Here is a 57,034-nt window from a genome sequence, read left to right as displayed (position 1 = left end):
GAGAAATCCGCCACGTCCACCACCGCCTCGTCGCCCAGTTCCAGGGCGTCCAGGCCGGTCTCGCGGGTCCACACCTCGCCGCCCGTCTCCGAGCAGCCCATCACGGCGGGGGTCCAGGAGTGGGCCCTGGCCTCGTCCATGAAGCGTTCGATGGCGCCCGGCCACGCCTCGACGTCCCCGATGGGGTCGCCGCTGGCGAGCATCACGCCGGACACGACCCGGTAGGTGACCGCGGCCTTGCCGCTGGGCGAGAACACGACGGCCTTGTCACGGCGCAGCGCGAAGTGGCCGAGCGAGTCGCGCCGGCCGTGCTTCTCCAGGAGCGCGCGCAGCCTGCCCTCGTCCTCCTCGGTGAGGCGGGCGGCCGGGTGTTCGGGACGGAAGGCCAGGTAGATGGTGGTGACGGCGGTGATCCAGCCGAGCGCGCCGAGGGAGAAGGCGACGGTCCAGGAGGTGTTGCCCTGGTAGTCGACCGGGCCCTCGAAGCCGAACAGGCCGTAGATGACGTGCGTCAGCCGATCGGCCAGGCTCGGGTCGCCGATCGTCCGGTCGGGGTGGACGCTGACGATGACCATGCCGAGAACGAGGGAACCGGCGCTCATGAGCACGAAGTTGGCGAGCGCCCGCCACCTGCTGCGCGGGTCCGGGAGGGCGGCGAACTGGTCCCGGTGGCGCAGCAGCGGCACCAGCAGTACGAACGCGATGAGCATGCCGACGATCGAGTGCCGGTACGCGAACTGCGCCACCGCGCCCGCCGGCAGCAGCGCGACCGCCGCGCGCCACGCCCGGCGCTTGCGCCGCTTGAGTCCGTGCGCGAGCAGCAGCAACAGCACGCCCGCGCTCAGCGAGAGCGCCGCCGCGAACGGCCCGAACGAGCCCGGCAGCACCTCGGCGAGGGCGTGCATACGGCTGTGACGGAAGCGCGGGAACACACCCGCGGCAATGTCCAGGACGCCCACGAGCGCGGCGGCCCTGGCGACCAGAGCGGGGACGGCCTCGGGGCGCGGGCCGCGCAGCACTCGCCGCGCCCGGCTTGATCGACTCGGAACCTCGCCCGACATTTCCCCATCTATCCTGACAGACATCGCATCCCGTAGTTCTGCGAGAGACCTTGAACCCGGGCCCGATCGGGCATCCGGCGACATTGCGCCCTCTAGGACGGTGTCTCGGCAAGAGAGGTTCACTCCTCACCGGAAAGTCCGGTCAAAGGCCAAGGAAAGCCCCGGGCAAGCCTTCGCGACGAGCGTGGGCGGGGTACGAGCGGAAAGCGCAGGCAGGAAACAGCTCATGGGTCTCACGAGCAACAAAGTGCTGGTGCTGGCGATCGCGATCGCCGCCGGGCTGTTCGTCGGCACGGTGTGGCTGTGGCCGCGCCTCGCCCGCCGGAGCTGGCGGGCCGTAGGCGGACGGATCGGCCTGATGCTGGCCACCCAGCTGGCGCTCTTCGCGTCCGTAGGGCTCGCCACCAACCAGGCCTTCGGCTTCTACGCCAGCTGGGCGGACCTGTTCGGCAAGGAGACCGAGCAGGGGATCGTCATCGACCACTCGGCCAACGGCAGCACCGGCGGCCCCCTCCAGGTGGTCTCCACCTCCGACGTACCGGGGGTGCGCGCCGCGCGGCCCGAGACCGGCGGACAGGTGCAGAAGGTCGACATCATCGGCCGTACGACCCACATCGCCACCCCGGCGTACGTGTACCTGCCGCCGGAGTACTTCCAGCCGCAGTACCGCACGCGTACGTTCCCGGCCGCCGTGGTGCTGACCGGCTACCCCGGCACGGCGCGCTCGCTGGTGGACAAGCTGAACTACCCGCGCACGGCGCAGCAGCTGTCCAAGGACGGGCGGATGCAGCCGATGATCCTGATCATGCTGCGGCCCACCGTGGCACCGCCGCGGGACACCGAGTGCGTGGACATCCCGGGCGGGCCGCAAGCGGAAACGTTTTTCGCGAAGGATCTGCCGGACGCCGTCCTCACGCACTACCGGGCCGGCAAGCGACCGGGCAGCTGGGGCGTCATCGGTGACTCCACGGGCGGCTACTGCGCGCTCAAGCTCGCCATGCACCACCCCGGCGTGTACGCGGCCGGCGCCGGCCTCTCGCCGTACTACAGGGCGCCGATCGACCCCACGACCGGCGACCTCTTCCACGGCGACGCCGAACTGCGCAACCGGGCCGACCTGTCGTGGCTCCTCCAGCACGAGTCCGCACCGGACACGTCGCTGCTCGTGACCAGCAGCAGGGTCGGAGAGCACAACTACAACGCCACGATGAAGTTCATCGCGCGCGTGCAGGCCACGAACCTGACCCGGATCTCGTCGATCATCCTCGACAGCGGCGGGCACAACTTCAACACCTGGCGGCGCGAGATCCCGCCGTCGCTCCAGTGGCTCAGCGGGCGGCTCACCGACCGCTGAGCCCCGTGGCACCCCTGACGCCCCGTGAAGCACGCGGCATGGCTGTGTTTTTACGGGGCGGGGGCCCATGATTCGCCTACGGGCGGTAAGTTTCTGGCCATGCCACGTGGACGCCACCGCCATTCCCCGCCTCTGCACCGGCTGTTGCCTCCCTCGGCGCTCGCCGGTGTGTCCGTCATCTGCGCGCTGGGCCCCTGGGTGTCCGCCGAGGCACCGGTGGTGCGCGCGCTGGCCGCCGTGGCCGCCGTGACCGCGGTCGCCGGCGCGGTCGTGATGCGCCGCTGGGACACCCAGGCGGGCAAGCAGGTCGCCGAACTCACGCGCGCGCGTGCCGGTGACGAATGGCGGTACGAGGAACGGGTCGCCGAACTGGAGACCGACCTCGAGGAGTCCCGCGAACTGCGGGTGAAGCTGGAGCAGCGGCTCAGGGCCAAGCGCGCCGAACTGGCGGGCCTGCGCAACGAGCACGCGGCCCTCCTGCGCCGGTACGCCACGGCGGAGACCGAGCGCGCGAGCGCCCTGGAGGGACGCCGGCTGCTGGAGATCGAGGCGGTCGTGCCCGGACCGGCGCCCTCCTCCTCACCCGCCCTGCCGCCCGGCCGGAGCGCCCGGCCGGAGGCGGACCCGGGTGCCGCGGACGAGACCGGGAGCGGGGCGGCCTCCGCGGGCGCGGCCGCGCGGTACCCGGTGTTCTCCTCCGAGGGGGCGCGGCTGTACCGGCGGGCCCTGACGGCCCTGGCCCGGCTCGACCGGGAGGCAACGGGCGCCGAGCCCGACCCGGAGCCCGAGCCGGAGGCCGCCGCCGCGCCCGAGGTCGACGCGGAGGGTGAGGCCGGGACCGTGGGCGACGCGCCGCGGGCTCTCGTGGGCGAGGTGGCTCCCGCAGGTGAACCGGCGGAGGCCGTCGCCGAAGGAGAAGGCACCGCGGCAGACCCGACGGACGCCGCCATCACCGACACTGACGCCGTGCCGGCGGCCGAGGCCGCGCATCCCGCGGCGCGGCCGCCCGCCGGCCACTTCACGGTGCCCACCGCCGTGGCCGTCGCCCCGGTCGCGCCGGCGCGGCGCCCGGCGGTCGAGGGCGGCTTCGACTTCTTCGGCACCCAGAAGGACGCGCCGAAGGCAGCGCTGGACGCCGTGCAGAACGAGGATCTGGCCGACGTCGTCGGCCAGGAGGCGCTCGCCGTGCACAAGGCCGAGACCGAGTCCGGGTTCAAACCCGCCGACGCGCGGTCCCGGGGTGTCGGCCAGGTCATCGACCTGACGGCGCACGACGAGACCGAGCAGATCGACGTCCAGAGGCTGCGCGGCGCGGCCTCCTGAGTCCCCGTCAGTCCTGCGGACGCGTCAAGGCACCAGGCGCACCTGGCGAACGGGCCCGGTCCTCCCGCGGGGGGAGCCGGGCCCGACGCCGTCGTCCGGCGAAGCCGGCCGTCGGCGGCCGGTCGCCGACGCGCCGTCAGCCCGTGGTCATCCAGCGGTCCGGCAGGGCGTCCCGGCGGCCCGTGCGGGACCTCTCCGCCTGTTCCGCCAGGAGCCGCGCGGCCTCCTCGGCGCCCCGCAGCCGGGCCGTGACGGTCTTGCCGGCCCCCGTGTCCACGTGGATGTCCGCGAGCCCCCAGCGACGCTCCCAGGGGCCCTGGGTGAGCCGTACGCTCTGCACCTTGGCGTGCGGGACCAGCGAGAGCCGGCGGCGCAGCAGGCCGCTCCGGGCGGCGAACACCGTGCCGGTGACCGCGAGCCGGTGTCCGCGCCACCAGAGCGGGAGGCACCACCGCGCCCGGCGCGGCACCCGCGCCGCGTCCCGGGGCACCGTCACGCCGGGCAGCACGCGCGCGATGACGGACTCGGCGACCTCGCGCGGGGCGACGGGTATCAGCACCGAGTTGGCGGAACCGGCCACGTCCAGTTCCACCCGCACCCAGCCCGGCCGGCGCCACAGCAGCGGCTCCACGATCCGCACGGTCTGCACGCGGCCGGGCGGCACCGTCTCGTGCGCGCGATCGAGCAGCCCGTGGTCGATGCGCAGCCCGTCCGGCGACTCGCTCACCGTCCAGTCGAACTCGGTGACGAAGCGGCCCGCGCTGCGCGCGCCGGCCGCGCCGAGCAGGGGCAGGGCGGTGGCGAGGACCGTCCACACGTTGTGGGTGGCGAGCCACAGCACGGTGGGTACGACGAGCGCGCCGAGCAGCGAGACCCACGTGGCTCCCGTCAGCACCAGGGAGCCCGCGAGCACCCCTGGGGGCAGGTGCAGCAGCTCGCGCGCGGGCGCCTCGCCCACGCCGGCCGCCGTCTCGGGCGCGAAGCCCGCCGCGCGCGCGAGCAGCTCCGCGCGCAGGGCGCGCGCCTCCCGCTCGCCCAGGAAGGCCAGCTCGTCCTTGTCGTCGGCGCCGACGACATCGATCCGCAGCTTCGCGACGCCCGCCACGCGCGCGAGGAGCGGACGGGAGACGTCCACGGCCTGGATGCGCTCCAGCCGGATGTGCGCGGTGCGCCGGAACAGCAGGCCCGTACGGATGCGCAGTTCGGTCCCGGTGACCGCGAAGTGCGTGAACCACCAGGACAGGAAGCCGTAGAGCCCGGCCACCGGCACCACCACGGCGGCCCCCAGCAGCAGCATGCCACCGGTCAGCCGGACCAGCTGCTCCTGCGCGCCGCCCGGGTCGTGCACCGCCCAGCCGGCCAGTACGGCCAGCGGCGCCCAGGCCCGGCGGAAGGGCGTCACCGGATGCAGCCGGCGTTCGGCGGGGGGCGGCTGCCGCGGTATGCCGCCGCCGGATACGCCTGCGTCGTGCAGGCCGCCGTCCGGTATGCCTCCGTCTTGCAGGCCGCCGTGCAGACCGCCGCCGGCCACCGGTATGCCGCCGTCCAGACCGCCGCGGTCCACCGGTATGCCGCCGTCCGTGCCGCCGTCCGTGCCGCCGGCGTGGCCGCGGGGTGTCACAGGCCCGCCGATCGTGCCTCGCCCAGCTGGGTGAGCCGGTCGCGCAGGCGTTCCGCCTCGGCCGGGTCCAGGCCGGGGATGGTCGCGTCGGTCGCGGCGGCGGCCGTGTGCAGCTGCACGGTGGCCAGCCCGAAGCGCCGCTCCACGGGCCCGGAGGTCACCTCCACCAGCTGCATCCGCCCGTACGGCACGACCGTCTCCTCGCGCCACAGGACACCGCGGCTGATCAGCAGGTCGTCGGCGCGCTCGGCGTACCGCCACGAGCGCCAGTTGCGCCCGAGCAGGCGCCAGCACCAGGCGGCGGACATCAGGGGCAGCAGTGCCCAGGCCGCCCACGGGGGCCCCACGAGCAGCCCCAGCAGCAGCCCCGTGGCGAGCGCCAGCACCCCCGCCCACACCGCCAGCAGCATCCGGCGCACGCGCAGCAGGCCGGGCCGCAGCCCCCGCCACACCGGCTCGCCCGCCGTCGTTCCCGCGTCTTCCCGGCTCCCCGTTTCCATGGGGCCAGCGTACGTAGGGGAAACTGGGTCCATGACCCCTACGGCGGAGACCACGGTCGGGATCGGCGGCGCGGCGGAGAGCACCGACATGGTTCTCAACATCGGGCCCCAGCACCCCTCCACGCACGGTGTGCTGCGGCTCAGGCTCGTGCTGGACGGGGAGCGCATCGTGCGCGCGGAGCCGGTGATCGGCTATATGCACCGCGGCGCCGAGAAACTCTTCGAGGCCCGCGACTACCGGCAGATCATCATGCTCGCCAACCGCCACGACTGGCTGTCGGCGTTCTCCAACGAGCTGGGCGTGGTCCTCGCCGTGGAGCGGATGCTCGGCATGGAGGTCCCCGAACGGGCGGTGTGGACGCGCACCCTGCTCGCCGAGCTGAACCGGGTGCTGAACCACCTCATGTTCCTCGGCTCCTACCCACTGGAGCTCGGCGGTATCACCCCGGTGTTCTACGCGTTCCGGGAGCGCGAGGTGATCCAGAACGTGATGGAGGAGGTCTCCGGCGGACGCGTGCACTACATGTTCAACCGCGTCGGCGGCCTCAAGGAGGACCTGCCCGCCGGATGGGCCGCACGCGCGCGTGCGGCCGTCGCCGCCGTGCGTTCGCGCATGGACGTCTTCGACGACCTGGTGCTCGGCAACGAGATCTTCCGGGGACGCACGCGCGGGGTCGGGGCGCTGGCGCCCGAGACGGTGCACGCCTACGGCGTGAGCGGTCCCGTCGCGCGCGGCTCGGGCGTCGACTTCGACCTGCGCCGCGACGAGCCGTACCTGGCCTACGGCGACCTCCAGGACGTCCTGAAGGTCGTCACCCGCGCCGAGGGCGACTGCCTCGCCCGCTTCGAGGTCCTGCTGGAGCAGACCCACAACGCGCTGGACCTCGCCGACGCGTGTCTGGACCGGCTCGCGGAGCTGCCGCCCGGGCCGGTCAACCAGCGGCTGCCGAAGGTGCTGAAGGCACCCGAGGGGCACACGTACGCGTGGACGGAGAACCCGCTCGGCCTCAACGGCTACTACCTCGTCAGCAAGGGCGAGAAGACCCCCTACCGGCTGAAGCTGCGCTCGGCGTCGTACAACAACATCCAGGTGCTGACCGAGCTGCTGCCGGGGACGCTGGTGGCGGACATGGTGGCGATCCTGGGGTCGATGTTCTTCGTGGTCGGCGACATCGACAAGTAGGCCGCCCGGGGCCCACGGTCAGCGGGGGCCGCCCGGGTCCAGGGGGTCCGGGATGCCGACCGGCTGGAGCAGCCACCCGAAGTCGCCGAGACCGCCCGGGGCGGTCAGCTCGGCGGCCTCGCCGGCGCCCGCCAGGGCGCTCACATAGGCGGCGGGGTCCGTGGAAGCCAGCGCGAGCGGGGGGCGTGCGCCGGTGATGTCCAGGGCGCGCAGCGCGGCGCGTTGCGTGAGCAGGCGCGCGGCACCCGGAACGCGCGCCGTTCCGCCGGCCCCCTGCGCCGTGCGGGGCAGCGCCCGCTCCGGCCGGGCGGACCCGGGCGCCGCCGCGCACGCGTCCAGGGCGACGTGTGCCGTGATGTCGCAGGACCCGTCCGGCACGGGCGTCGTCCCGCGGCCCTCCCGGAAACCGGTGAGCGTCCCGAACGGGGGGCGCGTGCGAACGGTGTGCGCGTAGTCCACGGCCACCGCGAGCCCCGCGGCCACCCGGTCCACCGCCGACGCCCAGGCCCGGTCCCGGGGCAGCCCGATCTCCGCCCGCAGTCCCTCCTCGGCCGGCAGCGGCCACCAGCGTGCGAGCCAGTCGGCGTCCGGGCCCGTCACGGGCTCGCCGAGCCGCTCGGAGCCGTCCGCCGCGACCAGCACCAGCCGGGGCACGCCGGCGCCGTCCACCTCGGCGACGTCCACGGGTACGTTGTCCAGCCACTCGTTGGCGAACAGCAGCCCGGTGACCGCCTCGGGGAGGTCGTGCCGCCAAATGACGCGGGGGTCCAGGCCGGCCGGGCGGCCGGCGATCTCGACGGCGTACGCACGCGCGCGTGCCGCCACCCCGGGCGGCAGCGCGGCGAGCACCCCGGTGACCAGTTCCCCCCGCCCGGCGCCCAGGTCGACGAAGTCCAGTACCGCGGGCCGCCCCAGGGCCTCGTCGACCCGGCACAGCAGCCGGGCCACCGCCCGCGCGAACAGCGGGGAGGCGTGCACGGACGTACGGAAGTGGCCCGCCGGGCCCTCGGGGCGCCGGTAGAAGCCCCCGGGCCCGTACAGCGCCGCCTCGGCCGCCGAGCGCCAGCCGCGCGGGCCGCGGTCCTCGCGCGGCTCCGCTGCCGTCGTCCCGTCCGTCTCGTCCGCCACCGGAACAGACTAGGCGCACAGATGATCAGGTTCTCCACCTTGCGGAGTACGCGTGCCGGGTCCGGATCGGCCCTCCGGTTGACCCCCGCGCACATCCGGTTTACCTACTCTGGGTTACGTGCAGCGCCTCTACGACTTCCTCCGCCGCCACCCGACCTGGGTCGACGCCTTCTGGGCCGTCGCCCTGTTCGGGCTGTCCGGCCTGAGCGTGGTCAGCCTCGACGGGGTGCAAGGTCACCACGGAACGCTCTTCGTGGGGATGGCCGTGTCCGCCGTCCTGTGTGCCGTCGTGGCGCTGCGCCGCCGTTTCCCGGAGCCCATGCTGCTGGTCGCCCTGGTGACCGGGCTGGCCCAGCTGGTGCTGGACGTCGAGACGGCCGTCGCCGACTTCGCCATGCTGGTGATCACCTACACGGTGGCGGCGGTCGGCGAGCGCTGGGCCTCCCGGCTCGCGCTCGTCGTCAGCCTCTTTGCGGCGGCCCTCGCCCAGATCCGCTGGCCGGCCGAGCACACCGGCTTCCTCGGGCAGATCGCCATAGTGGTCTTCCAGACGGTGCCCTTCGCCCTGGCCTGGGTGCTCGGCGACTCCATGCGCACCCGGCGCGCGTACTTCGCCCAGCTGGAGGAGCGCGCGACGCGGCTGGAGAAGGAGCGCGAGGCCCAGTCGAAGGTCGCGGTCGCCGCCGAGCGCGCCCGGATCGCGCGCGAGCTGCACGACGTCGTCGCCCACAACGTGTCCGTGATGGTGGTGCAGGCCGACGGCGCCGCCTACGTCATGGACGCCGCGCCCGACCAGGCCCGCAAGGCCCTGGAGACGATCTCGTCCACCGGCCGCCAGGCCCTGGCCGAGATGCGCCGCCTGCTGGGCGTGCTGCGCACCGGGGAGCACCAGGAGAGCGGCGAATACGTGCCGCAGCCCGACGTCGAGCAGATCGACGACCTGGTCGAGCAGTGCCGCACCTCCGGCCTGCCCGTCGACTTCCGGGTGGAGGGGACGCCGCGCCCGCTGCCCAGCGGGGTGGAGCTGACCGCGTACCGGATCGTGCAGGAGGCGCTCACCAACACGCGCAAGCACGGCGGTCCCCACGCGGGCGCGAGCGTCCGGCTGGTCTACTTCGACGACGGTCTCGGCCTGCTGGTCGAGGACGACGGCAAGGGCGCCCCGCACGAGCTGTACGAGGAGGGTGGTGCGGACGGGCGGGGACACGGCCTGATCGGTATGCGCGAGCGGGTCGGCATGGTCGGTGGCACGCTGGACGCCGGCCCGCGCCCGGGCGGAGGATTCCGGATCAGCGCCCTGCTGCCGCTGAAACCGGCGCACTGAAGACACGGAAGAGGACCCGATGACGATCCGCGTGATGCTCGTCGACGACCAGGTGCTGCTGCGCACCGGGTTCCGGATGGTGCTCGCCGCCCAGCCGGACATGGAAGTCGTCGCGGAGGCGGGCGACGGCGTGGAGGCCCTCCAGGTGCTGCGGTCCGCCGCCGTGGACGTCGTCCTGATGGACGTCCGCATGCCGAAGCTGGACGGCGTGGAGGCCACCCGGCGGATCTGCTCGGAGCCGGACGCGCCGAAGGTGCTCATCCTGACCACGTTCGACCTGGACGAGTACGCCTTCTCGGGCCTGAAGTCGGGCGCTTCGGGCTTCATGCTCAAGGACGTGCCGCCCGGCGACCTGCTGGCGGCCATCCGTGCCGTGCACAGCGGTGACGCGGTCGTGGCGCCCTCCACCACCAGGCGCCTGCTGGACCGCTTCGCGCCGCTGCTGCCCTCCGCCGGGAACGCCCCCCGGCACAAGGAGCTGGAGCGGCTCACCGAGCGGGAACGCGAGGTGATGCTGCTGGTCGCGCAGGGCCTGTCCAACGGTGAGATCGCGGCCCGGCTGGTGCTGAGCGAGGCGACGGTGAAGACCCACGTGGGCCGCATCCTGACCAAGCTCGGCCTGCGCGACCGCGTACAGGTGGTCGTCCTGGCGTACGAGACGGGCCTGGTGCGCGCGGGCGGCCACGGCTGACGCCGTCCCACCGGGCGGGCCTCAGCGCAGGACGCCCTCGATGAAGTCGCTGCCCAGCCGGGCCACCGCCGACAGGTCCAGCTGGTGCTGGACGTACCGGCCGCGGCGGCAGCCGCTGATCAGCCCCGCCTTCTTGAGCACCGTCAGGTGGCGGGATATCTCGGGCGCCGACATGCCGTGCGCGTCGGCCAGCTCGCTCGTGGTGTGCGGGGCCCGCGCGAGATGCCGGCACAGCCGCATCCGCACCGGGTGGGCCAGCGCCTCCATGCGGCGGGTGAGCTGCTCGACGGACGGGGCCTGCGCACGTGAGCCGCTCGCCGGGTAGGTGATCGAGGGCTGCCAGCCGTACCGGTGCAGGACCATCACGTGCGGCCAGCCGAGGCTGGTCGGCACCAGCACCAGGCGGCCGTCGCCCGTGGCGGCATGGCCCACCAGCAGCTTGTCCACCGTGATCAGGCCGGCCTCCTCGTCCAGCGAGATCGCGCCGGACAAGGACGCCAGGGCCTCCCCGAGCCCCTTGCGGCGCAGCAGGTCCGTCTTGTGCCGGGCGTCCGCGGCCAGCTGGGGATGGACGCGGGCCCAGGCCTCGGCGAAGAAGGCCTCGTCGCAGTCGAGCATCAGCTGCCGGAACCAGGCGCGGACGACCGGGGGATCGGTCAGCAGGCGGCGCGTGAACCGCTCCTGGACGGCGCCGCGCGCGGCGGCCAGCTCCAGGGAGCGCCGGCGCAGCTGCGGGTCGTCCAGCGGGCCCGGTTCCTTGAGGTCGTAGCGCAGCTGGCAGGTGAACTCCAGGGCGGCGTTGACGAACTGCTCGTCCGTCAGCGTGTCCAGCTGGTCCAGCTCCTCGGTGAGCGTGGCCCCGGGGAGCGCGTGGCCGCCCGGAACGCCGGCGAACGGCGCGAAGATGTCCGAGAACGTCGTGCGCCACAGGAAGTCCGCCTCGCACAGCCGGTCCGCCAGGCAGGGGTCCAGCCGGGAGGAGACGGCGGTGGCCCAGCCCCGCAGGTCCGGGTGGTGGCCGGGTTCGCTGAGCGCGTGCAGCGCCATCCCGAGCTCGGCGAGGGGGGAGGGCACGACGGAGACCCTCGCCCACCTCTCGGCCGCGTTCGGGCCGGAGGCGTCCCCGTCGGTGGCCAGCCCGGTGATGTCGATGGTCACGCTCATGCCCCCATCGTGCACCGTGCCACCGGCAGTGCCCCGTCGGATTGACGGCAACCGTCAATCCACGGGACATCGGTCCGGGGCCGGAGCAGTCTGGGGACACACCGGGGCAGCCACTGAGCCGATCGGTCACCGAGCGGTCGGTGATCGGCCGACGACACGTCGGCGCGCAGTCGGTGATTGCCTCGACCCACGCATCCCGAGAAGGCGGCCGCCATGAGCATCACCCAGCAGTACCTCCTCGACAGCTACCGCGCCCGTCTGCACGGCGAGCCCGAGCCGCCCGCGCCGGGCCGCGGCGAACTCGGTCTGCTCCGCGAACTGAGCGACCACCGGCGCTTCAGCGCGGTCGTCGCCGAGCGCCCGGCGCACGGACGGCTGCGCAGCGCCCTGGACCGCTGGCTGCGTCCGCGCGCACTGTGACCCACGCGCCGCACCGGATCTCCTCGCACGGACGCTACGGCAGCCGCGCCACGAACTCCGCGACCGCCGCCCGCACGTCCTGCGCCGTCCACTCCAGCCCGGCCTCGTCGACCGTGACCTCCGTGAACGCGAGCCCGGGACCGGCCGGTTCCCAGCCGTTGGCGAACAGCAGCACCGAGGTCTCCTCCGCCTGGCGCACCGCCGCCTCCGCCGCTACGTCCGCGTCGTGCGGCAGCCAGACCTGGAACTGGTGGATGTGCGGTTCCTCCGGGTGGACGCGCGACCAGGGCGACCCCGCGGCCGCGAACCCCTCGCGCAGCGCGGCGGCCACCACGCGCGCGTGGCGCACGTACTCGGGCAGCCGCGGCAGCTTCCGGTCGAGGCCGGCGAGCGCCGACAGCACGGTCGGGAACTGCTGCACGATCATCCCGCCGTACCGGTGCCGCCACGCCCTGGCCTCCTCGATCAGCGTCCGCGGGCCGGCGACGACGGCACCGCCGAACGCGCCGAGGGACTTGTAGAACGACACGTAGACCGTGTCGGCGAGGCCGGCGATCTCCGCGAGCGGGCGGCCGAAGTGGACGGTGGACTCCCACAGGCGCGCGCCGTCGAAGTGCACCACCGCGTCGCGCTCGCGCGCCGCCTCGACGACCTCCGTCAGCTCCTCCCAGGTGGGCAGCACGAAACCGGCATCCCTGAGGGGCAGTTCCAGCATGAGCGTGCCGAAGGGCTCTTCGAAGTCGCGTACCTCGTCGGCCGTGGGCAGCCGGGGCTCGGTGGTCACCTGGACCGGACGCAGGCCGCTCACCTCGCGGAAGGCGTTCCGTTCATGCCGTTCCGGATGGGCGAGCGGGTGCAGGGCGACCGTGGGCGAACCGGTGCGGACGGCCCAGCAGCGCAGGGCGACCTGCTGGGCCATCGTGCCCGTCGGGAAGAACGCGGCGGCCTCCGTGCCGAGCAGGGCGGCGACCCGCTCCTCCAGGTGCGCGACGATCCGGTCGCCGTAGATGTCGGCCGGCTCGTCCAGATCGTAGACCTCGGGGGCCGTCTCCATCAGGTACGCCAGCCGTTCGCCGATCGTGTCCCGCAGGCCGGGACGCGACAGCACACGTGCCGTCCGGTGGACGGCCGCCCGCCGCTGCCGCACCGACCGCTCGCCGCCCTGCTCCGCCGCATCGTCCATGTGCGCGATGATGCCGTGCCGCACCCGCGCGAGCACCCCGTTTTCACCGCCGCCGGCCGGCGCGGTGGCGTAGGGCGACCCACAGCCTGTGGACAACCGGCCGCCGTTCGCCGGATAGCGTTAACATGACGAGAAATCGTCCGGTACCCAGAGCGGACTGGAACGGGAAGGCCGCCGTCGCGTGAGTACAGTCCACCAGCCAGACCTCAGGGACCGCCCCGCGCGGCTCACCGTCGGCGTCGTCGGCGCCGGCCGCGTGGGCCCCGCGCTGGCCGCGTCCCTCCAGCTCGCCGGGCACCGCCCGGTGGCCGTCTCGGGAGTTTCCGACGCCTCCCGGAGGCGCGCCGGGGCCCTGCTCCCGGACGTGCCCCTGGTGCCGCCCGCCGAGGTCCTCCGGCGTGCCGACCTGGTGCTGCTCACGGTCCCCGACGACGCCCTGCCCGGCCTGGTCGCGGGCCTGGCCGAGACCGGCGCGGTACGGCCGGGCCAGCTGCTCGTGCACACCTCCGGGCGGTATGGCGCGAAGGTGCTCGATCCGGCCGTGCGCGCGGGCGCCCTGCCGCTGGCCCTGCACCCGGCGATGACCTTCACCGGCACGCCCGTGGACGTCCAGCGCCTCGCGGGCTGTTCCTTCGGTGTCACCGCCCCCGAGCAGCTGCGGCTGGCCGCCGAGGCCCTGGTGATCGAGATGGGCGGCGAGCCGGAGTGGATCAGCGAGGAGAACCGCCCGCTCTACCACGCGGCCCTGGCCCTCGGTGCCAACCACCTGGTGACCCTGGTCGCGCAGTCCATGGAGCTGCTGCGCACGGCCGGCGTGGCGGCGCCCGACCGGATGCTCGGCCCGCTGCTCGGCGCCGCCCTGGACAACGCCCTGCGCTCCGGTGACGCGGCCCTGACCGGGCCCGTCGCGCGCGGGGACGCCGGCACGGTCGCCGCGCACGTCACCGAGCTGCGCAAGCACGCCCCGCAGGCGGTGGCGGGCTACCTGGCGATGGCCCGGGCGACGGCCGACCGGGCCCTGGCGCACGGTCTGCTCAAGCCGGAACTGGCCGAGGATCTCCTCGGGGTACTCGCCGACGGGAGCCCCGGAGCCCCCGGAGCCCCGGGGAGCCCCGGACCCGGTGGCGCCCGCGGCCCGGGCGGCCCAGGGGGCACGGACGGCGCCGACGGGACGAACGGCTCCGACGGGACGAACGGCACCGAAGGCACTGACGGCTCCGGCGGGACGAACGGCACCGAAGGCACTGACGGCTCGACCGGTATCGAGGGGAACGACCGATGACCACCGCCCTGCTCAGCACCGCAGGAGAGCTGCACGCGCGGGTGCGCCGCGGCCGTCGTGCCGTCGTGATGACCATGGGCGCCCTGCACGAGGGCCACGCGACCCTGATCCGCACCGCGCGCGAGATCGCCGGCCCGGACGGCGAGGTCGTCGTCACGGTGTTCGTGAACCCGTTGCAGTTCGGCGCGGGCGAGGACCTCGACCGCTACCCCCGCACCCTCGACGCCGACCTCGCGCTGGCCGGGCGGTCCGGCGCCGACGCCGTGTTCGCGCCCTCCGTGGACGAGGTCTACCCGGGCGGCGAACCCCAGGTGCGTGTCTCCGCCGGCCCCATGGGCGAGCGGCTGGAAGGCGGTTCGCGGCCCGGGCACTTCGACGGCATGCTCACCGTCGTCGCCAAGCTGCTGCACCTCACCCGCCCCGACGTCGCCCTGTTCGGGCAGAAGGACGCCCAGCAGCTGGCCCTGATCCGGCGCATGGTGCGGGACCTGAACTTCGGCGTCGACATCGTCGCCGTACCGACCGTGCGGGAGGAGGACGGGCTCGCCCTGTCCAGCCGCAACCGCTACCTCTCACCGCCGGAGCGGCGTACCGCGCTCGCGCTGTCCCGCGCCCTGTTCGCGGGCCGGGACCGGCACGCGGCGCAGGAGGCACTGTGCGCGCGGGCCCGGGAAGTGCCCTCCACGCACGCGCGTGCCGAGGCGCTGAGCGCCCTGGGAGAGTCGCGAGCGGCGGCCGACGCACACGCGGTGGCCACGGCCGCGCCCGGCGGCCCGGCGGCCGTCCGTGGCGCCGCCCGCCAGGTGCTGGACGACGCCGCCCGCCTCGAACCGCCGCTCCGGCTGGACTACCTCGCCCTGGTCGATCCCGCCGACTTCACGGAGATCGCCGACGACTTCACCGGCGAGGCCGTCCTCGCCGTCGCCGCCCGGGTCGGCACGACCCGGCTGATCGACAACCTCCCCCTCACCTTCGGAGCCGCCTCGTGACCAGCACAGGCATACGACTGCACGCACCCGCGCCCGGCTGGGCGCTCTCCGCGGACGTGGTCGTCGTCGGGTCCGGAGTGGCCGGCCTGACCGCGGCACTGCGCTGCGAGGCCGCCGGGCTCAGCACGGTCGTCGTCACCAAGGCCCGCCTGGACGACGGCTCGACCCGCTGGGCGCAGGGCGGCATCGCCGCCGCCCTCGGCGAGGGCGACACCCCTGAGCAGCACCTTCAGGACACCCTGGTGGCGGGCGCGGGCCTGTGCGACGAGGAGGCCGTACGCATCCTCGTCACCGAGGGCCCCGACGCGGTACGGCGGCTCATCGACACCGGCGCCCACTTCGACGAGTCCGCCGAAGGGCGGCTGGAACTCACCCGCGAGGGCGGCCACCACCGCCGCCGCATCGCGCACGCGGGCGGCGACGCGACCGGCGCGGAGATCTCCCGGGCGCTCGTGGAGGCCGTCCGCGCGCGTGGGCTGCGCACCGTCGAGAACGCGCTGGTACTGGACCTGCTGACCGACGCCGAGGGCCGCACGGCCGGCGTCACCCTGCACGTGATGGGCGAGGGCCAGCACGACGGCGTGGGCGCCGTGCACGCCCCCGCCGTCGTCCTCGCGACCGGCGGCATGGGCCAGGTGTTCTCCGCGACCACCAACCCGCCGGTGTCGACCGGTGACGGTGTGGCGCTGGCGCTGCGCGCGGGCGCGGAGGTCAGCGACCTGGAGTTCGTGCAGTTCCACCCGACCGTGCTGTTCCTCGGCACGGACGCCGAGGGCCAGCAGCCGCTGGTCTCCGAGGCGGTCCGCGGCGAGGGCGCCCACCTGGTCGACGGCGACGGCGTGCGCTTCATGGTGGGGCAGCACGAACTGGCCGAACTGGCGCCCCGGGACATCGTCGCCAAGGGCATCACGCGGCGGATGCAGGAGCGGGGCGCCGAGCACATGTTCCTCGACGCCCGGCACTTCGGCGCCGAGATGTGGGAGCACCGCTTCCCGACCATCCTGGCCGCCTGCCGGGCCAACGGGATCGACCCGGTCACCGAGCCCGTCCCGATCGCCCCGGCCGCCCACTACGCCTCCGGAGGCGTCCGCACCGACGCCCACGGCCGGACGACCGTGCCCGGCCTGTACGCGTGCGGCGAGGTCGCGTGCACCGGCGTGCACGGCGCCAACCGGCTCGCCTCGAACTCGCTCCTCGAAGGGCTCGTGTACGCCGAGCGGATCGCCGCCGACATCGCCGCCGCACACGCGGACGACGGCCTGCGCGCGCGCGTGCCCGCACCGGTCCCGCACCCCGGCAGGCCCGCGCACCCGCTGCTCGCCCCGGAGAGCCGGTTCGCGATCCAGCGGATCATGACCGGCGGCGCCGGCGTGCTGCGCTCGGAGGAGTCCCTGGCCCGGGCCGCGGACCAGCTCCAGGACCTGCACAGCCAGGCCCGGGACGCGCTGGAGGAGAACGGCAAGACCGCCGAGCCCGGCGTGGACACCTGGGAGGCGACGAACCTCCTGTGCGTGGCCCGGGTCCTGGTCGCCGCGGCCCTGCTGCGCGAGGAGACCCGCGGCTGCCACTGGCGCGAGGACCGGCCCGAGCGCGACGACACCACCTGGCGGCGCCACATCGTCGTACGGCTCAATCCCGACCGGTCGCTGGCCGTACGCACCACCGCCACCGCAGACTTCCCCCCGATCCGGCCCGACCAGCGTCCCCAGGAGCAGTGACAGACGTGAGCACCGACGACCTTCCCCTCGCCCCGACCGGCGGCTGCGGTGACGGCTGCGCCTGCGGCGCCGAGGGCGACGAGGAGTATCCGGAGTGCGGGCTCGACCCCGCGCTCGCCGAGCTGCTGGCCGCCGCGGGACTCGACCCCCTCGAGGTCGAGGACATCGCCAACGTCGCCGTCCAGGAGGACCTGGACGGCGGCGTGGACGTGACGACCGTCGCGACCATCCCCGAGGAGGCGGTGGCCACCGCCGACTTCACCGCGCGTGAGGCCGGTGTCGTGGCCGGCCTGCGGGTCGCCGAGGCCGTGCTCTCCGTGGTCTGCACGGACGAGTTCGAGGTCGAGCGGCACGTGGAGGACGGCGAGCGGATCGAGGCCGGGCAGAAGCTGCTGTCGGTCACCACGCGCACGCGTGACCTGCTCACCGGCGAGCGGAGCGCGCTGAACATCCTGTGCCGGCTGTCCGGCATCGCGACCGCCACGCGCGCGTGGGCGGACGCGCTGGAGGGCACCGGGGCGCGCGTGCGGGACACCCGCAAGACCACCCCGGGCCTGCGCTCCCTGGAGAAGTTCGCCGTCCGCTGCGGCGGGGGCCTCAACCACCGCATGTCGCTCTCGGACGCGGCCCTGGTCAAGGACAACCACGTGGTCGCCGCCGGCGGCGTCGCCCAAGCCTTCGAGGCCGTACGGGAGGCGTTCCCGGAGGTGCCCATCGAGGTCGAGGTCGACACCCTGCACCAGCTGCGCGAGGTCGTGGACGCGGGCGCCGACCTCATCCTGCTGGACAACTTCACGCCCGGCGAGTGCGAGGAGGCCGTCGCCATCGCCGGCGGCCGGGCGCTGCTGGAGGCCTCCGGCCGGCTGACGCTCGGCAACGCGCGCGCGTACGCCGAGACCGGCGTGGACTTCCTGGCCGTCGGCGCGCTCACCCATTCCTCGCCGATCCTGGACATCGGCCTGGACCTGCGCGAGGCGGAGTAACGGCCATGCTGCTCACGATCGACGTCGGCAACACGCACACCGTCCTCGGACTGTTCGACGGCGAGGACATCGTCGAGCACTGGCGCATCTCCACGGACGCGCGCCGCACGGCGGACGAGCTGGCGGTGCTGCTCCAGGGCCTGATGGGCATGCACCCGCTGCTCGGCGACGAGCTGGGCGACGGCATCGACGGCATCGCGATCTGCGCGACCGTCCCGTCGGTCCTGCACGAGCTGCGCGAGGTCACGCGGCGGTACTACGGCGACGTCCCGGCCGTGCTGGTCGAGCCGGGCGTGAAGACGGGCGTGCCGATCCTCACCGACAACCCCAAGGAGGTCGGCGCGGACCGGATCATCAACGCGGTCGCGGCCGTCGAGCTGTACGGCGGCCCGGCGATCGTCGTCGACTTCGGTACGGCGACCACGTTCGACGCGGTCTCCGCGCGCGGGGAGTACGTCGGCGGCGTCATCGCGCCCGGTATCGAGATCTCCGTGGAGGCGCTCGGCGTCAAGGGCGCGCAGCTGCGCAAGATCGAGGTGGCCCGGCCGCGCAGCGTGATCGGCAAGAACACCGTCGAAGCCATGCAGTCGGGCATCGTCTACGGGTTCGCCGGGCAGGTCGACGGGGTGGTCGGCCGGATGGCGCGGGAGCTGGCCGACGACCCGGACGACGTCACGGTGATCGCCACGGGCGGGCTGGCGCCGATGGTGCTGGGGGAGTCCTCGGTGATCGACGAGCACCAGCCCTGGCTGACGCTGATCGGGCTGCGGCTGGTCTACGAGCGGAACGTGTCGCGGCTGTGAGACGCGGCCGGTGCCCTGGCGGGTGCCGGCCCCGCGCGTGACCCCGGACGGGGGAAGCCGGGAGCGACACGCGCCGGAACAACGTTCCGATCCGTCGCTTTTGTCCGATTAGCGATAGCGTCGCCGCATGCCCACGCCATACGGATCCCGCGGCGGCATGGCGTTCGGCGCGGAGGAGCTGCGTGTGCTCCGTCGCGCCCTCGCCCTCGCCCTCCACCCCGGCCACGCCTCCGCCGAGGACGTGCAGGACTGCTTCCGCCTCGCCGAGGCGCTCGACGAGGCGATGTGCGAAGGGGCCAGGCTGCGCGACTTCCTGGTGGCCGACCTGGGGAGGTACCGGGCCGCGTTGCCGGGCACCGCCGCCGGCTACCTCGCCCTCCTGGAGGAGGTCCTGGGCGCCGGGTACCGGCCCGTGCCGGACGACCTCGCCGCGCTGCGGGCACTGCGCGGGAACCCGGTGGCGGCGGCGCTGCTGGACCGCTGCCGGACGCTGGCCGAGCAGGACGTGCGAGCCCGGTTCGCCCAGGGCGCCCGCAAGGTGCCGGCGCCCGCGGTCCCGTCCGCGCGGACGCGTCTGCTGGCCCTCGCGGGCGGCGCGGGGGAGCCTGGCGCGCGGAGCGCGGCGACGCGGGCCGAGGAGCCCGCCACGCCCGCGCCGGAACCCGCGCCGAAGCCCGCCCCCGCCCCCGCCCCCGGGGAGCGGCCCGCGGCGCCCCAGCCGCCGAAGCGGCCCGTCCCCACGCCGGGAGAGGTCTTCCCGCGCCGCAAGCCGGCTGAACCCCGGGAGCTGGCCGCGGGCTGACACCACCGTCCGGCCCCACCCGTGCCGCGGCGCGCCGGGGGGCCCACCCCGCGGCCGTCCGGCCGGGATCCGTGGCTACCCTGGTGGCATGGACTACGTCTCCGCGCTCGTGCCTCCGGTCGTCATGGCCGCGTTCTTCATCGGTGTGGTCAGGGTGATCGTGAAGACCCAGGGCGGGGCCGCCAAGGCCAAGGAGGACGCGGCCGTCGACGCCGCCCTCGCGCGCGTGGAGAGTGCCCGCCGGGCCCCCGCCGCCGGCGACGCCTGAGCGACGGGCCCTTCTCCGCCCGAGACGGCGGCGGGCCGCCGCGCGCCCTGCCCCAGCCATGCCGTACGTACGCCGTGCGCACCCCTGTGCGGCGCCCGCCCGGGCGTACGGCATCCCCGCGCCCCGCGCAGCCTTCCACGCCCTGCGCCCTTTTTGTGCGTGTTTGCCGGCTTAGCGCACGTCCGGCACGCCATTGTCGTGATCTCCCACTATTGTTCTGAGCTGTGCCTCGCCCATTGGGAGAACTCGAAGACGCGGTCATGACGCGGGTGTGGAAGTGGAACCGCCCGGTGACCGTTCGGGAAGTCCTGGAAGACCTGCAGCAGGAACGGTCGATCGCGTACACCACCGTGATGACCGTTCTGGACAATCTCCATCAGAAGGGCTGGGTCCGCCGTGAGGCGGAAGGGCGGGCCTATCGATATGAGGCCGTGTCGACACGAGCCGCCTACGCCGCCGCCCTGATGAACGACGCCTGGTCGCAGAGCGACAACCCGGCCGCCGCTCTCGTCGCCTTCTTCGGGATGATGAGTGACGAACAGCGGCAGGCCCTCCGGGACGCCGTACGCATCGTCCAGGGACCGGAAGAAACCCGGCAGGCTTCCGAAGAGCGCCGGCAGGAGAACCCCGGCTCGGCAGAGGGGGCGGACGGGCGATAGCGTCCGTTCATGCCAGCAGAGCGTCCCGAAGTCCCCGCAAAAGCCCTGACCGTCCGGCGGGCCCGGACCAGCGATGTCCCCGCCGTGCGCCACCTCCTCGACGCCTACGTCCGTGACCGCATCCTGCTCGACAAAGCCATGGTCACCCTTTACGAGGACATCCAGGAGTTCTGGGTCGCCGAACGCGACGACAACGCCGAGGTGGTCGGCTGCGGAGCGCTGCACGTCATGTGGGAGGACCTCGCCGAAGTCCGCACTCTCGCGGTGAAGCCCGGCCTGAGGGGTTCCGGCGTCGGTCACCGGGTGCTGGAGAAGCTGCTCCAGACCGCACGCTGGCTCGGCGTTCGCCGGGTTTTCTGCCTGACCTTCGAAGTGGACTTCTTCGGGAAGCACGGGTTCGTCGAGATCGGGGAGACGCCGGTCGACACCGATGTCTACGCCGAGCTGTTGCGCTCCTATGACGAGGGCGTCGCGGAGTTCCTCGGTCTCGAACGGGTGAAGCCGAACACCTTGGGCAACAGCCGCATGCTTCTGCATCTGTGATCGTCTTTGCCCCGGGCCCTATGTCCGAAACGCGCATGTTTCCGTGCGGTGGCGGTCCACTGAGGCACTCCCGGGGGTTTGTGTTTTTCCGGCAAAAGCGGTTTGCTTTCCGACGTAACGCAGTACTGCATATAACAGGGGCGGCGAAACGGCGGACGCCGCACACCCCTGGTCCTCAACGTTATCGATGAAAGGAAATGCGGTGGCACAGAAGGTTCAGGTCCTTCTTGTCGACGACCTCGACGGCGGCGAGGCGGACGAGACCGTCACGTTCGCGCTGGACGGCAAGACGTACGAGATCGATCTCACGACTGCCAATGCGGACAAGCTGCGCGGTCTTCTCGACCCCTATGTCAAGGGCGGCCGTCGTACCGGCGGCCGTGCCTCCGGTGGACGTGGAAAGGCGCGCGCCGCTTCCGGCGGCAACCAGGACACCGCGGCGATCCGCGCCTGGGCGAAGGAGAACGGTTACGAGGTCAACGACCGCGGCCGGGTTCCGGCGTCCATCCGCGAGGCCTACGAGAAGGCCAACGGCTGATTCCGCCCGGAAACGGCCGGCCCGGCGCACAAGCGCCGCAGCCGGACCCGGTGACACTGTGCTGCCACCGTGTCCAGCAGTCGTACGAGATCGGGGGCGATTCCCTCGCGCCCGACGGCCGGCATGGCCGGCAGCAAGGCCCCGACCCCGCGTCCCGGCCCAGGGGGCCGCAGCCACACGGCGGCCCCCTGCACGGTTCCCGCCCGTCCTGACGTGACCGCTCCCGCGGGCGGCGGCGGAGCCTCCACCGTGCCCCCCGCGCCCAGCAGGCGCAGGTCCAGCGGCACGGCACCCCACTCCAGCCAGTCCAGCACCCCGGGCACCTCCTCCGCGCTGCCCGCGGCCAGCAGCAGCTCCATCCGGTCGCCGCGAACGGCCACCGGAGAGCCGGGCGCGAGCTGCCGGAGCGCCCGCGCGCCCGCCTCGGCCGGCACGTCCAGCACGTCGAACCGGACCCCCGTGCGCAGCCGCAGCGGCTCTCCGGGCACTGTCGGCCAGCCCAGATCGTTCTCGTACCAGTGCCGGGCCGGGGCGTCCGGCGCGGCCGGACCGAGGGGCCTACGGGGAAGGGGGACCGCGGACGTGGTGAGGACCGAGCCAGCCATACCCGTGCAACCCCTCCGGGCGCCCTCGGGTTACGGTGGGTGCCCGGCCGGCTGCGGCGGGTGCCGGGAACGGGGGCGCGTGGGGGTCCGGGGAGGCGCGAGGTTGTTCGCCCATAGCGGAGCGAACCGGTGCCCGCGGCATGGACTGTCAGTGCCCGCGGGTAAGACATGCCTAGTGGGAGGGGGCGACACGCAGAATGGGCTGTCTCACGTTCGCCATCGGCGTACTGGCGACTGGGGTAACTGCCTGGCCTGCGGGAACATCGTCTCGCACCATCGGGTTGGAGCAGATGTCGGCGTTCGGGGTCAGGAGGCCATCGACGGTGTCGGCAGTTGGAATGAGCGGTCCCCGCTCGCGGGACTAAGCTGCGGAAGGACAGGGAGGGGAAGTTCCCCCCACTGCCTGACCGCTCTGAGGAGCGATTAACGATGTTCGAGAGGTTCACCGACCGCGCGCGGCGGGTTGTCGTCCTGGCTCAGGAAGAAGCCCGGATGCTCAACCACAACTACATCGGCACCGAGCACATCCTCCTGGGTCTCATCCACGAGGGCGAAGGTGTCGCCGCTAAGGCCCTGGAGAGCCTCGGCATTTCGCTTGAGGCGGTCCGCCAGCAGGTGGAGGAGATCATCGGGCAGGGTCAGCAGGCCCCGTCCGGGCACATCCCCTTCACTCCCCGTGCCAAGAAGGTCCTGGAGCTGTCGCTCCGCGAGGCGCTCCAGCTGGGTCACAACTACATCGGCACGGAGCACATCCTGCTCGGCCTGATCCGCGAGGGCGAGGGCGTCGCCGCCCAGGTCCTGGTCAAGCTGGGCGCAGACCTCAACCGGGTGCGGCAGCAGGTCATCCAGCTGCTCTCCGGTTACCAGGGCAAGGAGACCGCCACCGCCGGCGGCCCCGCCGAGGGGACCCCCTCCACCTCCCTCGTCCTGGACCAGTTCGGCCGGAACCTCACCCAGGCCGCTCGTGAGTCCAAGCTCGACCCGGTCATCGGGCGCGAGAAGGAGATCGAGCGGGTCATGCAGGTGCTGTCCCGCCGCACCAAGAACAACCCGGTGCTGATCGGTGAGCCCGGCGTCGGCAAGACCGCCGTCGTCGAGGGCCTCGCCCAGGCCATCGTCAAGGGCGAGGTGCCCGAGACCCTCAAGGACAAGCACCTCTACACCCTGGACCTCGGTGCCCTGGTCGCCGGCTCCCGCTACCGCGGTGACTTCGAGGAGCGCCTGAAGAAGGTCCTCAAGGAGATCCGCACCCGCGGCGACATCATCCTGTTCATCGACGAGCTGCACACGCTGGTCGGTGCGGGTGCCGCCGAGGGCGCCATCGACGCCGCCTCCATCCTGAAGCCGATGCTGGCCCGCGGCGAGCTCCAGACCATCGGTGCCACCACCCTGGACGAGTACCGCAAGCACCTGGAGAAGGACGCCGCCCTCGAGCGCCGCTTCCAGCCCATCCAGGTCGCCGAGCCGTCCCTGCCGCACACGATCGAGATCCTCAAGGGCCTGCGCGACCGGTACGAGGCGCACCACCGCGTCTCCATCACGGACGAGGCCCTGGTCCAGGCCGCCACCCTGGCCGACCGGTACATCTCGGACCGCTTCCTGCCCGACAAGGCGATCGACCTGATCGACGAGGCCGGCTCGCGGATGCGCATCCGCCGGATGACCGCGCCGCCGGACCTGCGCGAATTCGACGAGAAGATCGCCGGCGTCCGCCGGGACAAGGAGTCCGCGATCGACTCGCAGGACTTCGAGAAGGCCGCCTCCCTGCGCGACAAGGAGAAGCAGCTCCTCGCCGCCAAGGCCAAGCGGGAGAAGGAGTGGAAGGCCGGCGACATGGACGTCGTCGCCGAGGTCGACGGTGAGCTGATCGCCGAGGTCCTCGCCACGGCCACCGGCATCCCGGTCTTCAAGCTGACCGAGGAGGAGTCCAGCCGCCTGCTCCGCATGGAGGACGAGCTCCACAAGCGGGTCATCGGCCAGGTCGACGCCGTGAAGGCGCTGTCCAAGGCGATCCGCCGCACGCGTGCCGGTCTGAAGGACCCGAAGCGTCCGGGTGGTTCGTTCATCTTCGCCGGTCCGTCCGGTGTCGGTAAGACCGAGCTGTCCAAGGCGCTCGCCGAGTTCCTCTTCGGTGACGAGGACGCGCTGATCTCCCTCGACATGTCGGAGTTCAGCGAGAAGCACACGGTGTCGCGACTCTTCGGTTCGCCCCCCGGCTACGTGGGCTACGAAGAGGGTGGCCAGCTGACCGAGAAGGTCCGCCGCAAGCCGTTCTCCGTCGTCCTCTTCGACGAGGTCGAGAAGGCCCACCCGGACATCTTCAACTCGCTGCTCCAGATCCTGGAGGACGGTCGCCTGACCGACTCCCAGGGCCGGGTCGTGGACTTCAAGAACACGGTCATCATCATGACGACCAACCTCGGCACCCGGGACATCTCCAAGGGCTTCAACCTGGGCTTCGCGGCCTCGGGTGACACGAAGACCAACTACGAGCGCATGAAGAACAAGGTCTCGGACGAGCTGAAGCAGCACTTCCGGCCCGAGTTCCTCAACCGTGTGGACGACGTCGTCGTCTTCCCGCAGCTCACGCAGGCCGACATCCTGCGGATCGTCGACCTGATGATCGGCAAGGTCGACGAGCGCCTGAAGGACCGGGACATGGGCCTCGAGCTCTCCCAGTCCGCCAAGGAGCTGCTGGCCAAGAAGGGCTACGACCCGGTGCTGGGCGCGCGTCCGCTGCGTCGCACGATCCAGCGCGAGGTCGAGGACACGCTGTCGGAGAAGATCCTCTTCGGCGAGCTGCGTCCCGGTCACATCGTGGTCGTGGACACCGAGGGCGAGGGCGACACCCAGATCTTCACCTTCCGGGGTGAGGAGAAGTCGGCGCTGCCCGACGTCCCGCCGATCGAGCAGGCGGCCGGCGGTGCCGGACCGAACCTGAGCAAGGACGCGTAAGCGTCCGGCGGACAGACCGCGAGAAGGGGCCGGTGCCTGCGGGCACCGGCCCCTTCCGGCGCTCCGGGTCAGCCCACCAGGACTTCGGCCCGGGGGAAGATACCGGCGTAGCGGGCGGGGGACACCCCAGGTCCCGGACGCGTGATCAGGGCGACCGAGCGCACCTGTGGAAACCGTGCCGCCGCAGCGGCGAGTCCCACGCAGTCATCGATCCCGGACAGCACCAGCGCCTTGACGTGGGGCAGTTCGGGCACGAGGTCGAAGCTGTCCGCGCTGCCCAGCTCCAGGCTGAGCGTGTGCACGCCCGTCCAGTTCTCCAGCCCGCGAAGTCCCGTGCCCGCGATGCTTCCGCGGCCCAGGTGGAGGGATTCCAGGGGCGCGTCGACCGGCAGGCTGTCGGTCAGGGCGGTACCCGGCAGGCGGACGCCCGCCACGGAGAGACTGGTGAGCGACCGCAGGGAGCGCAGGCCCGTCGCATCGCCGACGCCGGAGAGGACCAGGCTGCTCAGGGGCAGGGGGGCCAGGTGGTGCAGACCCGTCGCGGCCGGGCACGCGGCCAGGTGGAGGTCGCTCAGCGAGCCGAAGGCCGACAGGGCCGCGCAGTCCGTGAGGAGGCCGTTCGCCACCAGGCGCAGTGTCGTCACCTGCTCGGTGGCGGGCAGGGCGGCCACGATGTCCTCGACGAGGTGCGGGCCCGTGAAGTGGAGGCGGTGCCAGGGGCGCATCCGTGCCAGGCAGTCACGCTGGTCCACGCTTTCGCAGGTCAGCAACAGATCCGTCCGGTCCAGACGGTCCAGGACCTCCCTCGCGTACTCGTCGGCGTCGAACCGCCCCCATGTCCCGACCAACTGCCGTCGCACACCCAGGTCCTGATGGTCCCGGAACCGCCGCAGGACCGCCAGCGCCGTCCCGGGCTCCTCCTCCCCGAGGAGGGAGGCGGTGACCGTCACCCCCCGCGCCTGCTCGGTGGTCAGCCCCGCCGGTCCCGGCAGCAGTTCGAGCACCAGGGGCCCGGCCTCCGCCAGCACCCTCGCCTCCTCCGTCGTACCCGGCGGGACCAGCACTCCCGCCCGTGCCTCCACCTCCGCCCGCACCCCCGGATCCAGGGCCGCCGCGTGTTCCAGACACGCCAGTGCCAGCAACGTCAGCCGGGGGGTGTCCGCAGCGAGCAACCGGCGCAGCAAGGTCGACCGTTCCCGTGGCCGGGCGTGCGCGACCGCCATGCGGATGACGTCCTCCCACTGGGTGTCGTCCGCGTGTCTGACCAGGACGTCCAGGTGGCCTTCCGCCACGGCACACCGGGCGCCCAGGTAGTCCTGGAAGGTGCGGTGCACGAAGTCCACCACACCGGGGGCGGGCTGACGCAGCAGACCGCTCCGCAGCAGCAGGTCACGCAGCACAGCCGCCGCGTCCCCGTGCGCCGAGGCGACCGAGGGCAGACAGCGCTCCACGATCCCCTCGGCCGTGTCGGTGTCCATCTCCGTACGGCCGCTCAGCACGAGCGCGTACGCCAGCCGCTGGAGCAGCTCCAGCTGCACTTCCTCGTTCAGCCCGGACTCCATCCCCCGCTCCCGGTCCCGGCGGGTGAGCAGCATCGCGAGGGCGGCGTCGTACAGCTCCTTGCGGCCCGTGGGGAGGTAGCCGCGGCGCTCCCGGTGCAGGGCGCAGATCAGGCCGCACATCAAGGGATTGGTGGCCAGCCGGGCCAGGTCCCGCTTGGTGCGCAGCGAGTCCAGCAGCGGACCCTCGTACTCCGGTGCCCGCGCCGCCTCGTGCCAGCGCCGGACGAAGGTCGCGACCTCCGGGCGGCGCATCGGGGCCAGGGTCAGTTCCCCGAAGCCCTCCTGGGTCAGCCAGTCGGCTCGTACGGCGGTCGGCCGGGAGGTCAGCAGCCAGGCGTTGCCGGGGTAGGCGGTGAGCAGGGAGCGCAGCCAGTCGCGGGTGCGGTGGCGGTCGGCGGCCGGGATCTCGTCCAGGCCGTCCAGGAGGACCAGGCCCCGGCCGGCCGTCAGCACGCGGTCGGTCCAGCCCTCCGGCGGGGTCAGCGGGCAGCTCGCCGCCCTCAGGAAGTCGGCCGGCGCGGGCAGCGGTCCGGTGCGGATCAGGGTGCGCAGCGGGAGGACGTACGGGACGCGGTCGGCGTCGCGGGCCGCGGTGACCGCGAGCCACTGCACCAGCGTGGTCTTGCCGGAGCCGGCGTCACCGCGCAGCAGCACGCGTGAGCCGCCGGCCAGGGCCTCTTCGGCGGGCAGCCGGCCGGTGGCGAGGAGCGGGCGCCCGCTGTCGTCCCGCACGGTGTCCTGCGCCGCCGTCACCTCCAGGCTCAGATAGGCGACCTCCAGCGGCCAGCGGTCCGGGGAGTCGCGCAGATCGATGCCGTAGATGGTGATGTGGTTGTGCCGGTCGGCGACGTAGGGCAGGTAGCGGCGTTCGAAGGCGAGGTCCTGCGCGTCGGGGCGGGGTGTGCGGGCGATGAGTTCGTCGACCTTGGCGATCAGTTCCCGTTGGCTGTGGGTCTGCTCGACCAGGGTGCGGGCCACGAAGGTGGAGCGGCGGGTGAAGAACTCCAGGATGTGCAGGCACGCCCACTGGGTCGCCGAGTCGAGGAAGGCGGACGCGTCGGCGGACAGGCCGTCGGGCGGCGGGGCGTGGCGGTGCAGGTGCCGGGCGAGTTCCCGGCTGCCGAGGCGTACGGCCTGGACATCGTCCATGTCCAGGTCGCCCAGGGCGAGCAGCAGGCGGGTCAGGGTGTCGGTGACGGCCGGCTCCTCGTCGGCCGGGAAGGGGCGCTCGCCCGGTGAGGCCATGGCCTGGGCCGTCAGCCGGCCGGCCAGCTTGCGCACCTCCTTCTCGCCCAGGGTGCGCCTCTCGCCCCGGAAGGACACGAGCGCGGACAGGCGTACCGGTCTGCCGACCAGCCCCGCGCCCGGTCCGTCCGGGTGGAACAGCTTCTTCACCAGCGGGCCCATCAGGCTCGACGCGAGTTTCCCGCCCAGTACCGTCGGCTCCATCCGCCACCCCCGTCGTGCACGCCGTACGGAGGGAGCCTAGCCAGCACGGTCGCCGCCTGTTACGACAACTGTCCGTCGTAGTCGGGGAGTTTGAACGTCTTCTCGGCGTGGCCGCCGGAGAGGTCGGTGGCGCTGTTGCCGATGTTCGCGATGATCGTGTAGCCGTCGTTCTCGATGTCCGTGCGCTGGGCGGTCTTGTAGGCGGCGACGTCCTTGAAGAGGTCGAAGAGGCCGCGGACGTGGAGGCCGGCGACGTGGTAGCCGTCGTGTTCGAGGTTGTACTCGGTGGGCCAGTACAGGATGCCGGGGCGGGCGGTGACGAAGAACAGCGAGACGCCGTGGTCCTGCGCGTACCGGGCGACGTCCAGGACGGGCCTGTTGGCCGGCTGGGGGTAGCTGAAGCCGAAGTCGGTCTCGAGCGCGGTGTTGTCGATGTCGAGGACGACGGCCTGCTTCTCGCCGGGCTGGGCGGCGGCGATGCGCTGCTCCAGGTACGGCAGGGCCTGGTCCATGACCTTCTGGCAGTCCCTCTGCCAGGTGGCGTGGTCGACCGCCGCGGCGGTGGCGGAGCCGGCCGCGGTCTGCGCGGAGCCGGCCGTGATCGGCGCGGGGCCGGCCGCGTGCGCGGGGGCGGCCAGCGCGGCCAGCGCGGCCAGGGAGATGGCGGTCACGGAGACGGGGCGCGCCCAGGGGCGTCGGGTCATCGGGGGGGGTCCTCTCACGTCCGTACGCGTGTCGTACGCGTCCTGAATGTCAGGGGCATGATCTGAGCCGGGGATGGCGCGAGGGGAACCGTAGGGTTACCGGACGGTAGGTGCCTAGAGGTCTGCGTCACATTTCCGTGTCCACCGGTTTGCGTGGCCGGTGATAAGGCGCACAGGCGGTATACGCCCTACTAAGGGGGCTAGTGAACGCAAATAGGCGGATAAAAGGGACATTTACGCCTCAGGGTTTCGGCGGAAAAGTACGTCGTCAACGGGGGTGGCCAGCATTGGCGGGGTCTGTCAAGAAGTAGATGATTTCGCGGTTGTCTACTACCGGTCGCCGTAGATGGGCGTTTTGTGGACTTCCGCCGTGCTCGGTTACCAAGGGATGGCCGCCCGGTCGGACGTCTGTACGCCGGGTGCGCCAACCGTCCCCGACTCCACGAGGTACCGATGTTCCAGCGCGCCACGTCCCGCTCTTCCCGTACGTCCTCGCTCCGCACCCGCGTGGCCGTCCTGGCTGCCGGCCTCGGCGCCACGGCCGTGCTGGGTACCGGGGTCGCGTCCGCCGCCACGCCGTCCGCCGCCTCCTGGATCGACCCGGTGAAGTCGTACACGCTCTCCGCGAGCTTCGCCCAGGCCGGCAGTCACTGGGTCGCCAAGCACAGCGGTCAGGACTTCGCCGTGCCGACCGGCACCGAGGTCATGGCCGCGCACGGCGGCACCGTCGTGAAGGCCGGCCCCAACGGCGCCGGTGACGGCCCGGCGTACGGCAACGCCATCGTCATCAAGCACGGCAACGGCACGTACTCGCAGTACGCGCACCTGTCCCGGATCGACGTCCGGATCGGCCAGGTCGTCGCGACCGGCCAGCACATAGCCCTGTCGGGCTCCACCGGCAACTCCACCGGGCCGCACCTGCACTTCGAGATCCGTACGACCCCGAACTACGGCTCCGCCGTCGACCCGGTCTCCTTCCTGCACGCCAAGGGCGTGTCCGTCTGAGCTACTCCGTCCCGTGGGCGCCCCGGTGCGCCTGCGTGACCAGGTCGAGGGCGACTTCGAGAACGGCCTCGCGCTTCTTCCCGGAGTCGCCTTCCAGGTCCTGCATCACGAACATCCCCGCGTGCAGCGTGAACATCGCACTGACGCAGCGGACCTGCTCGACGAGCGGCGCCTCGGGGTCGATGATGATGTCCCGGAGGCCGCGCAGCCGGTCCTTGAAGGTGTCGCCGATGCGCAGTTCGCGCACGGTCGCCTGGTTCTCCTGCATGAAGCGGAAGAGTGGCTCCGCGCCCGCCAGCGCCTCGCTGTAGCGCCGTACGATCTCCCGCTTGGTCACCAGCGTGTGCGGCTGCTGCCTGCCCCACTCGATGAGGTCCTCGATCGGATGCGTCAGATCCTCGAAGAGGCTGACGATGATCTCTTCCTTCGTCTTGAAGTGGTAGTACAGAGCCGCCTTGGTGACGTCGAGGTGCTCGGCGATCTCGCGCAGGGAGGTCTTCTCGTATCCCTGCTCCGCGAAGAGTTCGAGCGCGACGTCCTGGATGCGCTGGCGGGTGTTGCCGCGGCGCTGCTGCTTGGTGCCGTCCATGGTGACGCCCATCCTCGTACTCCTCGCGCTCCCGCGGAAACTTACTTGACGACCGGCTAGTGACAGGTCTACTTTTTCAGTGTACTGAACTAGCCGGGCGGCAAGTAAGTGTCTGCCGCAGGGGGAGTGGACGAGGATGACGGACGCGGTCGGAAGTGCCACAGAGGGCAAACAGCCCCGAAGCGTGCGAGTGGTGCTGCTCGCACTGATGATCGCGATGATGCTCGCGATGCTGGACAACATGATCGTGGGCACGGCGATGCCCACGATCGTAGGTGATCTCGGCGGCCTGGAGCACCTGTCCTGGGTCGTCACCGGATACACCCTGGCCACCGCGGCCTCCACCCCGGTCTGGGGCAAGCTCGGCGACATGTACGGCCGCAAGGGCGCGTTCCTCAGCTCGATCGTCATCTTCCTGATCGGCTCGGCGCTGAGCGGCATGGCCCAGGACATGGGCCAGCTGATCGGCTTCCGGGCCGTGCAGGGTCTCGGTGCCGGCGGCCTGATGGTCGGCGTCATGGCCATCATCGGTGACCTCGTGCCGCCGCGGGAGCGGGGCAAGTACCAGGGCATGATGGCCGGCGTCATGGCGCTCGCCATGATCGGCGGTCCGCTGGTCGGCGGCACCATCACCGACAACTGGGGCTGGCGCTGGGCCTTCTACATCAACCTGCCGCTCGGCGTGGTCGCCCTCGCGCTGGTCACCGCCGTGCTGCACCTGCCCAGGAAGCGGTCCAAGGCGGGCATCGACTACCTCGGCGTCGTCCTGCTGACCGTGGGCATCACCTCCATCGTGCTGGTCACCACCTGGGGCGGAAGCGAGTACGCCTGGACCTCCGCGCGGATCATGGAACTGATCGGCATCGGGGTGGCCACGCTGGTCGGGTTCGTGTTCTGGCAGACCAAGGCCGCCGAGCCGGTGGTGCCGCTGCACATCTTCCGGAGCCGCAACTTCACCCTGATGTCGCTGATCGGCTTCATCACCGGCTTCGTGATGTTCGGCGCCACCCTGTTCCTGCCGCTGTACCAGCAGGCGGTGCAGGGCGCCTCCGCGACCAACTCCGGTCTGCTGCTCCTGCCCATGCTCGGCGCGATGCTGGTGACCTCGATGGTCGCCGGACGGGTCACCACCGGCAGCGGCCGCTACAAGGTCTTCCCGATCGCCGGTGGCGCGCTGATGATCGTCGGGCTGTACCTGCTGTCCCTGATGGACACGGGCACCACCCGCCTCACCTCCGGCCTCTACATGGCGGTGCTCGGCGCCGGCATGGGCTGCCTGATGCAGATCACCATGCTGGTCGCGCAGAACAGCGTGGAGATGAAGGACATGGGCGTGGCGTCCTCCTCCACCACCCTGTTCCGCACCCTCGGCTCCTCCTTCGGCGTGGCCATCATGGGCGCGCTGTTCAACCACCGGGTCCAGGACGTCATGTCCGAGCGGGCCGGCGCGCTGGGCTCTAAGCTCACCGAGAAGTCGGCACAGCTGGACGCGGCGAGCCTGGCCAAGCTGCCGGCGGACGCCCGGGAGGCCTACCAGCACGCGGTGTCCCAGGGGACGCACTCCGCGTTCCTGCTCGGCGCCGGGATCGCGGTGCTGGTGCTGGTCGCGGCCCTGTTCGTCAAGGAGGTCCCGCTCAAGGGCGGACCGCAGAAGCCCTCCGCCGACGGCGGGGACACGGTGCCGGCGGCCATGGTCGAGGCCGTCTGACGTCCGCACGCACACGAAGGCCCCGGGGCGAAGGCCCCGGGGCCTTCGACGCGTACGCGCGCCCACGGCCGGGGCTGCCGGGAACACCTGCGCCGAGCCGCCCGGTCCGCGCCTGGCACACGGCCGCACCGAGCGGGCCCGGTCGGACACCGCGCGGGGCGCCCCCGCCGCTGCCGTTCCCCGCTCGGCCGGCCGCCCCGCCGCGCGGACGCGACGGTCGGCGGGGCGGTCGGCCCGGCGGTCACCTGCCGAGGGGGCGCGGCAGCATCGGATAGCTTCCCGTGCTGGTCGGGGCGTGTTCGGGGAGCCAGAGGACGGCGACCGCGCCCTCCGAGGGAAGGCGGGCGGGGGCGCCCGCGGGCCGTACGTTGCGGAACGTCAGCCGGGCGCCGAGCACCCGTGCCTGGCCGGCCGCGATGGTCAGCCCCAGACCGTGCCCCTGCCCGGCGCGGTCCTCGCTGCCGGTGCGGAACCGGCTCGGCCCCTCGGCGAGCAGTTCCTCGGGGAACCCGGGGCCGTGGTCGCGGACCCGGATGACCCGGCCCTCCACGGTGACCTCGATGGGCGGGCGGCCGTGCCGGGCGGCGTTGGCGAGCAGGTTGAACAGCACCCGCTCCAGCCGCCGCGGGTCGGTGGTGACCTCCGACTCGTGCACCACCCGTACGGTGATGCCCGGGTCCTTGGCGGCCACCCGGCGGGCGACGAACTCGCCCAGCATGAGGTCCTGGAGCTCCGCCCGCTCCGAGGCCCCGTCCAGGCGGGCCACCTCCAGGACGTCCTCCACCAGTGTGCGCATCGCCTTCGCCCGGTCCAGGACCAGCTCCGTGAGCCGGCCGGGCGGCAGCAGCTCGGCGGCCGTCAGCAGGCCGGTGACCGGGGTGCGCAGTTCGTGCGCGATGTCCGCGGTGACCCGCCGCTCGGCCTCCAGGCGCTGCTGGAGCGCGTCCGCCATGGCGTCCACCGCGCGGGCGAGGTCGTCGGTCTCGTCCCGTACGACCCCGCCGATGGCCTCCCGCACCCGGACGTCGGTCTCGCCCTTGGCGACCCGGTTCGCGGCGGTCGCGGCCTTGCGCAGCCGGCGGGAGAGCTGGCCTCCGATCAGCACACCCAGCGCGCTGCCGCCGAGCACGACCGCGACCGAGCCGATCACGAGGGCCTGGTCCAGGTCCTTCATGACGTTGCTGCTGCGGTCCGGCAGATGCAGGTGCACCGAGAGCACGTGCCCGTTCTTCACCGGCACGGCCGCCCAGATGTCCGGCGACCCGCCGTGCTCGGAGACGTCGCTGGCCCGGCGGCCCCGCTCGACCTTCTCGCGCAGCGCGACCGGCAGCTCCGGGTCGTCGGTCTTGACGTGGGGGAAGATCGGCCCCCGGTTCAGCTCGTAGTTGCGCTGGGCCAGCAGGAGGCGCTCGTTGGCGAGTTCGCGCGCGTTGTCCAGCATCGAGACACGGGCCGCGTTGTGCACGACCAGGCTCAGCACGATCGCCACCAGGCCGGCCACCAGCGCGATCGCCGCGCTCAGCTTCCATCTGAGACCGGTGCGCAGGCCCGCGCGCTCCATGCGCCGGACCGGGTACCGAAGAATCCCCCGCATACCGTCGCTCCGCTCAGGCCTTGAGCTTGTAACCGAAGCCGCGGACCGTCTCGATCCGGTCCTGGCCGATCTTCTGCCGCAGCCGCTGCACGTGCACGTCGACGACCCGGGTGTCCCCGCCCCAGCCGTACTCCCACACGCGTTCCAGCAGCTTGTCCCGGGAGAGCACGGTGCCCGGCGCGGAGGAGAACTCCAGCAGCAGCCGCATCTCGGTCGGGGTCAGCGCCACCGGCTGCCCGGCCCGGCGCACCTCCATGCCGTCGGTGTCGATGTACAGGTCCCCGAAGGCCAGCGGGCCGCCCTCGACGGCGGCCCCCGCATCCCCGGCCTGGGCGCCGCCGGCGTGCCCGAAGCGGCGCAGCACCGCACGGATCCGGGCGACGAGGACGGCGCCGTCGAACGGCTTGGTCACGTAGTCGTCGGCGCCCGCCTCCAGGCCGAGAACGACGTCGATGGAGTCGGCACGCGCCGACAGCATGATCACCGGAACGGTCGACTCGTCGCGGATACGGCGGCACAGGCTGACGCCGTCCAGACCCGGGACCATGACGTCCAGCAGCGCGATGTCGGGCCGGTCCGCCCGGAACGCGGCCAGGCCCGACAGGCCGTCGGGCATGGCGGTGACCGCGAAGCCGTCCCGCTCCAGGGCCAGCTGGGTGGCCTCGCGGATGACGTCGTCGTCCTCGACGAACAGGACGTGGGTCTGGTCTGCCATCCCGGTGCTCTCAGTCTCGTGGTGTGCGTGTGGGCCGTCAGTTGTCCGGCGCGGGCGTCGGGCCCCCGCCGGCGGACTTGCTGTACTCGTTGCGGGTGGGCTTGCCCTGGACGAACCGTCCCGCCCGCCACGTGTAAGGGGTCACGATCTCACCGGACGGGCTGGAGATCGGGTCGCCCTGCTCGTAGTACTGCCGGGTCACCGACAGGACGCCCTGGTCGATCTCCGCGTAGACCGGGGACTCCTCGCTCTTGAAGACGTTCGTGAACGCGCCGCCGTCCTCCCGGTACACGTACGAGCCGACACCCACCGCGTCGGCGCAGGTCAGCACATTGACGACGACATCGTCCACCGGGCCGCCGGTCAGGTTGCCGTAGGAGACGTCGACCGGGTACTCGTCACCGTCGCACGGCTTCAGCTCCCGCTTGACCGCTCCCGACACCTCGGGATCGTGGTTGAGCAGCGCCACGGGATCCACCCGCCGGTACTTGCCGGACGGGCTGGGGGCGGGGGAGGCGACGGCTCCCGCCATCGCCGAGGCGTGCGCCGGGCCCTCGTCCCGCGCGCCCGTGCCCCCGCTGCCGCACGCGGCGGCGAAAAGGGCGAGGGCGGCGAGCACGGCCCCCACCGCGATCACCGCCTGTGTGCTGCCTCGGACCCCGTCGGGTCCGGCCCCGGTCAGGCCGCGCAACGCTCCCGCTCCTCACGCTCCAGCGCGCGTGCGTCCAGATCGCGGGCCTCCAGCTCCTCACGGAGCCGGGCGAGCGCCCGGTGCAGCGTGCTCTTGACCGTACCGGCCGACATGCCGAGGGCAGCGGCCGTCTCCTCCGTGGACATCTGCTCCCAGTGTCGCAGCACCACGACACTGCGCTGCTTCGGAGCGAGCACCTTCATGACGTCCATCAGCAGGGCCCGGTCGGCGTGCTGCTCGGTGGCATCCTCCACGGAGGCGTCCGGCAGCTGCTCGGTCGGGACCTCCTCCAGCTTGCGCGCACGCCACCACTCGGTCCGCGTGTTGATCATGACCCGGCGCAGATAGGCGTCGGCGAGCCGCTTGTCGGCGATGCCCTCCCAGCGGCCGTACGTCCGTACCAGCGCGGTCTGGAGCAGGTCCTGGGCGTCGACGGGGTCCGGCACCAGTCGCCGCGCGCTGCGCAGCAGTGCGTCCTGCCGGGTACGGACGTACTCCTCGAATTCGAGCACCTCGCCCTGCGCCATGATCAACCGCCTCCGTTCCCCGTTGTCCTCCGGGCCGCTGCCCGAAGACCTGCCGTTCTCCGTGTCCGGTGGTCCGCCGGGCACGGAGAAGAAGTTACGGAGCGGTTGTCACGGGGCTGTGCGGTCCAGCCTGCGGCTGGCAATCGGCTATCCGTCGGTTGTGTAACGAAAGCCGGAACGGGGTAGAGGGGGTGGTTCACTTGCCCTTTTCGTAGGCCTTTGACCGATACCCGGTGTCGTAACGGACACCCGCGGACTGTGATGTGCCTGTGCGTCAGCCCAGCGGCAGCCGGTACAGGCCCCCCGCCAACGGCTCCACCAGGCCGTCCGCGACCAGCCCGTCGAGCGCGCGGGCCCGTTGCACCGGCTCGTGCCACACCCGGTCGAGCGCCACCTGCGGCACCGGCGCGTGTGCCTCCCGCAGCACGGCCAGCAGCTTGCCGCGCACCTGCCGGTCGGTGCCGGCGTACGTCTGCCCGCGGCGCGGCGGACCCGTGTGCTCCGGCTTGCCCGCGAGCCGCCAGGCGCACCGCTCGGCGATCGGGCACCGCTGGCAATCCTCGTTCTTCGCCGTGCACACCAGCGCGCCCAGCTCCATGGAGGCGGCGGCCCACCGGGCGGCGGTCCGCTCGTCCTGCGGCAGCAGCTCCCGGGCCAGCCGCCGCTCGGCGGCCGTGGTGGCGTTCGGCGGGTACCGCACACCCGTCACCGCCCGCGCCAGGACCCGGCGCACATTGGTGTCCAGCACCGCGTGCCGCTGCCCGTACGCGAACGACGCCACCGCGGCGGCCGTGTACTCCCCGATGCCGGGCAGCGCGAGCAACTGCGCGTGGTCCGTCGGTACGTCCCCCCCGTGCCGTTCCGTTATGGCGACCGCGGCACCGTGCAGGCGCAGGGCGCGGCGCGGGTAGCCGAGCCGGCCCCAGGCGCGCACCGCCTCGCCCGGCGCCTCCTTGGCGAGGTCGGCGGGGCGCGGCCAGCGGGTCAGCCATTCCTCGTAGAGGGGCAGTACCCGGTTCACCGGCGTCTGCTGGAGCATGAACTCGCTGACCATCACCCCCCACGGGCCCGCCTCCGGGCGGCGCCAGGGGAGGTCTCGTGCGTGGGCGTCGAACCAGGTGATCACGGGGGCGTGGAGCATCTCAGTCATGGCCTTCCGATCCTGCCACGGGTGCGCGGGCATGGTGGGTGACGGCGCGATCACCGAGCGTGGCACACCGGGAAGAACCGTGCCGGTGGCGGCAGTTACCGGAATGATGATCCGGAAAAGTTCGTGGGCGCGCGGCGGGTGGCGCGAGCAAGCGCGGTGATCTCTCGTACAGTTTGGGCCGTGGGATCTCTGCGCAATCCGGTCGGGCCGCTTCCCTCCTCCATCTACTGGCGTCGGAGGGCCGTAATGCTGTCCGTGATCGCCCTGTTGGTGCTGGTGGTCACGTTGATCGTCACGCTCGGCGGCGGGGGCGGCAAGAAGGACACCGACGGGTCCGACGGCAAGAATCCCGCGCACACGATCACGCCCGGACCGTCCGACTCCGGGCCCGCCTACAGCCAACACCCCGGCGGGCGTGACGAGTCGGGGGGTGGCGGCTCCAGCGGCACCGGGTCCGGGTCCGCTTCCGGGTCCGGCGGCGGTTCGGGTACGGGTTCCGGCGGGGACGACGGTTCGGGCGGGACGGGTGACGGCTCCGCCGGGTCCGGCGGCGGCGCGGGTTCCGGCTCGGCCGGCGGTCACGTGGGAACGGGCGACGCCCTCCCGGCGTCCTCCTCGCTGCCCGACTGCACGGCCCGGGCGGTGCGGTTGAGCCTGCGCAGTGTGCACAACTCCTACTCGCCGGACCAGACGCCGACGTTCGAACTCACCGCGAGGAACAGCTCGTCCGCCGACTGCAAGACCGATCTCGGCCCGAAGAACGCGGTGTTGACGATCACACCGGCCGACAAGGCCGACGCGTACTGGTCGTCGGCCGACTGCCCCGACGGCGCGGGAAGCCTGGTGTTCCGGGTGCCGGCGGGCAAGACCGTGACGTACACCGTGAAGTGGGACCGCAAGCCGAGTGCCCCGCACTGCGCGACGCCCTCCGCGGCATCGGCCAAGGCGGGCACGTACCTGCTGGAGGCGAAGGCCCCGGGGTTCGCGAAGGCGCAGGCCTCGTTCGTCCTGTCCGCGGACTAGGCGCCGCGGACTAGGCGCCGCGGACTAGGCGCCGCGGACCGGGCGCCGCGGACCGGGCGCCGCCGGACGGGGCCGGGGCCGGACCCGGCGAAGCCACCCCGACGGGGCGGGGTGAGCGGGAGACCACGGGGAACCATGCGGACGCGCGGGCGGCCCCCGGCGTGCCCGCGGCCGGTGCGGACCGGCCGGCGAGAGATGGGATGACCACGGGCCGGGTGGCCGCGGGGCGTGCGGCGACAGACCGGGTGGCGACGGGTCGGGCGGTGAGGGACCGGCCGCCCAGGGGCCGGGTGGCCGCGGGCCGGGCCTTGACGGACCGGGCGGCGAGCGGCCGGGGGGCCGGGGCCGGGCCGGAACTCAGACGTAGCGCTCGAGGATCGAGGACTCCGCCAGGCGGGACAGACCCTCCCGCACGCTCCTCGCCCGGGCCTCACCGACGCCGTCGACCGTTTGCAGGTCGTCGACACTGGCGGCCAGCAACTTCTGGAGACCACCGAAGTGCTCCACCAGGCGGTCGATGATCGCGCCGGGCAGGCGCGGAACCTTGGCCAGCAGCCGGAAGCCGCGCGGCGACACCGCGGAGTCCAGGGTCTCGGGCGAGCCGGTGTAGCCCAACGCCTTGGCCACGGTGCCCAGTTCGAGCAGTTCCGCGTGGCTGAGGGCGTCCAGCTCGGCCAGGGCCTCCGCGACCGTACGGGACCGCTTGGCCGTCGGCTCGGGCACGTAGTCGCGGACGACGAGCTCACGGTCGGGCTCGACCCCGGCGATCAACTCCTCCAGCTGGAGCGAGAGGAGACGGCCGTCCGTGCCCAGCTCGACCACGTACTCGGCGATCTCGGTGGCGATGCGGCGGACCATCTCCAGGCGCTGCGCGACGGCCGACACGTCCCGGACCGTCACCAGGTCCTCGATCTCCAGTGCCGACAGCGTGCCCGCGACCTCGTCCAGCCGGAGCTTGTACCGCTCCAGCGTGGCCAGCGCCTGGTTGGCGCGGGAGAGGATCGCCGCCGAGTCCTCCAGGACGCGCCGCTGGCCGTCCACGTACAGGGCGATCAGCCGCATCGACTGGGAGACGGAGACCACGGGGAAACCGACCTGCTTGCTCACCCGGTCCGCCGTGCGGTGCCGGGTGCCCGTCTCCTCCGTGGGGATCGTCGGATCCGGGAGCAGCTGGACGCCCGCGCGCAGGATCTTCGACAGGTCCGAGGAGAGCACGATGCCGCCGTCGAGCTTGCACAGTTCCCGCAGCCGGGTCGCGGTGAACTCGACGTCCAGCACGAACCCGCCCGTGCACATCGCCTCGACCGTCTTGTCGGAGCCGAGCAGGATGAGGCCGCCCGTGTTGCCGCGCAGGACGCGCTCGAGGCCGTCCCGCAACGGGGTGCCGGGTGCCACGGCGCTCAACGAGGCACGCATCAGGCGGTCGGAACCGGCACTCCCACCGGACTTGCCGGGAGCTGCTGCCCGGTCGTTGGCTGCCACTGCACTCCTCCGGTCGCGGGGTCTGAGGCGCTCCCGTCCCGGCACGTGGTTCGTACGGACGGGCGAGACCTGCGCAAAGTCTACCGGCGCTCCTCCGCCTCCTGTGGGGCCTCTCGGCGACGCGAGCGCGGCAGCACCCGCAGCGCGTCTCCCATGTCGGCGACTTCCACGACCTTCATGCCCGCCGGGACCCTGCCGGGATCGGTCGGTACGAGCGCGTGCGTGAAGCCCAGCCGGTGCGCCTCGGACAGCCTGCGCTGCACGCCCGTGACCCGTCTGACCTCGCCCGCGAGCCCGACCTCGCCGATGGCGACCAGGTTCTTCGGCAGCGGGGTGTCGCTGGCGGCGGAGGCGAGGGCGAGGGCGATCGCCAGGTCGGCGGCCGGCTCCGACAGCTTCACACCGCCGACCGTCGCCGAGTAGATGTCCCGCTTGCCGAGGGCGCTGATCCGGCCGCGCTGCTCCAGGACGGCCAGCATCATCGACACCCGCGAGGTCTCCAGACCGGACGTCGTCCGGCGCGGGGAGGGGATCTGGGAATCGACGGTCAGCGCCTGCACCTCGGCGACCAGCGGGCGGCGGCCCTCCAGGGTGACGGTCAGGCAGGTGCCCGGGACCGGCTCGGCCCGGCGGGTCAGGAACAGGCCGCTCGGGTCGGTGAGGCCGGTGATGCCCTCGTCGTGCAGCTCGAAGCAGCCCACTTCGTCCGTCGCTCCGTAGCGGTTCTTCACCCCGCGGACCAGGCGCAGGCGCGCGTGCCGGTCGCCCTCGAAGTGCAGGACGACGTCCACCAGGTGTTCGAGGAGGCGGGGGCCGGCGATGGCGCCGTCCTTGGTGACGTGTCCCACGAGCAGGGTGGACATGCCGCGCTCCTTGGAGGCGCGGATCAGGGCGCCGGCGACCTCCCGGACCTGGGCCATGCCGCCGGGCGCGCCCTCGATCTCCGGGGAGGCGATGGTCTGCACCGAGTCGAGGATCAGCAGGGACGGCTTCAGCTCGTCGAGATGGCCGAGGACGGCGGACAGGTCGGTCTCCGCGGTCAGATACAGGTCGTCGGCGAGCGCGCCGATGCGGTCCGCGCGCAGCCGCACCTGGCTCGCCGATTCCTCGCCGGTCACGTAGAGGGTGCGGTGCTCGGGGCTCGCGGCCTTGGCGGCCACGTCCAGCAGCAGGGTGGACTTGCCGACGCCGGGCTCACCGGCGAGCAGCACGACCGCGCCGGGGACCAGACCGCCGCCGAGCACCCGGTCCAGCTCGGGCACGCCGGTCGAGCGAGCGGTGGCCTGCCGGCCGTCGACCTGGCCGATGGGCAGCGCGGAGGTGGTGACGCGGCCCGGTGCGGTCGTCCGGACCGCGGGCGCGCCGTACTCCTCGACCGTGCCCCAGGTCTGGCACTCGGGGCAGCGGCCGAGCCACTTGGCCGTCTGCCAGCCGCACTCGGTGCAGCGGTAGGACGGGCGGTCCTTGGTGGTCTTGGTACGGGCAGCCATGCGGAAACCGTAGCCCGCGGCACTGACAACGGGGCCACGGACGGAACGGAGGAGGGCGCCCGTGGTGCCGTGGACGGCGGTCGGGCGGGCCGGTCCCGGCCGGCGCCCAAGGGATCGAGCGGCCGGACAAAGGGCTCCTGTCCCCTTTTGAGGGATCGTTTCACCCGTACGAAGTAAAAGAGCTCAAGGTTCCGGAAGGGGCGCTCCGACGGCGCCTACGGTCGCACGGGTGATGAGCAGCAGTCCGGAGACCACCACCCGCACGACCGGCGCGCACCGGGCGCACCGAGAGTCGCGTGAGTCAGGTGAGTCGCATGAGGCGCAGGAAGCGCGCGAGGCCCGAGAGGCGCGCGACCGCGCCGCTGCGCGCGTCCTCGCACAGCGCACGCCGGAGCGTTACGAGCCGTACCTGGACGGTCTGTTCACCTACTGCCTGTCCGTCCTGTGCGACCACGACGCGGCCACCGCCGCCCTCGGCGACGTCCTCGCGCTGGCCGAACGGCGCGCGCATCGAGGTCCCGAGGCCGCCGGCGACCGCAGGGCCTGGCTGTACGCGCTGGCCCGCTGGGCGTGCCTGCGCAAGCTGACCGAGGCCAGGCGGAACCGTCAGGCCACGCACGCGGCGGGCCGCGCCGGAGCCGGGAAGGGAACGGGGAACGGCACCGAGCCGGCCGTCACCCCGGAGGACCAGGAGCGGCGGCACCGCGAGCTGGCCCTGCTGGCCTGGCCGGAGGCGGCCGGCACCACGCCCGAGCAGCGCGAGGCCCTGGAACTGGCGGTCCGCCACCACCTCACCGCCCACGAGGTGGCCGCCGTCCTCGGCATGGAACCGGCCGCCGCGCGGGAGCTGCTCGCCTCCGCGGCCTGCGAAGTCGAGCGCACCGGCGCGGCCCTGGCCGTGGTCCGGGCCGGCGACTGTCCGAGCGTCGCCCACCTCACGGGCGACAGCCAGATGGTGCTCAGTACGGCCGTACGCCGCGAGCTGGTCCGGCACGTCGACGACTGTCCGCGCTGCCGCCGCACGGCGGAGCGCACCGCCCCCGGCCGCTGGCCCGGCGCCACGGTCACCCCGGCCGAGCTGCCCGTCCTTCAGGCCCCGCGCGCGGATCTCCGCACAGCGCTCGCGCACCACCCACGTGCGCGGGGCGCGGCCCTGCCCCGCTTCGACCGGCGCGGCTTCCCCATGGACCCCAAGGACCGCGCGGCCCGCCGGGACCGCCTCCGCGCGCGTGCCGTCACCACGACGGTGGTCGCCACGGTCGTCGCCGCGCCCGTCCTCGCCCTCTGTGCCGCCTACCGGGGCGGGCCGGGGAACGACGACGGCCGCTCCGCGACCGCGCACGAGGCGCAGGGCCCCGACGTGCTCGGCGGCGACCCGGCCGGCGGTTACGAGAACGCGGGCCACGCCGGCGTGAAGCCGGGCGCCCGGCACGGCAGGGACGGCGAGTCGGACGTCTCCGTGGACGTCGTCGGCGTCGGCGGGGCGGCCGGCAAGGGCGCCGGCCGGCTCTCGGTCGGCGCCGCCAGCGACGGCGACACGACGCTGATCAGCCTCACGGCCTCAGGCGCCTCCGAGGTCCGCTGGTCGGTGTCCACACCGGCCGCCTGGCTCTACTTCAGCCGGTCCGCGGGAACCCTCCGGCCCGGCAGGACGTTCACGATCAAGGTGTACGTCGACCAGCTGCGCGAGCCGTCCGGGAACTGGCACGCGCGGGTGGCGGTGGCCCCGGCGGGCGCGGTGGTCTCCATCGACGGCTACGGCACGGCACCGAGCCGTCCGGTACCCCGGCCGTCCGCCACGCCCCCCTCCACGCCGCCGGCCACACCCCCCGCCGAGCCCCCCACGACCCAGTCCCCACCCCCCACCGACCCGGCTCCCACCCCCACCACGCCGCCCTCCACCGATCCCGCACCCACGCCCCCCGCCCCGACCGAGACGGACCCCCCGAGCCCGACGGCCACGTAGAACCGGGGCGGACGGTCAGGCGGTGTGCGGCACCCGCGTGGGGCCACGGCTGTCCGAGCGGCCCGGGACGGACAGCGGACCGGGAGGGGCGGTGCCCCCGGGCCGGACATGGCCCGGGTGGTCCGAGGCGGACCGGGGTCCGTAGGCGGGCCGGCAGGGGCGGTGGCGGGGGAGCGGCGATGGCACCGGGCCGACCACCGCCCCCGGTGACCCGCGGCGCGACGGGCCGGGGAAGGGCCCGCGCCCCCTGGCCTGCCACGGCCCAGTGGGCCGCGCCTTGGCGGGGCGGTGAGGGTCGGCCGGGCGGTGCGTCAGCGGGGCGGGTCGGCCGGGTGCGGTGCCAGGAGGGGGAGCTGCGATGCCAGTCGCTGTTCGCACAGCTCGACCAGGCGGGCGTAGCCGGCCTTGCCCATCAGCTCGGTCAGTTCGGCCCGGTAGGAGACGTACACCGGTTCGCCCGCACCGTGGGCCGAGGTCGCCGAGGTGCACCACCAGTGCAGGTCATGGCCGCCCGGACCCCAGCCCCGGCGGTCGTACTCACCGATGGACACCTGGAGCACACGCGTGTCGTCCGGCCGGTCGATCCAGTCGTACGTCCGCCGGACCGGCAGCTGCCAGCACACGTCCGGCTTGGTCTCCAGCGGCTCCCGGCCCTCCTTCAGCGCGAGGATGTGCAGCGAGCACCCCATGCCGCCCGCGAACCCGGGCCGGTTCTGGAAGATGCACGAGCCCTGGAAGGGCCGGGTCTGCCGGGACCCCTCCTCGTCCTCGGAGACCCAGCCGCCGCTGTGGCCCTCGGCGTGGTGCTGCCAGATGTCCGGGGTGAGCCGGGCCACGTGCTCGGCGACCCGCTTCTCGTCGTCCTCGTCGGAGAAGTGCGCCCCGAGCGAGCAGCAGCCGTCGTCCGCGCGGCCCGCCTGGATGCCCTGGCAGCCGCTGCCGAAGATGCAGTTCCAGCGAGAGGTCAGCCAGGTCAGGTCGCAGCGGAAGACCTGCTCGTCGTCCGCGGGGTCGGGGAACTCCACCCAGGCGCGCGCGAAGTCGAGCCCCTTCTCGTCGCTCACCTTCGCCTCCTTGGGAGTTTTGCCGGCCTTGCGAATCTTGTCCGCCTTCTCCGGATTCGCGGACTTCGCCTTGTTCGTCTTTGGCACCCGTCCAGGGTATGTGGCCCGGGCCCGCTCCGGGGACCGAGGACCGGCGTTCTGGCAGTAGCGTTTCCGTCCATGAGACTCGGTGTCCTGGACGTGGGTTCGAACACGGTGCATCTGCTGGTGGTGGACGCCCACCCCGGCGCGCGCCCGCTGCCCGCGCATTCGCACAAGGCCGACCTCCGGCTCGCCCAGCTCCTCGACGGCAGCGGTGCCATCGGCGAGGAGGGCATCGACCGGCTGATCGCCGTCGTACGGGACGCGCTCCAGGCCGCCGAGGACAAGGGCGTCGAGGACCTGCTGCCGTTCGCCACCTCCGCGGTCCGCGAGGCCACCAACGCCGACGACGTCCTCACGCGCGTGGCCGACGAGACGGGCGTACGCCTCCAGGTGCTCACCGGCGCGGAGGAGGCCCGGCTCACCTTCCTCGCCGTGCGCCGCTGGTTCGGCTGGTCCGCCGGGAAACTGCTGGTCCTGGACATCGGCGGCGGTTCCCTGGAGATCGCCTACGGCATGGACGAGGAGCCGGACACGGCCGTCTCCCTGCCGCTCGGCGCCGGCCGCCTCACCGCCGGCTGGCTGCCCGGCGACCCGCCCGCTCCGGAGGAGGTCCGCGTCCTGCGCCGGCACGTCCGCACGGAGATCGCCCGCCACGTCGGTGAGTTCAGCCGCTTCGGCGCCCCCGACCACGTGGTCGCCACGTCCAAGACCTTCAAGCAGCTGGCCCGCATCGCCGGTGCTGCCCGCAGCGCCGAGGGTCTCTACGTCCAGCGTGAACTCAAGCGCGAGTCCCTGGAGGCCTGGGTCCCCCGCCTCGCCGGCATGACGACCGACCAGCGAGCGGAACTCCCCGGTGTCTCGGAGGGCAGGGCGGGCCAGCTGGTGGCGGGCGCCCTGGTGGCCGAGGCCGTCATGGACCTGTTCGGCGTGGAGAGCCTGGAGGTGTGCCCGTGGGCCCTGCGGGAGGGCGTGATCCTCCGGCGCCTGGACCACATGGGCTCCGCCTGACGGCCCGGGGGGCGCGGGCCCCCGGAGCGGCCACGGCCCCGCCCGGCCCGCCCGCATGGCATACCTCACAACGGCGAACCGGCACCCGGCACCCGGGTCCCCCCACGCCGTAAGGTGACGGACGTGGGTGAACCAACGGACGTGCGCATCGCGCTGTCGACCGCCTCCGTCTACCCGGAGTCGACGGCGACGGCCTTCGAGATCGCCGCACGCCTCGGCTACGACGGTGTCGAGGTCATGGTGTGGACCGATCCGGTCAGTCAGGACATCGAGGCGCTGCGCCGCCTGTCGGACTACCACGGCATCCCGGTCCTGGCCGTCCACGCTCCCTGCCTGCTGATCACCCAGCGGGTCTGGTCGACCGACCCCTGGACCAAGCTCCAGCGGGCCCGGGCCGCGGCGGAGAAGCTGGGGGCGGCCACGGTCGTCGTCCACCCGCCCTTCCGCTGGCAGCGGCAGTACGCCCGGGACTTCGTCGACGGGATCTGGCGGATGGCGGACGAGACGGACGTCCGGTTCGCCGTCGAGAACATGTACCCGTGGCGCTACCGCGACCGCGAGATGCTCGCCTACGCCCCCGACTGGGACGTCACCAACGACGACTACCGGCACTTCACGATCGACCTCAGCCACACGGCGACGGCCCGTACCGACGCCCTGGACATGGTCGACCGCATGGGCGACCGGCTCGGGCACGTGCACCTCGCCGACGGCCGCGGCTCCGCCAAGGACGAGCACCTGGTGCCCGGCCGCGGCACCCAGCCCTGCGCCGAGCTGCTGGAGCGCCTCGCGCTCACCGGCTTCGACGGGCACGTGGTGATCGAGGTCAACACCCGGCGGGCGATGTCCGGCGCCGAGCGCGAGGCCGACCTCGCCGAGGCCCTGGAGTTCACGCGCAAGCACCTGGCCTCGGCGGCCGTAAGGGTGCGCCGGGGATGAGCGGGACCGCCCCCCGCCGCCGTGGCCGCCCCCCGCGCACCGAGTCCGCCGGCACCCGCGACCGCATCCTCACCGCCGCCCGCGAGGAGTTCTCCGCGCGGGGCTACGAGAAGACGTCGGTCCGCGGCATCGCCAAGGCGGCCGAGGTGGACCCGGCGCTCGTCCACCACTACTTCGGCAGCAAGGAGGAGGTGTTCGAGGCGGCCGTCGAGGTCGCCTTCGCCCCCGCCCTGAACGCGTCGGACGCGGTGGCCGACGGCCCGCTGGACGGCGTCGGGGAACAGCTGACCCGCTTCGTCCTCGGCGTCTGGGAGAACCCCGCGACCCGTACCCCGCTGCTGGCGATCGTGCGCTCGGCCGTCAACAACGACACCGCCGCCGCCGTCTTCCGCCGCCTGATCGCGGCCCAGCTGATGCGCCGCATCGCCGCCGCGCTGGACCTGCCGGACGCCGAGCTGCGCGCCGAGCTGGCGGCGGCGCAGCTGGTGGGGACGGCGATGCTGCGGTACGTGATCAGGCTGGAGCCCCTGGCCTCCGCGGACCTGGAGCAGCTCGTCGCGCGGCTGGCACCGGTCGTACAGCACCACCTGACGGCCGCCTGACCCCCGGTACGCGCGGTACGGCGCTGGAACGTCCGTCCCGCATTCCGGACACTTGTGTCCACGGTTCGGAGGGGCGGCGTACGCTCGGAGAGAGTCAGAACTCTCTGGACTCTTCTCCAGAAGGTCTTCGAAGGAGCGAGCGACGATGCCCGAGCTGAGGTCCCGCACAGTCACCCACGGACGCAACATGGCGGGCGCCCGCGCCCTTATGCGCGCCTCGGGTGTACCCGGTGCGGACATCGGCCGGAAGCCGATCATCGCCGTGGCCAACTCCTTCACGGAGTTCGTGCCGGGTCACACCCACCTCCAGCCGGTCGGCCGGATCGTCAGCGAGGCGATCACGCGGGCCGGCGGCATCCCGCGCGAGTTCAACACGATCGCCGTGGACGACGGCATCGCCATGGGCCACGGCGGCATGCTGTACTCGCTGCCCTCCCGCGACCTGATCGCCGACTCCGTCGAGTACATGGTCGAGGCCCACTGCGCCGACGCTCTGGTCTGCATCTCCAACTGCGACAAGATCACCCCGGGCATGCTCATGGCGGCGCTGCGCCTGAACATCCCGACCGTCTTCGTCTCCGGCGGCCCGATGGAGTCCGGGCGCGCCACCCTCGTGGACGGCACGGTCCGCACGCTCGACCTGGTCGACGCGATCTCCGACGCCGTCAACGACAAGATCTCCGACGAGGACATCCTCCGCATCGAGGAGAACGCCTGCCCGACCTGCGGCAGCTGTTCCGGCATGTTCACCGCCAACTCGATGAACTGCCTGACGGAGGCCATCGGCCTCTCCCTGCCCGGCAACGGCTCGGTCCTCGCCACCCACACCGCCCGGCGCCGCCTCTACGAGGACGCGGCCCGCACGGTCATGGACATCACCCGCCGCTACTACGAGCAGGACGACGACACGGTCCTGCCCCGCAACGTCGCCACTTTCCAGGCCTTCGAGAACGCCATGGCCCTGGACATCGCGATGGGCGGCTCCACCAACACGATCCTGCACCTGCTGGCCGCCGCCCAGGAGGCGGGCGTCCCCTTCGGCCTGGAGCAGATCGACGCCGTCTCGCGCCGTGTGCCCTGCCTGGCCAAGGTGGCGCCCAACGTCGGGAAGAACCGCACGTACTACATGGAGGACGTGCACCGCGCCGGCGGCATCCCCGCCCTGCTCGGCGAACTGCACCGCGCCGGCCTGCTCAACGAGGACGTCCACGCCGTCCACAGCCCCTCCCTCGCCGACTGGCTCAAGACCTGGGACGTCCGAGGCGGCTCCCCGTCCGCCGAGGCGGTCGAGCTGTGGCACGCGGCCCCCGGCTGCGTCCGCTCCGCCGAGGCCTTCTCCCAGTCCGAGCGCTGGGAGGCCCTGGACGACGACGCCGAGAACGGCTGCATCCGCTCCGCCGAGCACGCGTACTCCAAGGACGGCGGCCTCGCGGTCCTGCGGGGCAACCTCGCCGTCGACGGCTGCGTGGTCAAGACCGCCGGCGTCGACGAGTCGATCTGGACGTTCGAGGGCCCCGCGGTCGTCTGCGAGTCCCAGGAGGAGGCCGTCCAGCGGATCCTCACCCAGGAGGTCAAGGACGGCGACGTCGTCGTCATCCGCTACGAGGGCCCCAAGGGCGGCCCCGGCATGCAGGAGATGCTCTACCCGACCTCGTACCTGAAGGGCCGCGGCCTCGGCAAGAGCTGCGCCCTGATCACCGACGGCCGCTTCTCCGGCGGCACCTCCGGCCTGTCCATCGGCCACGCCTCCCCGGAGGCGGCCTCCGGCGGCACGATCGCCCTCGTCCGGGACGGCGACCGCATCCGCATCGACATCCCGGGCCGCACCATCGAACTGCTGGTGGACGACGCCGAGCTGGCCCGCCGCGAGCAGGAGCTGAACGGCCTCTACGCCCCGAAGAACCGCGACCGCAAGGTCTCCGTCGCCCTGCGCGCCTACGCCGCGATGGCGACGAGCGCGGACAAGGGCGCCGTGCGGGACGTGTCCCGGCTGGGCTGACCGCCCGGGCAGGTGCGACAGGGGCCGCTCCCCGGTGGGGGCGGCCCTTCGCCGTACCCCCCGGACGTCACCACCTCCCGGGGGAGCGGCCGTCCACGGTGAAGACGGTGCCGTCGGGCGCGGTGGCGCAGATCCGCCCGTCCCCGCCGACGATCACCGGGGCGGGCGGCGTGGTCATGACTCCGGCGGAGTGCGTGCCCAGCCGTGCGGGTGTCTGCCCCGTGAGCGTGCCCGTACGGGCGTCGACCGCGAGCAGCCGGCCGTCGCTCCCGGTGACGTACACCGACCCGCCTCGCGCGACGGGCACCGAACCGCGGCTCACCGACGTCTCCAGATGCCACAGCTGCCGGCCCGACCCCATGTCCACGGCGTCGAGGGAGCCGCCGGTGGCCAGCACATAAACCACGTCCCCCTGCACACTCGCGTGCGCTCCCGCGAGCACGGCGGGCAGCGCCACGCGCCGCGTCGACCCGCTCCCGGGGGTGTAGCGGACGATCTCCCGGGCGCCGTAACCGCTGTCGACGCCCAGGAAGTACACCGAACCGTCGGCCTGGGCGGCGAACGGTTTCAGCCAGCCCTTCAGCCGGACGTCCCACCGCACCCGCCCCGTGCCCGGATCGACGGCGGTCACCCGCGTACTCGTGCCGTCGGCGGACGTCCGCGTCGCGTACGCCGCCTCGCTCCCGGCACCGGATCCGCCCGGGAACGCCACGAAGGACGGCACGCCCCGGCCGGGAACCGCACCGTGCCAGCGCGTGGCACCGGTCGCGCCGTCCACGCCGGTGACCGCGCCGTCGGCACCGGTGAGCAGGGCGGTGTCGCCGGCGTACCGCACCGTCGTGCCCGGCGGCAGGCGCCGCTGCCAGACATCCTTGCCCGTGGCCGGGTCGAGCCCGGCGAGCCGCGAGCCGCCGTCCGTGTACGGCTGCACCAGACCACCGGAGACGACCGGAGGACCGCTGACGGACCGCGTGCCGACGGACCGCCGCCACAGCAGCCCGCCGTCGGCCGGGGAGAGCGCGAAGACGACACCCGGCCGCGCGCAGAGCAACTTCCCCGCCCCGTACGCGCACTGCGGCATGCCCTCTTCGGCGGGCACCGGCCGGGCCGTCCAGGCGCGGGAGGCGGCCTGCCGAGCCGCCGTGCTGCCGGCCCCCGGCCTCTCGTCGCCCCCGCCTGACCCCCACACCGCGGCCAGAGCACCCACCAGCACCAGCCCGAGGGCGCCGGCCCCCAGCACCGCCCGCCGGCCCGGTCGCCGCGCCGGCGGCCGCGCCGGTCGCCGCGCGGCCCGTTCCAGACGGGCCGCCGCCGGGCCTGGCCCGTCCTCACCCGCGCGCTGCGCCGGTATGAACGCCTGCGTGTCGTACGAGGCCGCCACCGAGCGCAGTTCCCGCATCAGCTCGTCCGGCGTGGGCCGGTCCGCGGGCTCCTTGGCGAGACAACGCCGCACCAGCGACGCCAGACTGTCCGGTACGCCCGTCAGGTCGGGCTCGTCGTGCACCACCTGGTAGGCGACGACGTACGGACTGTCCGAGTCGAACGGCCCACGCCCGGTGGCCGCGTGCACCAGCACCGATCCGAGTGCGAAGACGTCGGCCGCCGGCCCCACCTCCCGGGGGCGCCGAAACTGCTCGGGAGCCATGAACGGCGGCGTGCCGATCAACTTCCCCGTCTCGGTGCGCAGCTCGCTGTCGGTCGGCCGGGAGATACCGAAGTCGATGACCTTCGGCCCGTCCTCCGCGAGCAGGACGTTGCTGGGTTTCAGGTCCCGGTGCACGACCCCCACCCGATGGATGTCCCGCAACGCCTCCGCGAGCCCCGCCATCAGCCGGCGCAGCTGCGGAGCGGTCATCGGACCCTTCTCCTTCACCTGTTCGGACAGGGTCGGCCCCGGAATGAACAGGGTGGCCATCCACGGCCGCGCGGCCTGCGGATCGGCGTCCACGACGGGCGCGGTGAAGGCGCCGCTGACCTTCCGGGCGGCGGCCACCTCCTGCCGGAAGCGGCCCCTGAACTCGGGGTCCCGTGCGAACTCGGCGTGTACGACCTTCACCGCGAGCGTCATCCCCGAGGTGCTGCGGGCGAGGTGCACCACGCCCATGCCGCCGGAGCCCAGACGGGACTCCAGACGGTAGTGACCGGCGTATTCGGGAAGCTCCGCTTCCGCGCCCGCCCCGATGTTGCGCTGTGGCGCCATGGACCACCCCCGTGCTCTTCGTCCGCGCGCGCGACGCACGGAGCCTAATCGATGGTTCGTGCGAGACGGAGGCGGCTTGCTAGCGTCTGCGTGCGCGTCACGCGGACGCGTTGCGCGCCGGGCTCTCGGCCCGGCGACACGAGAACAGCAACGGGGGAGGAGCACGAACATGTCAGTCGACCGTGCGCAGGAGACCGAGGGCATCGACGACGGACCGGCGGTGGAGGCGGCGGCAGCCGTCCGCACCTACGCCGTCGCACCCGGCGTCCGGCTGAACGTCCGCAGCGGCCCCGGCCCCGGCTACAACCTCGTGCGCATCCTGCCCGAGGGCGTCCGGGTCCCGGTCTACTGCCAGACACCCGGTACGACCGTGTCGGGCACCTACGGCACCACGAACCTCTGGGACCTCATCGACAGCGGCGAGTACGTCTCGGACGCGTACGTGCACACGGGCACCGACGGTTACATCGCCGCCCGCTGCGGCTGACCCCGCTCCCGGCCGGCGCGCTCCCGGCGAGGGGCCGCCCCCGCCGGGAGCCCGCAGGTGCTCGGAGCCATAATCGTCCCGTGAGCGACGAAACCGGCACCACGGACACCTCGGCGGCCCCCACCGGCGGCGCACCCCAGGGCGACGGCGTGGCTCCGGACCACGCACCCCGCCCCGAGCCCCTGCGCTTCTTCGGCACCTCCTGGGTGCACCACGACCACGGCTACGCGGCCCGCCGCGCCGGCGTCGCCGTCGGCTCCCTCGCCGCCGCGGCCATCGCCTGCCTGGTGCTGCGCCTCGCGTACGAGGGCATCCGCATCGCCGGCAGCGGTTCCTTCGTGACCATGCTGGTCATCGTCATGTTCGGGATCTGCACGGCGCTCGCCTTCCGCAACACCTGGGACGGCTTCGGCGTCCGGCACGACCCGCAGCGCCAGGCCTCCCTGCGCGGCCTGCTCGCCATCGGCTTCGTCGGCTCCCTCCTCGCCTACTCCGTCCGCTCCCTCATCGAGGCCCCGGGCGAGAAGCTGCACCGCGAGGAGCACGAGAAGGCCCGCGAGGAGTACGAACGCCGCGCCACCCGCCGCACCGGCGACCCGTCGCGGAAGAAGCGGCGCCGGTAGCACGCCCACAGCCACGGGCCGCGCGGCCCGCACCGGTGCCCGGCCGTAGCCGCGCCCGCCCGGGGAGCACTCCGCGTACGGCACCACCCTGCCGAAAAGCCGTGCCGTGCGCCCCTTCCCGCCCACGATGGCCCCATGGCAAAGCCTGAGTCACCCACCACCCCGCAGGCCGCCCACGCCGCCCGGGCCCACTCCTTCAATTCCGCCGCCGCCCAGTACGCCGCCAACCGGCCCTCCTACCCACCGGCCCTCCTCGACGCCGTCGAGGAACTGGCGGGCCGTTCCCTGTCCGGCGCCACAACCGTGGACGTCGGCGCCGGCACCGGGATCGCCAGCGCCCTCCTGCACGCCCGCGGCGCCGACGTCCTCGCCGTCGAACCCGGCGAGGGCATGGCCGCCGAGTTCCGCCGCGCGCTGCCGCACATCCCGCTCGTCCGGGGTGACGGCAACGCGCTTCCCGTCGGCGACGCCCACGCCGACCTCCTCACCTACGCCCAGGCCTGGCATGGACCGACCCGGCCCACTCGGTGCCGGAGGCACTGCGCGTGCTGCGGCCCGGCGGTGCGCTGGCCCTGTGGTGGAACACGGAGGCGCTGGACGTCGAGTGGATCGCCGAGGCCGCCGAACGCACGGGCCGCCTTCTCGGCCCGGGCTTCACCACCGCCGAGCGGCGCAGGAACATCGAGCGCACCGAGCGGGCCGACCCCAGCGGGCGCCTGGACTTCGCCCGCCGCACGGTCCGCTGGAGCCGGCGCGTCCCGGTCGACGTCCGCCTCGCCAGCCTGGGCAGTCACTCGGCCCTCCTCGTCGAGTCCGAGGTGCGCAGGAACGCCTTCATGGAAGAGGAGCGCGCCCACCTGCTCAGGGCCTTCCCGGACGGCACCGTCGAGGAGACGTACGACGTCCGCCTCCTGGTCGCCCTCAAACCCTGACCCGGACCCGGATCCCACCCCCGGCCCGTCCCTGCTCCTTCCCCGCGAGCGGCGGCCGGCCCACCCCGGCCGCCGCTGCCGCGTACGAGCCCCTCTCACCGGCCGCAGCCCACGCCGGTGCTCTCCGGTGCGTCCCTGCCTCTTGACGCCACACCCCCGCGGACAGATTATTCATCATGTGATGAATTACGAGCCGGGTGCCCCTCCACCCCACCCCGCCACCCCCGCCCTCCCTGCCGCCCCCGCCGTCCACGCCCGGGGCCTCACCGTCGTCCGCGGCTCCCGCACCGTCCTGCACGACCTCCGCTTCACCGTCCCCCGCGGCCGGATCACCGGACTGCTCGGCCCCTCCGGCTGCGGCAAGTCCACCCTCATGCGCTCGATCGTCGGCACCCAGGCCGGGACCACCGGCAGCCTCGACGTACTCGGCCGCCCCGCCGGTCACCCCGCCCTGCGCAGCCGCATCGGTTACGTCACCCAGGCGCCCTCCGTCTACGATGACCTCACCGTCCGCCAGAACCTCGAGTACTTCGCCGCGATAATCGATCCCGGCCGCGCCGCCGCCGAACGACGCCACCACCACGTCACCCGGGCCATCACCGACGTCGACCTCACCAGCCACGCCGACGCCCTCGCCGGCAACCTCTCCGGCGGCCAGCGCAACCGTGTCTCCCTGGCCGTCGCCCTCCTCGGCACCCCCGAACTCCTCGTCCTGGACGAACCCACCGTCGGACTCGACCCCGTCCTCCGCCGCGACCTGTGGAACCTCTTCCACGACCTCGCCGCCACCCGCGGCGCCACCCTCCTCGTCTCCTCCCACGTCATGGACGAGGCCGAACGCTGCCACCGCCTCCTCCTCATGCGCGAGGGCGGAATCCTCGCCGACGACACCCCGGACGCTCTGCGCACCCGGACCGGCACCGGCACCGTGGAGGCCGCCTTCCTGCACCTCGTCGACGCGGCGGCCACCGCGGACCACGCGAAGGAGAGCACCCGATGAACCCCGCCGGCCCCACCCGCCCGACCGGCCCCGCGGGCACGGCGGCCACCACCGCGGCCGCCGGCGCGTTCACCACCTCCCGCGCCACCGCCACCGCGGCCCGGGTCCTGCGCCAGCTCCGCCACGACCCGCGCACCATCGCGCTGATGATCCTCGTCCCGTGCCTGATGCTGCTCCTGCTGCGCTACGTCTTCGACGCCAGCCCCCGCACCTTCGACAACATCGGCGCCTCGCTGCTCGGCGTCTTCCCGCTGATCACGATGTTCCTGGTCACCTCCATCGCCACCCTGCGCGAACGCACCTCCGGAACCCTCGAACGCCTCCTCGCCCTGCCCCTCGGCAAGGCCGACCTCATCGCCGGCTACGCCCTGGCCTTCGGCGCCGTCGCCGTCGTCCAGTCCGCCCTCGCCACCGGACTCGCCGTCCGGCTCCTCGGCCTGGACGTCACCGGCTCCACCTGGCTGCTCCTGCTCGTCGCCCTCCTCGACGCCCTGCTCGGCACCGCCCTCGGTCTCTTCGTCTCCGCCTTCGCGGCCTCGGAGTTCCAGGCAGTCCAGTTCATGCCCGCGGTGATCTTTCCCCAGCTGCTCCTCTGCGGCCTGTTCACCCCCCGCTCCGACATGCACCCCGTCCTGGAGGCCGTCTCCGACGCGCTGCCGATGTCGTACGCCGTCGACGCCATGAACGAGGTCCTCCACCACAGCGACATGACCGCGGTCTTCGTCCGTGACGCGCTGATCGTGGCCGGCTGCGCCCTGCTGGTCCTGGGCCTGGGAGCGGCGACCCTGCGCCGGCGCACCGTCTGACCCCCTCCGCCGCGGCGGGCGTCCGCCCACCGGACACCCCACCCGCACCCCTCCTCACCGGTGCGAAACTGAACCGCATGAGCCAGAAAGTCGCAGTCCTCGGCACCGGCAAGATCGGCGAAGCCCTGCTCAGCGGAATGCTCCGGGCCGGCTGGGCCCCCACCGACCTCCTGGTCACCGCCCGCCGCCCCGAACGCGCCGAAGAACTCCGCACCCGCTACGGAGTCAGCCCGGTCGGCAACACCGAGGCCGCCAAGACCGCCGACACCCTGATCCTCACGGTCAAGCCGCAGGACATGGGCGCCCTCCTGGACGAACTGGCCCCGCACATCCCCGCCGACCGCCTCGTCATCAGCGGAGCCGCCGGTATCCCCACCTCCTTCTTCGAGGAGCGCCTGGCCGCCGGCACCCCCGTCGTCCGGGTCATGACCAACACCCCCGCCCTCGTCGACGAGGCCATGTCGGTCATCTCCGCCGGCAGCCACGCCACCGAACAGCACCTCGCGCACGCCGAGGAGATCTTCGGTGGAGTCGGCAAGACCCTCCGCGTCCCCGAGAGCCAGCAGGACGCCTGCACCGCGCTGTCCGGCTCCGGCCCGGCGTACTTCTTCTACCTGGTCGAAGCCATGACCGACGCCGGCATCCTGCTCGGCCTGCCCCGTGACAAGGCCCACGACCTCATCGTCCAGTCGGCGATCGGCGCCGCCGTGATGCTCCGGGACAGCGGCGAGCACCCCGTCAAGCTGCGGGAGAACGTCACCTCCCCCGCGGGCACGACGATCAACGCCATCCGCGAACTGGAGAACCACGGCGTACGCGCCGCTCTCATCGCCGCCCTGGAGGCCGCCCGCGACCGCAGCCGCGAACTCGCCTCCGGCAAGAAGGACTGACCCCACTCGACGAAGGGCTGACCCGCCGCCCTGCGCGGGCGGCGGCCACCCGCCGCCCGCACCCCGCCGCCCGGCTACCGCGCGGAGCTCAGCGAGGTCTCCGCCACGGGCGGCAGCAGCCCGATCGCCCGGTAGGCCGTATCAACGGTCGGACGAGCCAACGCCCTGGCCTTCTCCGCACCATCCCGCAGCACCCCCTCCAGATAGGCCGGATCGGCGCACAGCTCCCGGTGCCGCGCCTGCACCGGCCGCAACACCTCCACCACCGCCTCCGCGGTGTCCTTCTTCAAAGAGCCGTACGAGTCGTGAACGTCCGCCAGTGACTCAGGGTTCCCACCCGTGCACGCTGCGAGGATCTCCAGCAGGTTCGCGACTCCCGGCCGCTCCACCGGGTCGTACCCGACCTCCTGGCCGCTGTCGGTCACCGCGCGCATGATCTTCCTCCGCACCACGTCCGGCTCGTCCAGCAGATACACGACCCCCTGCCCCGCGTCCGACTTCCCCATCTTCGACGTCGGATCCTGAAGGTTCATCACCCGGGCCGCCACCCCCGGAAGCGTCGCCTCGGGCACCACGAACGTGTGGCCGTACCGCTGGTTGAACCGCACCGCGAGATCCCGCGCCAGCTCCACGTGCTGCACCTGGTCGTCCCCGACCGGTACCTCGTCCGTGCCGTAGGCCAGGATGTCCGCCGCCATCAGCACCGGATACGTCAGCAGCGACAGCCGGACGCTCCCACCGCGCTCCCGCTCCCGCGCGGCCTTCTCCTTGTACTGGACCATCCGCCGCATCTCGCCGTCGCTCGCCACGCACTCCAGCAGGTACGACAGCCGGGTGTGCTCGTCGACATGGCTCTGCACGTACAGGGTGCACAACTCGGGGTCGAGCCCGGCCGCCAGCAGGAGCGTCGCCGCCTGCCTGCTGAGCCTGCGCACCCGCGCCGGATCGTGGTCCACGGTCAGCGCGTGCAGATCCACGATGCAGAACAGCGCGTCCGCCCGGTGCTGATCGACCTCGGCCCAGCGCCGCATGGCTCCCAGGTAGTTCCCCAGGGTCACGTGCCCGGTCGGCTGGATCCCGCTGAAGACCCGCTTCATCCCACTCCACCTTCGGTCCGGGCCGCCGCTCCCGCGGCCGGCCCCCCGAAGTCCCGGAGGGGGATACACGAACGGCCGCCGAAGCGGCGGCCGTTGAGTGCATACGTGCGTACGGCCGCCGTCAGGCGGCCCACCAGAGCTGGGGACACGTACGCGTGGTCACAGCCCCCACCGTACGCCTCCGGGCTGCTTCAGGGGCGAGAGTTGACACTCCCCACGCCCGTCCGTAAGGTACTCCGAGTTGTCCGACGTGAGCACCGACCCCGGTCGGTCCCCGGACAGCCATTCCGTGAGCACCACCCAATCGATCGCCGCCTCGGTGGCGACCGCATTGGCGTGTGTATTCGCGAAATGAGGAATCCACGTTCGAAAGGACGGCGGCCCCCGATTAGCTCGGGAGTCAGGAATCCGCTAAAGTCTCACTCGTCGGAACGGCCCAACGGCCGGGAGGACAAGCCCGCTGACTGGGAGTCAGACACCGAAAGGGTCTGATAGAGTCGGAACCGCCGGAAAGGGAAACGCGGAAGCGGGAACCTGGAAAGCACCGAGGA

Annotated in this window: 50 protein-coding genes and 1 pseudogene (1 of these 51 cut by a window edge); 31 read left to right on the top strand and 20 right to left on the bottom strand. The window is 72.9% G+C overall.

Translation table 11 applies throughout. From position 1 onward, the window contains the following. Nucleotides 1-1,061 carry the 5' portion of a phosphatidylglycerol lysyltransferase domain-containing protein gene (locus ACGFT1_RS08570; protein WP_373908295.1) on the bottom strand. It extends 754 nt beyond the left edge of the window, so 1,061 of the gene's 1,815 nt are visible here — the first part of the coding sequence; its start codon is at nt 1,059-1,061; the stop codon falls past the left edge of the window. A gap of 226 nt (nt 1,062-1,287) precedes the next feature. Between ACGFT1_RS08570 and ACGFT1_RS08565 the strand changes: the two genes are divergently transcribed. Next, nucleotides 1,288-2,415, top strand: a complete 1,128-nt coding sequence (locus ACGFT1_RS08565) for an alpha/beta hydrolase (RefSeq protein WP_373908294.1) — start codon at nt 1,288-1,290, stop codon at nt 2,413-2,415. A 99-nt stretch (nt 2,416-2,514) separates the two neighbouring features. Further along, nucleotides 2,515-3,738, top strand: coding sequence for a hypothetical protein (locus ACGFT1_RS08560; protein ID WP_373908293.1), 1,224 nt, complete (start codon nt 2,515-2,517; stop codon nt 3,736-3,738). Nucleotides 3,739-3,874: 136 nt separating this feature from the next. Here ACGFT1_RS08560 and ACGFT1_RS08555 read toward each other — a convergent pair whose 3' ends face one another. Further along, complete coding sequence (locus ACGFT1_RS08555) at nt 3,875-5,212, bottom strand: PH domain-containing protein (protein ID WP_373908740.1); 1,338 nt, start codon at nt 5,210-5,212, stop codon at nt 3,875-3,877. A 143-nt stretch (nt 5,213-5,355) separates the two neighbouring features. Beyond that, nucleotides 5,356-5,859 carry a PH domain-containing protein gene (locus ACGFT1_RS08550; protein WP_373908292.1) on the bottom strand — a complete coding sequence of 168 codons (504 nt, stop codon included), beginning with the start codon at nt 5,857-5,859 and terminating at the stop codon, nt 5,356-5,358. A 31-nt stretch (nt 5,860-5,890) separates the two neighbouring features. Here ACGFT1_RS08550 and ACGFT1_RS08545 point away from each other — a divergent pair, with 31 nt between their 5' ends. Then, the gene (locus ACGFT1_RS08545) at nt 5,891-7,042 is read left to right on the top strand and encodes an NADH-quinone oxidoreductase subunit D (protein WP_356825632.1); all 1,152 of its coding nucleotides are present in this window, start codon (nt 5,891-5,893) and stop codon (nt 7,040-7,042) included. Nucleotides 7,043-7,060: 18 nt separating this feature from the next. Here ACGFT1_RS08545 and ACGFT1_RS08540 read toward each other — a convergent pair whose 3' ends face one another. Next, entirely contained in the window at nt 7,061-8,170 is a 1,110-nt protein-coding gene (locus tag ACGFT1_RS08540; protein ID WP_373908291.1) for an SAM-dependent methyltransferase, read from the bottom strand. A gap of 118 nt (nt 8,171-8,288) precedes the next feature. Here ACGFT1_RS08540 and ACGFT1_RS08535 point away from each other — a divergent pair, with 118 nt between their 5' ends. Beyond that, nucleotides 8,289-9,494, top strand: a complete 1,206-nt coding sequence (locus ACGFT1_RS08535) for a sensor histidine kinase (RefSeq protein WP_373908290.1) — start codon at nt 8,289-8,291, stop codon at nt 9,492-9,494. A gap of 19 nt (nt 9,495-9,513) precedes the next feature. After that, on the top strand, nt 9,514-10,185 hold the full coding sequence (locus ACGFT1_RS08530; RefSeq protein WP_373908289.1) for a response regulator: 672 nt from the start codon (nt 9,514-9,516) through the stop codon (nt 10,183-10,185). A 21-nt stretch (nt 10,186-10,206) separates the two neighbouring features. Here ACGFT1_RS08530 and ACGFT1_RS08525 read toward each other — a convergent pair whose 3' ends face one another. Then, nucleotides 10,207-11,349, bottom strand: coding sequence for a DUF5937 family protein (locus ACGFT1_RS08525; protein ID WP_373908288.1), 1,143 nt, complete (start codon nt 11,347-11,349; stop codon nt 10,207-10,209). A 213-nt stretch (nt 11,350-11,562) separates the two neighbouring features. Here ACGFT1_RS08525 and ACGFT1_RS08520 point away from each other — a divergent pair, with 213 nt between their 5' ends. Then, entirely contained in the window at nt 11,563-11,769 is a 207-nt protein-coding gene (locus ACGFT1_RS08520) for a hypothetical protein (RefSeq protein ID WP_373908287.1), read from the top strand. Nucleotides 11,770-11,803: 34 nt separating this feature from the next. Here ACGFT1_RS08520 and ACGFT1_RS08515 read toward each other — a convergent pair whose 3' ends face one another. Continuing rightward, a complete protein-coding gene (locus tag ACGFT1_RS08515; protein ID WP_373908286.1) occupies nt 11,804-12,952 on the bottom strand; it encodes a low specificity L-threonine aldolase in 1,149 nt (382 codons plus the stop codon). Nucleotides 12,953-13,133: 181 nt separating this feature from the next. Between ACGFT1_RS08515 and ACGFT1_RS08510 the strand changes: the two genes are divergently transcribed. The 10 genes from ACGFT1_RS08510 to ACGFT1_RS08465 all read left to right on the top strand — a co-directional run bounded on the left by ACGFT1_RS08510 (nt 13,134) and on the right by ACGFT1_RS08465 (nt 21,537). Continuing rightward, nucleotides 13,134-14,234, top strand: a complete 1,101-nt coding sequence (locus tag ACGFT1_RS08510; protein ID WP_373908285.1) for a Rossmann-like and DUF2520 domain-containing protein — start codon at nt 13,134-13,136, stop codon at nt 14,232-14,234. Continuing rightward, nucleotides 14,231-15,223, top strand: coding sequence for a pantoate--beta-alanine ligase (gene panC / locus ACGFT1_RS08505; RefSeq protein ID WP_373908284.1), 993 nt, complete (start codon nt 14,231-14,233; stop codon nt 15,221-15,223). The genes ACGFT1_RS08510 and panC overlap by 4 nt, the downstream gene beginning before the upstream one ends. Then, on the top strand, nt 15,220-16,941 hold the full coding sequence (locus ACGFT1_RS08500) for an L-aspartate oxidase (RefSeq protein WP_373908283.1): 1,722 nt from the start codon (nt 15,220-15,222) through the stop codon (nt 16,939-16,941). Before panC ends, ACGFT1_RS08500 begins: the two co-directional genes overlap by 4 nt. Nucleotides 16,942-16,946: 5 nt before the next feature. Next, the gene (gene nadC, locus ACGFT1_RS08495) at nt 16,947-17,924 is read left to right on the top strand and encodes a carboxylating nicotinate-nucleotide diphosphorylase (RefSeq protein WP_373908282.1); all 978 of its coding nucleotides are present in this window, start codon (nt 16,947-16,949) and stop codon (nt 17,922-17,924) included. Nucleotides 17,925-17,929: 5 nt separating this feature from the next. Next, nucleotides 17,930-18,727 carry a type III pantothenate kinase gene (locus tag ACGFT1_RS08490; RefSeq protein ID WP_356825654.1) on the top strand — a complete coding sequence of 266 codons (798 nt, stop codon included), beginning with the start codon at nt 17,930-17,932 and terminating at the stop codon, nt 18,725-18,727. Between the two features lie 157 nt (nt 18,728-18,884). After that, nucleotides 18,885-19,529, top strand: a complete 645-nt coding sequence (locus tag ACGFT1_RS08485; RefSeq protein WP_373908739.1) for a hypothetical protein — start codon at nt 18,885-18,887, stop codon at nt 19,527-19,529. Nucleotides 19,530-19,617: 88 nt separating this feature from the next. Further along, entirely contained in the window at nt 19,618-19,797 is a 180-nt protein-coding gene (locus ACGFT1_RS08480; RefSeq protein ID WP_373908281.1) for a hypothetical protein, read from the top strand. 260 nt (nt 19,798-20,057) lie between these two features. Continuing rightward, complete coding sequence (locus tag ACGFT1_RS08475; protein ID WP_373908280.1) at nt 20,058-20,456, top strand: BlaI/MecI/CopY family transcriptional regulator; 399 nt, start codon at nt 20,058-20,060, stop codon at nt 20,454-20,456. A gap of 9 nt (nt 20,457-20,465) precedes the next feature. Beyond that, on the top strand, nt 20,466-20,999 hold the full coding sequence (locus ACGFT1_RS08470) for an amino-acid N-acetyltransferase (RefSeq protein WP_373908279.1): 534 nt from the start codon (nt 20,466-20,468) through the stop codon (nt 20,997-20,999). A 202-nt stretch (nt 21,000-21,201) separates the two neighbouring features. After that, nucleotides 21,202-21,537, top strand: a complete 336-nt coding sequence (locus ACGFT1_RS08465) for an Lsr2 family protein (RefSeq protein ID WP_030751806.1) — start codon at nt 21,202-21,204, stop codon at nt 21,535-21,537. On the opposite strand, the gene ACGFT1_RS08460 is transcribed toward ACGFT1_RS08465, so the two are convergent. Then, nucleotides 21,516-22,142 carry an SCO3374 family protein gene (locus tag ACGFT1_RS08460; RefSeq protein ID WP_373908278.1) on the bottom strand — a complete coding sequence of 209 codons (627 nt, stop codon included), beginning with the start codon at nt 22,140-22,142 and terminating at the stop codon, nt 21,516-21,518. The two genes, ACGFT1_RS08465 and ACGFT1_RS08460, sit on opposite strands and share 22 nt — an antisense overlap. A gap of 429 nt (nt 22,143-22,571) precedes the next feature. Here ACGFT1_RS08460 and ACGFT1_RS08455 point away from each other — a divergent pair, with 429 nt between their 5' ends. Further along, on the top strand, nt 22,572-25,097 hold the full coding sequence (locus ACGFT1_RS08455) for an ATP-dependent Clp protease ATP-binding subunit (RefSeq protein ID WP_373908277.1): 2,526 nt from the start codon (nt 22,572-22,574) through the stop codon (nt 25,095-25,097). 68 nt (nt 25,098-25,165) lie between these two features. Here the strand turns inward: ACGFT1_RS08455 and ACGFT1_RS08450 are convergent, their stop codons facing one another. Continuing rightward, a complete protein-coding gene (locus ACGFT1_RS08450) occupies nt 25,166-28,108 on the bottom strand; it encodes an NACHT domain-containing NTPase (protein WP_373908276.1) in 2,943 nt (980 codons plus the stop codon). 59 nt (nt 28,109-28,167) lie between these two features. Continuing rightward, entirely contained in the window at nt 28,168-28,812 is a 645-nt protein-coding gene (locus ACGFT1_RS08445; protein ID WP_373908275.1) for an HAD family acid phosphatase, read from the bottom strand. Nucleotides 28,813-29,265: 453 nt separating this feature from the next. Here ACGFT1_RS08445 and ACGFT1_RS08440 point away from each other — a divergent pair, with 453 nt between their 5' ends. Further along, a complete protein-coding gene (locus tag ACGFT1_RS08440) occupies nt 29,266-29,817 on the top strand; it encodes a M23 family metallopeptidase (RefSeq protein ID WP_373908274.1) in 552 nt (183 codons plus the stop codon). A 1-nt stretch (nt 29,818) separates the two neighbouring features. On the opposite strand, the gene ACGFT1_RS08435 is transcribed toward ACGFT1_RS08440, so the two are convergent. Next, nucleotides 29,819-30,418 (bottom strand): TetR/AcrR family transcriptional regulator, encoded by a 600-nt coding sequence (locus ACGFT1_RS08435; RefSeq protein WP_373908273.1) that lies wholly within the window; start codon nt 30,416-30,418, stop codon nt 29,819-29,821. 124 nt (nt 30,419-30,542) lie between these two features. On the opposite strand from ACGFT1_RS08435, the gene ACGFT1_RS08430 reads away from it, so the two are divergent. Further along, entirely contained in the window at nt 30,543-32,114 is a 1,572-nt protein-coding gene (locus ACGFT1_RS08430) for an MDR family MFS transporter (protein WP_373908272.1), read from the top strand. Nucleotides 32,115-32,355: 241 nt separating this feature from the next. Here the strand turns inward: ACGFT1_RS08430 and cseC are convergent, their stop codons facing one another. From cseC to ACGFT1_RS08405, 5 genes are all read right to left on the bottom strand, one after another. Beyond that, nucleotides 32,356-33,708 carry a two-component system sensor histidine kinase CseC gene (cseC, locus tag ACGFT1_RS08425; protein ID WP_373908271.1) on the bottom strand — a complete coding sequence of 451 codons (1,353 nt, stop codon included), beginning with the start codon at nt 33,706-33,708 and terminating at the stop codon, nt 32,356-32,358. 13 nt (nt 33,709-33,721) lie between these two features. Further along, nucleotides 33,722-34,423: a two-component system response regulator CseB gene (gene cseB / locus ACGFT1_RS08420; protein WP_373908270.1), complete on the bottom strand. Its 702-nt coding sequence runs from the start codon at nt 34,421-34,423 to the stop codon at nt 33,722-33,724. 37 nt (nt 34,424-34,460) lie between these two features. Beyond that, a complete protein-coding gene (locus ACGFT1_RS08415; RefSeq protein ID WP_373908269.1) occupies nt 34,461-35,114 on the bottom strand; it encodes a hypothetical protein in 654 nt (217 codons plus the stop codon). After that, nucleotides 35,102-35,641: a SigE family RNA polymerase sigma factor gene (locus ACGFT1_RS08410; protein ID WP_356825679.1), complete on the bottom strand. Its 540-nt coding sequence runs from the start codon at nt 35,639-35,641 to the stop codon at nt 35,102-35,104. The genes ACGFT1_RS08415 and ACGFT1_RS08410 overlap by 13 nt, the downstream gene beginning before the upstream one ends. A gap of 274 nt (nt 35,642-35,915) precedes the next feature. Further along, on the bottom strand, nt 35,916-36,791 hold the full coding sequence (locus tag ACGFT1_RS08405) for an A/G-specific adenine glycosylase (protein ID WP_373908268.1): 876 nt from the start codon (nt 36,789-36,791) through the stop codon (nt 35,916-35,918). 180 nt (nt 36,792-36,971) lie between these two features. On the opposite strand from ACGFT1_RS08405, the gene ACGFT1_RS08400 reads away from it, so the two are divergent. After that, nucleotides 36,972-37,814 (top strand): hypothetical protein, encoded by an 843-nt coding sequence (locus ACGFT1_RS08400; RefSeq protein ID WP_373908267.1) that lies wholly within the window; start codon nt 36,972-36,974, stop codon nt 37,812-37,814. 357 nt (nt 37,815-38,171) lie between these two features. On the opposite strand, the gene disA is transcribed toward ACGFT1_RS08400, so the two are convergent. Both disA and radA read right to left on the bottom strand, forming a co-directional pair. Continuing rightward, nucleotides 38,172-39,296: a DNA integrity scanning diadenylate cyclase DisA gene (gene disA, locus ACGFT1_RS08395; protein ID WP_373908266.1), complete on the bottom strand. Its 1,125-nt coding sequence runs from the start codon at nt 39,294-39,296 to the stop codon at nt 38,172-38,174. An 80-nt stretch (nt 39,297-39,376) separates the two neighbouring features. Beyond that, nucleotides 39,377-40,786, bottom strand: a complete 1,410-nt coding sequence (gene radA, locus ACGFT1_RS08390; protein WP_373908265.1) for a DNA repair protein RadA — start codon at nt 40,784-40,786, stop codon at nt 39,377-39,379. Nucleotides 40,787-41,015: 229 nt separating this feature from the next. Between radA and ACGFT1_RS08385 the strand changes: the two genes are divergently transcribed. After that, nucleotides 41,016-42,752 (top strand): hypothetical protein, encoded by a 1,737-nt coding sequence (locus ACGFT1_RS08385; RefSeq protein WP_373908264.1) that lies wholly within the window; start codon nt 41,016-41,018, stop codon nt 42,750-42,752. A gap of 311 nt (nt 42,753-43,063) precedes the next feature. On the opposite strand, the gene ACGFT1_RS08380 is transcribed toward ACGFT1_RS08385, so the two are convergent. Next, nucleotides 43,064-43,903, bottom strand: a complete 840-nt coding sequence (locus ACGFT1_RS08380; protein ID WP_373908263.1) for a hypothetical protein — start codon at nt 43,901-43,903, stop codon at nt 43,064-43,066. 72 nt (nt 43,904-43,975) lie between these two features. On the opposite strand from ACGFT1_RS08380, the gene ACGFT1_RS08375 reads away from it, so the two are divergent. The 4 genes from ACGFT1_RS08375 (at nt 43,976) to ilvD (ending at nt 48,448) form a co-directional block, all read left to right on the top strand. Further along, nucleotides 43,976-44,908 carry a Ppx/GppA family phosphatase gene (locus ACGFT1_RS08375; protein WP_373908262.1) on the top strand — a complete coding sequence of 311 codons (933 nt, stop codon included), beginning with the start codon at nt 43,976-43,978 and terminating at the stop codon, nt 44,906-44,908. A 114-nt stretch (nt 44,909-45,022) separates the two neighbouring features. Further along, nucleotides 45,023-45,847: a sugar phosphate isomerase/epimerase family protein gene (locus ACGFT1_RS08370; RefSeq protein WP_373908261.1), complete on the top strand. Its 825-nt coding sequence runs from the start codon at nt 45,023-45,025 to the stop codon at nt 45,845-45,847. Then, entirely contained in the window at nt 45,844-46,449 is a 606-nt protein-coding gene (locus ACGFT1_RS08365) for a TetR family transcriptional regulator (RefSeq protein ID WP_373908260.1), read from the top strand. The genes ACGFT1_RS08370 and ACGFT1_RS08365 overlap by 4 nt, the downstream gene beginning before the upstream one ends. Before the next feature lie 145 nt (nt 46,450-46,594). Next, on the top strand, nt 46,595-48,448 hold the full coding sequence (gene ilvD, locus ACGFT1_RS08360; RefSeq protein ID WP_373908259.1) for a dihydroxy-acid dehydratase: 1,854 nt from the start codon (nt 46,595-46,597) through the stop codon (nt 48,446-48,448). Nucleotides 48,449-48,515: 67 nt separating this feature from the next. Here ilvD and ACGFT1_RS08355 read toward each other — a convergent pair whose 3' ends face one another. Continuing rightward, a complete protein-coding gene (locus tag ACGFT1_RS08355) occupies nt 48,516-50,648 on the bottom strand; it encodes a serine/threonine-protein kinase (RefSeq protein ID WP_373908258.1) in 2,133 nt (710 codons plus the stop codon). A 169-nt stretch (nt 50,649-50,817) separates the two neighbouring features. Between ACGFT1_RS08355 and ACGFT1_RS08350 the strand changes: the two genes are divergently transcribed. The 6 genes and pseudogenes from ACGFT1_RS08350 (at nt 50,818) to proC (ending at nt 55,386) form a co-directional block, all read left to right on the top strand. Then, entirely contained in the window at nt 50,818-51,135 is a 318-nt protein-coding gene (locus tag ACGFT1_RS08350) for an SH3 domain-containing protein (protein WP_373908257.1), read from the top strand. Between the two features lie 80 nt (nt 51,136-51,215). Continuing rightward, nucleotides 51,216-51,758, top strand: coding sequence for an EamA/RhaT family transporter (locus tag ACGFT1_RS08345; protein ID WP_373908256.1), 543 nt, complete (start codon nt 51,216-51,218; stop codon nt 51,756-51,758). A 135-nt stretch (nt 51,759-51,893) separates the two neighbouring features. Beyond that, nucleotides 51,894-52,690 (top strand): annotated as a pseudogene (locus ACGFT1_RS08340) (class I SAM-dependent methyltransferase). 178 nt (nt 52,691-52,868) lie between these two features. Further along, the gene (locus tag ACGFT1_RS08335; RefSeq protein ID WP_373908255.1) at nt 52,869-53,690 is read left to right on the top strand and encodes an ABC transporter ATP-binding protein; all 822 of its coding nucleotides are present in this window, start codon (nt 52,869-52,871) and stop codon (nt 53,688-53,690) included. Further along, the gene (locus ACGFT1_RS08330) at nt 53,687-54,496 is read left to right on the top strand and encodes an ABC transporter permease (RefSeq protein ID WP_373908254.1); all 810 of its coding nucleotides are present in this window, start codon (nt 53,687-53,689) and stop codon (nt 54,494-54,496) included. Before ACGFT1_RS08335 ends, ACGFT1_RS08330 begins: the two co-directional genes overlap by 4 nt. Before the next feature lie 77 nt (nt 54,497-54,573). Beyond that, nucleotides 54,574-55,386, top strand: coding sequence for a pyrroline-5-carboxylate reductase (gene proC, locus ACGFT1_RS08325; RefSeq protein ID WP_373908253.1), 813 nt, complete (start codon nt 54,574-54,576; stop codon nt 55,384-55,386). A 74-nt stretch (nt 55,387-55,460) separates the two neighbouring features. On the opposite strand, the gene trpS is transcribed toward proC, so the two are convergent. Next, nucleotides 55,461-56,483, bottom strand: a complete 1,023-nt coding sequence (trpS, locus tag ACGFT1_RS08320) for a tryptophan--tRNA ligase (RefSeq protein ID WP_373908252.1) — start codon at nt 56,481-56,483, stop codon at nt 55,461-55,463. Nucleotides 56,484-57,034 lie beyond the last annotated feature (551 nt).

It is taken from the genome of Streptomyces sp. Y20 (genome assembly GCF_043195475.1).
Taxonomy (GTDB): domain Bacteria; phylum Actinomycetota; class Actinomycetes; order Streptomycetales; family Streptomycetaceae; genus Streptomyces.
The sequence above is the reverse complement of the archived record's forward strand: the minus strand, read 5'-3'. Positions and strand labels throughout refer to the sequence as shown.

Coding starts and splice junctions, on each gene's coding strand:
- panC (WP_373908284.1), top strand. CDS start 14,231: ATGACCACCGCCCTGCTCAGCACCGCAGGAGAGCTGCACGCGCGGGTG.
- ACGFT1_RS08530 (WP_373908289.1), top strand. CDS start 9,514: ATGACGATCCGCGTGATGCTCGTCGACGACCAGGTGCTGCTGCGCACC.
- ACGFT1_RS08355 (WP_373908258.1), bottom strand. CDS start 50,648: ATGGCGCCACAGCGCAACATCGGGGCGGGCGCGGAAGCGGAGCTTCCC.
- ACGFT1_RS08450 (WP_373908276.1), bottom strand. CDS start 28,108: ATGGAGCCGACGGTACTGGGCGGGAAACTCGCGTCGAGCCTGATGGGC.
- ACGFT1_RS08460 (WP_373908278.1), bottom strand. CDS start 22,142: ATGGCTGGCTCGGTCCTCACCACGTCCGCGGTCCCCCTTCCCCGTAGG.
- ACGFT1_RS08405 (WP_373908268.1), bottom strand. CDS start 36,791: ATGACTGAGATGCTCCACGCCCCCGTGATCACCTGGTTCGACGCCCAC.
- trpS (WP_373908252.1), bottom strand. CDS start 56,483: ATGAAGCGGGTCTTCAGCGGGATCCAGCCGACCGGGCACGTGACCCTG.
- ACGFT1_RS08565 (WP_373908294.1), top strand. CDS start 1,288: ATGGGTCTCACGAGCAACAAAGTGCTGGTGCTGGCGATCGCGATCGCC.
- radA (WP_373908265.1), bottom strand. CDS start 40,786: ATGGCTGCCCGTACCAAGACCACCAAGGACCGCCCGTCCTACCGCTGC.
- ACGFT1_RS08525 (WP_373908288.1), bottom strand. CDS start 11,349: ATGAGCGTGACCATCGACATCACCGGGCTGGCCACCGACGGGGACGCC.
- ACGFT1_RS08430 (WP_373908272.1), top strand. CDS start 30,543: ATGACGGACGCGGTCGGAAGTGCCACAGAGGGCAAACAGCCCCGAAGC.
- ACGFT1_RS08490 (WP_356825654.1), top strand. CDS start 17,930: ATGCTGCTCACGATCGACGTCGGCAACACGCACACCGTCCTCGGACTG.
- ACGFT1_RS08480 (WP_373908281.1), top strand. CDS start 19,618: ATGGACTACGTCTCCGCGCTCGTGCCTCCGGTCGTCATGGCCGCGTTC.
- ACGFT1_RS08550 (WP_373908292.1), bottom strand. CDS start 5,859: ATGGAAACGGGGAGCCGGGAAGACGCGGGAACGACGGCGGGCGAGCCG.
- ACGFT1_RS08455 (WP_373908277.1), top strand. CDS start 22,572: ATGTTCGAGAGGTTCACCGACCGCGCGCGGCGGGTTGTCGTCCTGGCT.
- ACGFT1_RS08520 (WP_373908287.1), top strand. CDS start 11,563: ATGAGCATCACCCAGCAGTACCTCCTCGACAGCTACCGCGCCCGTCTG.
- ACGFT1_RS08485 (WP_373908739.1), top strand. CDS start 18,885: ATGGCGTTCGGCGCGGAGGAGCTGCGTGTGCTCCGTCGCGCCCTCGCC.
- ACGFT1_RS08350 (WP_373908257.1), top strand. CDS start 50,818: ATGTCAGTCGACCGTGCGCAGGAGACCGAGGGCATCGACGACGGACCG.
- ACGFT1_RS08330 (WP_373908254.1), top strand. CDS start 53,687: ATGAACCCCGCCGGCCCCACCCGCCCGACCGGCCCCGCGGGCACGGCG.
- cseC (WP_373908271.1), bottom strand. CDS start 33,708: ATGCGGGGGATTCTTCGGTACCCGGTCCGGCGCATGGAGCGCGCGGGC.
- ACGFT1_RS08375 (WP_373908262.1), top strand. CDS start 43,976: ATGAGACTCGGTGTCCTGGACGTGGGTTCGAACACGGTGCATCTGCTG.
- ACGFT1_RS08445 (WP_373908275.1), bottom strand. CDS start 28,812: ATGACCCGACGCCCCTGGGCGCGCCCCGTCTCCGTGACCGCCATCTCC.
- ACGFT1_RS08515 (WP_373908286.1), bottom strand. CDS start 12,952: ATGGACGATGCGGCGGAGCAGGGCGGCGAGCGGTCGGTGCGGCAGCGG.
- ACGFT1_RS08560 (WP_373908293.1), top strand. CDS start 2,515: ATGCCACGTGGACGCCACCGCCATTCCCCGCCTCTGCACCGGCTGTTG.
- ACGFT1_RS08410 (WP_356825679.1), bottom strand. CDS start 35,641: ATGGCGCAGGGCGAGGTGCTCGAATTCGAGGAGTACGTCCGTACCCGG.
- ACGFT1_RS08470 (WP_373908279.1), top strand. CDS start 20,466: ATGCCAGCAGAGCGTCCCGAAGTCCCCGCAAAAGCCCTGACCGTCCGG.
- ACGFT1_RS08440 (WP_373908274.1), top strand. CDS start 29,266: ATGTTCCAGCGCGCCACGTCCCGCTCTTCCCGTACGTCCTCGCTCCGC.
- ACGFT1_RS08545 (WP_356825632.1), top strand. CDS start 5,891: ATGACCCCTACGGCGGAGACCACGGTCGGGATCGGCGGCGCGGCGGAG.
- proC (WP_373908253.1), top strand. CDS start 54,574: ATGAGCCAGAAAGTCGCAGTCCTCGGCACCGGCAAGATCGGCGAAGCC.
- ACGFT1_RS08475 (WP_373908280.1), top strand. CDS start 20,058: ATGACGCGGGTGTGGAAGTGGAACCGCCCGGTGACCGTTCGGGAAGTC.
- cseB (WP_373908270.1), bottom strand. CDS start 34,423: ATGGCAGACCAGACCCACGTCCTGTTCGTCGAGGACGACGACGTCATC.
- ACGFT1_RS08365 (WP_373908260.1), top strand. CDS start 45,844: ATGAGCGGGACCGCCCCCCGCCGCCGTGGCCGCCCCCCGCGCACCGAG.
- ACGFT1_RS08435 (WP_373908273.1), bottom strand. CDS start 30,418: ATGGGCGTCACCATGGACGGCACCAAGCAGCAGCGCCGCGGCAACACC.
- ilvD (WP_373908259.1), top strand. CDS start 46,595: ATGCCCGAGCTGAGGTCCCGCACAGTCACCCACGGACGCAACATGGCG.